54 protein-coding genes, 1 tRNA gene and 2 pseudogenes (1 of these 57 only partly in view) are annotated in these 55,383 nt (G+C 68.3%); 41 read left to right on the forward strand and 16 right to left on the reverse strand.

Annotated features, from left to right (window positions below):
• Both Q8O26_RS12310 and Q8O26_RS12315 read left to right on the forward strand, forming a co-directional pair.
• On the forward strand, positions 1-169 hold the 3' portion of the coding sequence (locus tag Q8O26_RS12310) for a D-2-hydroxyacid dehydrogenase (RefSeq protein ID WP_305575977.1). 803 nt of this gene lie to the left of the window's left edge; only the last 169 of its 972 coding nucleotides appear in the window; its start codon lies beyond the left edge, outside the window; it ends in the stop codon at positions 167-169.
• 121 nt (positions 170-290) lie between these two features.
• On the forward strand, positions 291-1,190 hold the full coding sequence (locus Q8O26_RS12315) for a PHB depolymerase family esterase (RefSeq protein WP_305575979.1): 900 nt from the start codon (positions 291-293) through the stop codon (positions 1,188-1,190).
• Between the two features lie 13 nt (positions 1,191-1,203).
• Here the strand turns inward: Q8O26_RS12315 and Q8O26_RS12320 are convergent, their stop codons facing one another.
• Positions 1,204-1,716 carry a YHS domain-containing (seleno)protein gene (locus Q8O26_RS12320; RefSeq protein ID WP_305575981.1) on the reverse strand — a complete coding sequence of 171 codons (513 nt, stop codon included), beginning with the start codon at positions 1,714-1,716 and terminating at the stop codon, positions 1,204-1,206.
• A gap of 174 nt (positions 1,717-1,890) precedes the next feature.
• Between Q8O26_RS12320 and Q8O26_RS12325 the strand changes: the two genes are divergently transcribed.
• Both Q8O26_RS12325 and Q8O26_RS12330 read left to right on the forward strand, forming a co-directional pair.
• Complete coding sequence (locus tag Q8O26_RS12325; RefSeq protein WP_305575983.1) at positions 1,891-2,490, forward strand: DUF1134 domain-containing protein; 600 nt, start codon at positions 1,891-1,893, stop codon at positions 2,488-2,490.
• 117 nt (positions 2,491-2,607) lie between these two features.
• Positions 2,608-4,002, forward strand: a complete 1,395-nt coding sequence (locus Q8O26_RS12330) for a hypothetical protein (protein WP_305575985.1) — start codon at positions 2,608-2,610, stop codon at positions 4,000-4,002.
• Between the two features lie 124 nt (positions 4,003-4,126).
• Here the strand turns inward: Q8O26_RS12330 and Q8O26_RS12335 are convergent, their stop codons facing one another.
• Together Q8O26_RS12335 and Q8O26_RS12340 are read right to left on the reverse strand one after the other, a co-directional pair.
• Complete coding sequence (locus Q8O26_RS12335; protein WP_305575987.1) at positions 4,127-4,549, reverse strand: phasin family protein; 423 nt, start codon at positions 4,547-4,549, stop codon at positions 4,127-4,129.
• 106 nt (positions 4,550-4,655) lie between these two features.
• Positions 4,656-5,969: a DUF445 domain-containing protein gene (locus tag Q8O26_RS12340; protein ID WP_305575989.1), complete on the reverse strand. Its 1,314-nt coding sequence runs from the start codon at positions 5,967-5,969 to the stop codon at positions 4,656-4,658.
• Between the two features lie 204 nt (positions 5,970-6,173).
• Here Q8O26_RS12340 and Q8O26_RS12345 point away from each other — a divergent pair, with 204 nt between their 5' ends.
• Complete coding sequence (locus Q8O26_RS12345) at positions 6,174-6,662, forward strand: hypothetical protein (RefSeq protein ID WP_305575991.1); 489 nt, start codon at positions 6,174-6,176, stop codon at positions 6,660-6,662.
• 95 nt (positions 6,663-6,757) lie between these two features.
• Here Q8O26_RS12345 and Q8O26_RS12350 read toward each other — a convergent pair whose 3' ends face one another.
• Together Q8O26_RS12350 and Q8O26_RS12355 are read right to left on the reverse strand one after the other, a co-directional pair.
• Positions 6,758-7,294 (reverse strand): GNAT family N-acetyltransferase, encoded by a 537-nt coding sequence (locus Q8O26_RS12350; protein WP_305575993.1) that lies wholly within the window; start codon positions 7,292-7,294, stop codon positions 6,758-6,760.
• A gap of 147 nt (positions 7,295-7,441) precedes the next feature.
• Positions 7,442-10,945, reverse strand: a complete 3,504-nt coding sequence (locus Q8O26_RS12355) for a hypothetical protein (RefSeq protein WP_305575995.1) — start codon at positions 10,943-10,945, stop codon at positions 7,442-7,444.
• 381 nt (positions 10,946-11,326) lie between these two features.
• Here Q8O26_RS12355 and Q8O26_RS12360 point away from each other — a divergent pair, with 381 nt between their 5' ends.
• From Q8O26_RS12360 to Q8O26_RS12400, 9 genes are all read left to right on the forward strand, one after another.
• Positions 11,327-11,770, forward strand: a complete 444-nt coding sequence (locus Q8O26_RS12360) for a MerR family DNA-binding transcriptional regulator (RefSeq protein WP_305575997.1) — start codon at positions 11,327-11,329, stop codon at positions 11,768-11,770.
• 160 nt (positions 11,771-11,930) lie between these two features.
• The gene (gene serA / locus Q8O26_RS12365; protein ID WP_305575999.1) at positions 11,931-13,217 is read left to right on the forward strand and encodes a phosphoglycerate dehydrogenase; all 1,287 of its coding nucleotides are present in this window, start codon (positions 11,931-11,933) and stop codon (positions 13,215-13,217) included.
• 120 nt (positions 13,218-13,337) lie between these two features.
• Positions 13,338-13,535: a DUF4089 domain-containing protein gene (locus Q8O26_RS12370; RefSeq protein ID WP_305576001.1), complete on the forward strand. Its 198-nt coding sequence runs from the start codon at positions 13,338-13,340 to the stop codon at positions 13,533-13,535.
• Position 13,536: 1 nt separating this feature from the next.
• Entirely contained in the window at positions 13,537-14,934 is a 1,398-nt protein-coding gene (locus tag Q8O26_RS12375) for an AtzE family amidohydrolase (RefSeq protein WP_305576003.1), read from the forward strand.
• Between the two features lie 114 nt (positions 14,935-15,048).
• Positions 15,049-15,180 carry a hypothetical protein gene (locus Q8O26_RS12380; RefSeq protein WP_305576005.1) on the forward strand — a complete coding sequence of 44 codons (132 nt, stop codon included), beginning with the start codon at positions 15,049-15,051 and terminating at the stop codon, positions 15,178-15,180.
• Positions 15,181-15,207: 27 nt separating this feature from the next.
• A complete protein-coding gene (hpxZ, locus tag Q8O26_RS12385) occupies positions 15,208-15,600 on the forward strand; it encodes an oxalurate catabolism protein HpxZ (protein WP_305576007.1) in 393 nt (130 codons plus the stop codon).
• A gap of 114 nt (positions 15,601-15,714) precedes the next feature.
• Positions 15,715-16,803, forward strand: a complete 1,089-nt coding sequence (locus tag Q8O26_RS12390; RefSeq protein ID WP_305576008.1) for an alcohol dehydrogenase — start codon at positions 15,715-15,717, stop codon at positions 16,801-16,803.
• A 16-nt stretch (positions 16,804-16,819) separates the two neighbouring features.
• Positions 16,820-17,956: a thiolase family protein gene (locus tag Q8O26_RS12395; protein ID WP_305576010.1), complete on the forward strand. Its 1,137-nt coding sequence runs from the start codon at positions 16,820-16,822 to the stop codon at positions 17,954-17,956.
• Positions 17,953-18,297 (forward strand): Zn-ribbon domain-containing OB-fold protein, encoded by a 345-nt coding sequence (locus Q8O26_RS12400; protein WP_305576012.1) that lies wholly within the window; start codon positions 17,953-17,955, stop codon positions 18,295-18,297. The genes Q8O26_RS12395 and Q8O26_RS12400 overlap by 4 nt, the downstream gene beginning before the upstream one ends.
• On the opposite strand, the gene Q8O26_RS12405 is transcribed toward Q8O26_RS12400, so the two are convergent.
• Entirely contained in the window at positions 18,268-18,459 is a 192-nt protein-coding gene (locus tag Q8O26_RS12405) for a DUF1192 domain-containing protein (RefSeq protein ID WP_305576014.1), read from the reverse strand. The genes Q8O26_RS12400 and Q8O26_RS12405 overlap by 30 nt on opposite strands.
• Positions 18,460-18,543: 84 nt before the next feature.
• Between Q8O26_RS12405 and Q8O26_RS12410 the strand changes: the two genes are divergently transcribed.
• Positions 18,544-19,542 (forward strand): NAD(P)H-quinone oxidoreductase, encoded by a 999-nt coding sequence (locus Q8O26_RS12410; RefSeq protein ID WP_305576016.1) that lies wholly within the window; start codon positions 18,544-18,546, stop codon positions 19,540-19,542.
• Between the two features lie 259 nt (positions 19,543-19,801).
• Here the strand turns inward: Q8O26_RS12410 and hydA are convergent, their stop codons facing one another.
• A complete protein-coding gene (hydA, locus tag Q8O26_RS12415; RefSeq protein WP_305576018.1) occupies positions 19,802-21,226 on the reverse strand; it encodes a dihydropyrimidinase in 1,425 nt (474 codons plus the stop codon).
• Between the two features lie 542 nt (positions 21,227-21,768).
• On the opposite strand from hydA, the gene Q8O26_RS12420 reads away from it, so the two are divergent.
• Together Q8O26_RS12420 and Q8O26_RS12425 are read left to right on the forward strand one after the other, a co-directional pair.
• Positions 21,769-22,299, forward strand: coding sequence for a DUF1465 family protein (locus tag Q8O26_RS12420; RefSeq protein WP_305576019.1), 531 nt, complete (start codon positions 21,769-21,771; stop codon positions 22,297-22,299).
• 128 nt (positions 22,300-22,427) lie between these two features.
• Positions 22,428-23,174, forward strand: coding sequence for a YebC/PmpR family DNA-binding transcriptional regulator (locus Q8O26_RS12425; RefSeq protein ID WP_305576021.1), 747 nt, complete (start codon positions 22,428-22,430; stop codon positions 23,172-23,174).
• Positions 23,175-23,229: 55 nt separating this feature from the next.
• Here Q8O26_RS12425 and Q8O26_RS12430 read toward each other — a convergent pair whose 3' ends face one another.
• Complete coding sequence (locus Q8O26_RS12430) at positions 23,230-23,988, reverse strand: sulfite exporter TauE/SafE family protein (protein WP_305576023.1); 759 nt, start codon at positions 23,986-23,988, stop codon at positions 23,230-23,232.
• A gap of 98 nt (positions 23,989-24,086) precedes the next feature.
• Positions 24,087-25,133 (reverse strand): transcriptional regulator FtrA, encoded by a 1,047-nt coding sequence (ftrA, locus tag Q8O26_RS12435; RefSeq protein ID WP_371134551.1) that lies wholly within the window; start codon positions 25,131-25,133, stop codon positions 24,087-24,089.
• Between the two features lie 68 nt (positions 25,134-25,201).
• Here ftrA and Q8O26_RS12440 point away from each other — a divergent pair, with 68 nt between their 5' ends.
• From Q8O26_RS12440 to Q8O26_RS12460, 5 genes are all read left to right on the forward strand, one after another.
• Complete coding sequence (locus Q8O26_RS12440; RefSeq protein WP_305576025.1) at positions 25,202-25,621, forward strand: rhodanese-like domain-containing protein; 420 nt, start codon at positions 25,202-25,204, stop codon at positions 25,619-25,621.
• Positions 25,622-25,700: 79 nt separating this feature from the next.
• Entirely contained in the window at positions 25,701-26,195 is a 495-nt protein-coding gene (ruvC, locus tag Q8O26_RS12445) for a crossover junction endodeoxyribonuclease RuvC (protein WP_305576027.1), read from the forward strand.
• A gap of 141 nt (positions 26,196-26,336) precedes the next feature.
• The gene (locus Q8O26_RS12450; RefSeq protein ID WP_305576029.1) at positions 26,337-27,512 is read left to right on the forward strand and encodes a phosphoserine transaminase; all 1,176 of its coding nucleotides are present in this window, start codon (positions 26,337-26,339) and stop codon (positions 27,510-27,512) included.
• A 241-nt stretch (positions 27,513-27,753) separates the two neighbouring features.
• Positions 27,754-29,346 (forward strand): phosphoglycerate dehydrogenase, encoded by a 1,593-nt coding sequence (gene serA / locus Q8O26_RS12455; protein ID WP_305576031.1) that lies wholly within the window; start codon positions 27,754-27,756, stop codon positions 29,344-29,346.
• A 266-nt stretch (positions 29,347-29,612) separates the two neighbouring features.
• On the forward strand, positions 29,613-30,062 hold the full coding sequence (locus Q8O26_RS12460) for a hypothetical protein (protein ID WP_305576033.1): 450 nt from the start codon (positions 29,613-29,615) through the stop codon (positions 30,060-30,062).
• On the opposite strand, the gene Q8O26_RS12465 is transcribed toward Q8O26_RS12460, so the two are convergent.
• Positions 30,063-30,947, reverse strand: a complete 885-nt coding sequence (locus Q8O26_RS12465; protein ID WP_305576035.1) for a DMT family transporter — start codon at positions 30,945-30,947, stop codon at positions 30,063-30,065.
• Positions 30,948-31,243: 296 nt separating this feature from the next.
• Here Q8O26_RS12465 and Q8O26_RS12470 point away from each other — a divergent pair, with 296 nt between their 5' ends.
• The 8 genes and pseudogenes from Q8O26_RS12470 (at position 31,244) to Q8O26_RS12500 (ending at position 41,256) form a co-directional block, all read left to right on the forward strand.
• A complete protein-coding gene (locus Q8O26_RS12470) occupies positions 31,244-32,275 on the forward strand; it encodes a substrate-binding domain-containing protein (RefSeq protein ID WP_305576037.1) in 1,032 nt (343 codons plus the stop codon).
• Positions 32,276-32,369: 94 nt separating this feature from the next.
• Positions 32,370-33,749, forward strand: coding sequence for a phosphate ABC transporter permease subunit PstC (gene pstC, locus Q8O26_RS12475; RefSeq protein ID WP_305576039.1), 1,380 nt, complete (start codon positions 32,370-32,372; stop codon positions 33,747-33,749).
• Positions 33,742-34,233: pseudogene (locus tag Q8O26_RS20760) on the forward strand (DUF3333 domain-containing protein); the annotation flags it as partial. The gene pstC and the pseudogene Q8O26_RS20760, both read left to right, overlap by 8 nt.
• A gap of 540 nt (positions 34,234-34,773) precedes the next feature.
• A pseudogene (pstA, locus tag Q8O26_RS20765) lies at positions 34,774-35,580 on the forward strand (phosphate ABC transporter permease PstA); the annotation flags it as partial.
• Between the two features lie 34 nt (positions 35,581-35,614).
• Positions 35,615-36,433 carry a phosphate ABC transporter ATP-binding protein PstB gene (pstB, locus tag Q8O26_RS12485; protein WP_305576043.1) on the forward strand — a complete coding sequence of 273 codons (819 nt, stop codon included), beginning with the start codon at positions 35,615-35,617 and terminating at the stop codon, positions 36,431-36,433.
• Between the two features lie 87 nt (positions 36,434-36,520).
• Positions 36,521-38,170: a mucoidy inhibitor MuiA family protein gene (locus tag Q8O26_RS12490; protein WP_305576045.1), complete on the forward strand. Its 1,650-nt coding sequence runs from the start codon at positions 36,521-36,523 to the stop codon at positions 38,168-38,170.
• 227 nt (positions 38,171-38,397) lie between these two features.
• Entirely contained in the window at positions 38,398-39,687 is a 1,290-nt protein-coding gene (locus Q8O26_RS12495) for an adenylosuccinate synthase (RefSeq protein WP_305576047.1), read from the forward strand.
• Between the two features lie 27 nt (positions 39,688-39,714).
• The gene (locus tag Q8O26_RS12500) at positions 39,715-41,256 is read left to right on the forward strand and encodes a hypothetical protein (protein WP_305576048.1); all 1,542 of its coding nucleotides are present in this window, start codon (positions 39,715-39,717) and stop codon (positions 41,254-41,256) included.
• A 116-nt stretch (positions 41,257-41,372) separates the two neighbouring features.
• On the opposite strand, the gene rpoH is transcribed toward Q8O26_RS12500, so the two are convergent.
• On the reverse strand, positions 41,373-42,281 hold the full coding sequence (gene rpoH / locus Q8O26_RS12505) for an RNA polymerase sigma factor RpoH (protein ID WP_305576050.1): 909 nt from the start codon (positions 42,279-42,281) through the stop codon (positions 41,373-41,375).
• 355 nt (positions 42,282-42,636) lie between these two features.
• On the reverse strand, positions 42,637-43,614 hold the full coding sequence (locus tag Q8O26_RS12510; protein ID WP_371134552.1) for an RluA family pseudouridine synthase: 978 nt from the start codon (positions 43,612-43,614) through the stop codon (positions 42,637-42,639).
• Positions 43,615-43,656: 42 nt separating this feature from the next.
• On the opposite strand from Q8O26_RS12510, the gene Q8O26_RS12515 reads away from it, so the two are divergent.
• The 4 genes from Q8O26_RS12515 to Q8O26_RS12530 all read left to right on the forward strand — a co-directional run bounded on the left by Q8O26_RS12515 (position 43,657) and on the right by Q8O26_RS12530 (position 45,528).
• Positions 43,657-44,004 (forward strand): hypothetical protein, encoded by a 348-nt coding sequence (locus Q8O26_RS12515; protein WP_305576054.1) that lies wholly within the window; start codon positions 43,657-43,659, stop codon positions 44,002-44,004.
• A gap of 114 nt (positions 44,005-44,118) precedes the next feature.
• A tRNA-Glu gene (locus Q8O26_RS12520) sits at positions 44,119-44,194 on the forward strand.
• A 183-nt stretch (positions 44,195-44,377) separates the two neighbouring features.
• On the forward strand, positions 44,378-44,578 hold the full coding sequence (locus Q8O26_RS12525; RefSeq protein WP_305576056.1) for a hypothetical protein: 201 nt from the start codon (positions 44,378-44,380) through the stop codon (positions 44,576-44,578).
• Positions 44,579-45,372: 794 nt separating this feature from the next.
• Complete coding sequence (locus tag Q8O26_RS12530) at positions 45,373-45,528, forward strand: hypothetical protein (protein WP_305576058.1); 156 nt, start codon at positions 45,373-45,375, stop codon at positions 45,526-45,528.
• Between the two features lie 187 nt (positions 45,529-45,715).
• Here Q8O26_RS12530 and Q8O26_RS12535 read toward each other — a convergent pair whose 3' ends face one another.
• Complete coding sequence (locus Q8O26_RS12535; protein ID WP_305576060.1) at positions 45,716-46,006, reverse strand: hypothetical protein; 291 nt, start codon at positions 46,004-46,006, stop codon at positions 45,716-45,718.
• Between the two features lie 340 nt (positions 46,007-46,346).
• On the opposite strand from Q8O26_RS12535, the gene Q8O26_RS12540 reads away from it, so the two are divergent.
• The 3 genes from Q8O26_RS12540 (at position 46,347) to Q8O26_RS12550 (ending at position 49,177) form a co-directional block, all read left to right on the forward strand.
• Positions 46,347-47,606 (forward strand): hypothetical protein, encoded by a 1,260-nt coding sequence (locus tag Q8O26_RS12540; RefSeq protein WP_305576062.1) that lies wholly within the window; start codon positions 46,347-46,349, stop codon positions 47,604-47,606.
• Entirely contained in the window at positions 47,603-48,199 is a 597-nt protein-coding gene (locus Q8O26_RS12545) for a protein-S-isoprenylcysteine O-methyltransferase (protein ID WP_305576064.1), read from the forward strand. The genes Q8O26_RS12540 and Q8O26_RS12545 overlap by 4 nt, the downstream gene beginning before the upstream one ends.
• Before the next feature lie 264 nt (positions 48,200-48,463).
• Positions 48,464-49,177, forward strand: a complete 714-nt coding sequence (locus tag Q8O26_RS12550; RefSeq protein ID WP_305576066.1) for a hypothetical protein — start codon at positions 48,464-48,466, stop codon at positions 49,175-49,177.
• Here the strand turns inward: Q8O26_RS12550 and Q8O26_RS12555 are convergent.
• Positions 49,159-50,757, reverse strand: coding sequence for a peptide chain release factor 3 (locus tag Q8O26_RS12555; RefSeq protein ID WP_305576068.1), 1,599 nt, complete (start codon positions 50,755-50,757; stop codon positions 49,159-49,161). The genes Q8O26_RS12550 and Q8O26_RS12555 overlap by 19 nt on opposite strands.
• Positions 50,758-51,037: 280 nt before the next feature.
• Here Q8O26_RS12555 and Q8O26_RS12560 point away from each other — a divergent pair, with 280 nt between their 5' ends.
• On the forward strand, positions 51,038-52,120 hold the full coding sequence (locus tag Q8O26_RS12560; protein ID WP_305576070.1) for a TRAP transporter substrate-binding protein: 1,083 nt from the start codon (positions 51,038-51,040) through the stop codon (positions 52,118-52,120).
• A gap of 4 nt (positions 52,121-52,124) precedes the next feature.
• Positions 52,125-52,694 carry a HutD family protein gene (locus tag Q8O26_RS12565; RefSeq protein ID WP_305576072.1) on the forward strand — a complete coding sequence of 190 codons (570 nt, stop codon included), beginning with the start codon at positions 52,125-52,127 and terminating at the stop codon, positions 52,692-52,694.
• Between the two features lie 574 nt (positions 52,695-53,268).
• On the opposite strand, the gene Q8O26_RS12570 is transcribed toward Q8O26_RS12565, so the two are convergent.
• Together Q8O26_RS12570 and greA are read right to left on the reverse strand one after the other, a co-directional pair.
• Positions 53,269-53,661, reverse strand: coding sequence for an endonuclease domain-containing protein (locus Q8O26_RS12570; protein WP_305576074.1), 393 nt, complete (start codon positions 53,659-53,661; stop codon positions 53,269-53,271).
• Positions 53,662-53,809: 148 nt separating this feature from the next.
• On the reverse strand, positions 53,810-54,286 hold the full coding sequence (gene greA, locus Q8O26_RS12575; protein WP_305576076.1) for a transcription elongation factor GreA: 477 nt from the start codon (positions 54,284-54,286) through the stop codon (positions 53,810-53,812).
• A 222-nt stretch (positions 54,287-54,508) separates the two neighbouring features.
• On the opposite strand from greA, the gene ykgO reads away from it, so the two are divergent.
• Complete coding sequence (ykgO, locus tag Q8O26_RS12580; protein WP_293419845.1) at positions 54,509-54,634, forward strand: type B 50S ribosomal protein L36; 126 nt, start codon at positions 54,509-54,511, stop codon at positions 54,632-54,634.
• 105 nt (positions 54,635-54,739) lie between these two features.
• Positions 54,740-55,372 (forward strand): tetratricopeptide repeat protein, encoded by a 633-nt coding sequence (locus Q8O26_RS12585; RefSeq protein ID WP_305576080.1) that lies wholly within the window; start codon positions 54,740-54,742, stop codon positions 55,370-55,372.
• The last annotated feature ends 11 nt before the right edge of the window (positions 55,373-55,383 follow it).

Here is a 55,383-nt window from a genome sequence, read left to right on the forward strand (position 1 = left end):
CGACGAGCCGCTCCCCGAGGCCTCGCCGCTGTGGGCCATGGAGAACGTGCTGATCACCCCGCATACGGGTGGCGAGACGGCTTCCTACGAGAAGCGCGTCGTCGATCTCCTGGTCGACAATCTCGGCCGCCTGTCGCGGGGCGAGCCGCTGGTCAACGGCATCGTCTGACGGGGAGACTCGGCCTTTTCCCGGTCATGTTGCCTTTCACGCGCGGATACCGCCAAATTCAGAGGTGATGATTCTTTCCGGTGGTCGAGGTCTGTGGCTGGCGACCTTGGCGGGGCTGGCGATGGTTCTCGTCGCCCTGACCGGGGCAGTTCGGCCTGCCGCAGCGCAGGGTGCCATCACGCTGACCTATCAGATGCCGGGCGGCAACCGCACAGCGCTCATGACCGACTTCGCACGCGGTCGCCCGGCGCCGCTCGTCATCGTCCTGCACGGGGCGGAGGGATCTGCGGAACAGATCCGCCGTTATCTCACCTGGGACGAGATCGGTGCGCGCGAGAAACTCGTCGTGGTCTATCCGCAGGGGGTACGGGGGTCGTGGAACGACGGCCGGCCGACCGATGGGCGCCGCTTCAACCCGCTGTCACGCATCGACGACGTCGCCTTCATCCGCAACCTCGTCGCCGATCTCAACAACAAGGGCCGCATCGACCGTCGCCGCGTCTATGTCGTCGGCCTGTCGGCCGGCGGCCACATGACGAACCGGCTGATCTGCGAGGCGAGCGACATCTTCGCCGCCGCGGCCCCGCTGCTCGCCACGCTGTCGGTCCGCTGGAGCCGCTTCTGCCCCGGCCAGCCGATGCCTGTCCTGATGGTCGCCGGCACCGAAGATCCGATCACGCCCTTCGGCGGACGGGCGGGCGGCGTCGACCCCGACAGCGCCCTCCATCCCGTCATGGACAGTTTCGCCTTCTTCCGCAGCCGCAACGGCTGCCTCTCCGCTGGTGAGCGGGTGCTTCCCGAACAGGAAACGTCCGACAATTCGCGGGTCTTCCTCAGCGAGGGCACGGGCTGCCTGCATGCGGTGAGGGTCTATCGCGTGGAGGGCGGCGGACATCACACACCGACCCGGCTCCAGCGCCGGCAGAGGCCGCCGATGGGCGCCCTGCTCGGCCAGCAGAACCACGACATCGAGACGGACGAGGAGATCTGGGCCTTCTTCGCCGGCAAGCGCCGGCCCTGACGCGGCCGCCCGTTCAGGGGACGAGCTGCGCCTTCACGGCGGGCCAGCGCATCTCGGCGCGGTCGAGAGCCTGTTCCGGATCGGTGACGAAGGCCTGCCGGTTGGCTTCGGAGTGGAAAACGTAGAGGCGATCGCGGTAGAGGGCCCAGACCGAGGGATGCCCGGCGGTCGGCACGCCGTCGCCGATGGCGACCGGATCGTGGCCGCCGAAGCGCGGCTCGTAGATGGCCGGGTCCTGCATGAAGGCTTCGCGATTGCCTTCGTTGATGAAGCGCCAGGTGGCGCCCGCCCAGGCCAGTTCATAGGTCGCGGAACCCGGGCGCGGTGCCCGTTCGGTGAAATAGGCGACGGGGTCGAAGCCGAAGATGGCGAGGCCCGTGAGCCGGTCGGTGACGACGCGTTCGGTGGTGGCGGCGCGGGTGCCGGTCTCGCTGGTCATGCTGATGAGCACGGCGATGCCGGCATACAATCCCGTGATCGCCAGCGTCCAGGCGAGCGGGCGCAGAAACTGCCTCAACACCGACATGATCTCACCTGATTCTGGGGCCTCAACGTCACTGGACCATGCTTTCAGAGGGTAACTTCTTCCTTACCGGCGTCGTTTAAATGCCGGTCTGGTGACCAGATGGTTACCATCCGCGTCTAGCATGAGCCAACCTGCTCCGGCGCCGCTCGGCCCGGGCCCTTTCGAGAGGTGAGCATGCGCCATCCCACGTCATACGACCGCCGCACGATCGTCGCCGGCCTCGGTGCGTCGTTCCTCGTCGGCCTCAACCAGAGCGCCCATGCCCAGCGCTCCTACGATTCCCAGTCGCCGCAGACCTTCTCGGGCAACGAGGTGCTGACGGCAGGCCATCGCTTCTTCGGCGGCACGAGCCGCGGCCTCGCCAATCTCGTCGAGCGGGCGACCCGCCAGTGGGGCCAGCCGACGGCCTATATCCTCGGCCAGGAGGGCTCCGGCGCCTTCGTGGCGGGCCTGCGCTATGGCGAGGGCATGCTCTACACCAAGGGCGGCGGCGACGCGAAGGTCTATTGGCAGGGACCGACCCTCGGTCTCGACTTCGGCGGCGACGGCGCGCGCACGATGATGCTCGCCTATCGCGTCCGCGACATCTCCGACCTCGAGCGCCGCTTCATCGGGATCGACGGCTCCGCCTATCTGGTGGGTGGGCTCGGCATGACCGCGCTCGGCGCCGACAACATGCTCATCGTGCCCATCCGCACCGGCGTCGGCGCCCGCCTCGGCGTCAACGGCGGCTACCTGAAGTTCACGTCCCAGCCCACCTGGAACCCCTTCTGAGTGGTAGCCGGCTGGACGGCATGCCCTAACGTTGTCGCCTGACGGCCTTGGCACTTTCCGCCGCATCGTCAGCGTGGCAGAAGGGTGATGGCCGGCCACCATGGGAGATGCGCCGTCGTGACCATCGAGACCGCCATGGTCTTCGTCCTGGGCTTCGTTGTCGCAGCGCTCCTGTCGCTGGCGCTGATGGGGGCCGTATGGCGGCGGGCGGTGCGGCTGACAACCCGACGGGTGGAAAGCGCCGTGCCGCTGTCGATGGCCGAGATCAAGGCGGACAAGGACCAGGTGCGGGCCGAATCCGCCCTGGCGATCCGGCGCGCCGAGATCGTCGCGGACAAGCTGCGCGAGGCGGCCAATCTGCAGACGATCGAGATCGCCCGCCGCGTCGAGACCATCCGCGATCTGAATGTCGAGCTCGACGCCCGTGCCGCGCGTATCGCCGGGCTGGAAGGCGACAGGACCCGCCTCGAGGCGCAGGTCGCGGCCACGGAGGCGACCGTCGCGGCGCGGGCCGAGGACCTCGCCGGTGCCAGGATCGAGATCGCCGCAGGCGCAGCCGCCCTTGCCGCGCTGACGTCGGAGCATGAAGCCAAGGTCGCCGAGAGTGACGCCCAGCGGGTCGCGATCGTGGCGCTTCGCACGCAGGTCGATAACCAGCGCAGCCAGATCGGGAAGTTATCGGCGGATCTTGCCACCGCCGAGGCCGATCTCGCCGGCCACCGGCTCTCCTATGCCGAAACTTCCAACCTCCTGACCTCCGAGCGCCAGCGCATCGCCGACGTCCAGGCCGCGCTCAAGCGCGAGCAGGAGGGGACTGCGGGTCTGCGCGCAGACCTGGCCGATACCGGCAGGAAGCTCGCAGAGACGGCGACGCTGCTCACCGCAGAGCGCAAGCGCAGCGGCGAGCAGGCCGGCGAGATCAAGGGATTGCAGGGCCGGCTGGCGGCGGAGGAGAAGCGCGCCGCCAAGCTGGAGCGCGAGCGCGACAAGCTGCAACTCTCCCTCGCCTCCGAAACCGAGCGGGCGACCCGCGAGCAGAGCGCCCGCGACGCCGTCGAGCGCAGTCTCGCTCGCATCGAAGCCGATCGCGACCGCGTCCGGAAGGAGGTCGAGGAGGTCAAGGAACGCAGTTCCGAGGCTGCCCGCCGCCTGCAGATCGCAGCGGAGACCGCCATCGCCGAAAAAAACGTCCTGGAAGGCTCGCTCGCCAATGTCCGCGAGGATCGCACACGGATCCAGCGCGAGGTGGCGGCGCTGACCCGCTCGGCCGAGAACGTCCTTGTCCGGGAGACGGTGGACGGCGACGAACTCCGCAGCCGGATCGACGACGTGGCCATCGAAGTGGCGCGGGTGACGTCCCTGCTTGAGGGGCCTGGCTCGCGCATCGACCAGATCCTCGCCGCCTCCGCACCGACCGGTGCCGGCGGTCGTCGCCGTCGGAACGATCTGCCGCTCGCAGAGCGCATCCGGGCCGTGCTCGACGCCAGCCGCGGCAACCAGGCCGCAGAATAGACACTTCGGCTTCGATCAGGACCGGCGCCGCCAGGCAGTTCGGATATCGCGCGTGCAGGTCGCCATGACCCGGCTCCCCCTCGCGCGAGCGCGGGGGAGTGAAGTTATTGCCTCCAGTCCGGTATCAGCGGCGCGTGAAATTCTGGCGGATTTCCTCGAAGCTCTCCTTCATGCGGTCCTGGATGACCCGCACGGCTTCGGCATTGGATTTCTGCATCAATTCGGCCATGTCGCGGGTGTTCTTGACCGCGGCCTCCATGGCGCGCTTGGCGAACTCGGTCTGCGCCGCCATGATTTCCTGCGCGCTGCCCGGGAGCTTGAAGCTCTCGGCGGCCGCCTGAATCTCTTTCACGGCCGTCTCGACGATCTCTTTCTGCTTGGCGGCGACGGCCGTCGCGCCCTCGGCTGCGGCCTTGCCACTGGCAGCGAGCGCCTCGAGATTCTTGCGGTGATGCTCGACGATCTTCTCCATGTCGACGGCCGGGACCTTCATGTCCTCGCCGAGCTTCTTGAACATGTCGAGCATGGCCTGGGGCGTCTGGGTCATGGAATGTCTCCGCTGCGAGGGACGTTTGGAGGGACGGCGGGCCGCCTGTGACGTGCCGGCCGGAACCGGAGCAGTCCTTGGACTCTAGGCTTCCCCGGTGACCGTATCAAGAAGCCCGCAACAGCACCTCGATGGTGTGGAGCACCAGGCCTGCAAGCCCGCCGATCAGCGTGCCGTTGAGCCGGATGTATTGCAGATCGCGGCCGATGTTCAGCTCGATCAGGCGGATCAGCTGCTGCATGTTCCAGGCCTTGACCTGATCGGCGATGAACCGGGAGGCGCCGCTCTTCTGCTGGTCGACGAGCGTTGACAGCGCCACGACGAAGCCCTCGTTCATCTCCGCCTTCATGCGCGGGTCGGAGGCGAGCTTGGCGCCGATTTCCGTCAGGATCGCGGTCATCTGCGCCTCGATCCGCGACTGGGGCGAGGCGACGTCCTTCTCGACATAGGCGATGATGTTGCGCCACAGCGCCTGGGCGACGTCGCGCAGTTCCTGGCGGCCGAGGACGTCATGCTTGAACTGCTCGGCGCGTGCCTCGTAGTCCGGGCTCTCGCGCAGGCCGACGATGAAGCTCTGCACGAAACGATCGAACTCCTGGCGCAGCGCATGGTCGGGATCCTGCTTCACCTCGTCGAGAAAGGTCGATGTGGACCGCAGGATGCGGGAGAGGAGATAGGCGTCGGCCTTGAACAGGTTGAAGAGTGTCGGCAGTTCCTTGCGGATCTTCTCGCGGATGCCTTCCACCGTCGCCGGGTCGTTCAGGATGCGCTCGACCGCGCCGATCAGTTCGTCGAGCAGGCGCTGGTGGCGGCGGTCGGCGGTCACGGCGCCGAGGAGTTGCGCCGCCAGGGGGCCGAGCTTGAGGGCATTGACCTGGTCGGTGAGCCGCTCGGCAAGGAACTCCTTCATCCGCGACTGATCCATGCCGGCAATGGCGTTGGGCAGCAGGTTCACGGCGAAGCGGGAGAGGCTGGCGCTCTTGGCGGGGTCGGCGAGCCAGGCGGCGATCAGCGCGGCGAAATCCACCTCGCGCAGCTTGGTGCCGACGGGTCCGGGGGCGAGGAAGTTGGTCTCGACGAACTTGCCCAGGCTGTCGGCGATGCGCGCCTGGTTCTTCTGGATGATGGCGGTGTGCGGGATCGGCAGCCCCATCGGATGCTTGAACAGGGCGACGACCGCATACCAGTCGGCGAGACCGCCGATGGTGGCTGCTTCCGCGAAGGCGGCGATGAAGCCGAAGGCGGGGTGACGGTGCTCGAGGAGCTTCGCCGCGATCATCACCGTGATGCTGCAGACGAGAAGTGCGGTGGCCACCAGCTTGGCGCGGCGCAGGCCCGCCTCCTTCTCCAGATCCCGCGCCGACAGCGCTGTCGCGTCGGTCGCGGGCGGGGTCTGGTCGGCTGGCGGGGATGCGGCCATGCGATCGGTCTCCGGAGGGTGCGATGCGTCAGATAAGCGGAACGTGCGGCGGGAAAAAGAGTTCAGCGCACCGCTCGTGAATACGGCAGACATGCTGCATTGCACAATAAATGTTGCAATGCAGCATAAGACGGTCTATAGCGGAAGTCTCCACCGGGCCGTCCCGGACGGTGGACCATGGCTCACTGGAGAATGGAGAACGACATGTTCGATGCAACGATGAAGACGGCCGCCGAGGCCACCCTGACGCAGATGAAGCAGGCCTTCCAGGGCTTCGCCACCGTCCCCGTTCAGTTCCACGTCGCGCCCGCCGTCGAGGAATTCGCCGCCCGTGGCGCGCAGACGGCGAAAGCCCATCTCGCCGATGCCGATGCGGCTGCCCGGAAGGCCGCTGCCAGCGCCGAGGCCCTCTCCGTTTCCCTTGCCGGCGCCCATGCCGATCTGACCCGTGCCGCCGTCGAGAGCGCTGTCGCCAACGCCACCATGGCCATCGATGCGGTCCAGCACGTCCTCGCCGCATCGACCCTGCAGGAGGCGCTGCAGCGCCAGGGCGACTTCCTCAAGGCGTTCGGCGAGGCGAACCTCACCCGGGCCCAGGACGGTCTCGCCAGGGCGCGCGATGTCGCCACCGACAGCGTCAAGGCGATGCAGGCGGAAGCGGCGACCTTCACCGCCGGCTTCAAGGCCGCCTGAGCCTCATTCTCGGCATCACCGTTCCCCCTCATGAAAAGGCCCGCCGGGATCCGTCCCGGCGGGCTCTTTCGTGCGGTGTGGGCGCCGCCGGCGGTTCAGAGCGCCGCGGCGAGCTCTTCGGCATCCCGATGATGGCGGGGCACCGCGAGGGCCGGCTCGAAGGGCAGGCTCAGCAGGCCCGTGACGTCGCCGCCGTCGAAGGTGAACCGCGCTCCGAAATTGCGTGCCAGGGCGCGCATCGCCCGGTTGCCGGCGGTGGAGGTGATGCGGAGTTCGGAAAAGCGCGAATAGCGGGCGGCGACCATCACCGTTTCGAACAGTCCGGTACCGATCCCGCCATTGCGGAAGTCGGGCTCGACGGAAAAGGCGATGTCGGCCGGATGCCCGGCGGAGGGCGGGTGGAGTTCGGCGGTGCCGCGCACCGTGCCGCCCTGGTCGATCCAGGCGAAGACGCGGGTGCGTCCGGCGAAGCAGCGCGTCGAATAGGCCGTGATGAAGCGGTCGTCCGCGACACCGTTGAACCGCTCGCGCCGCCCCTGCGGATCCAGCCGCAGCAGGTGGTCGCGGTGGCGTACGGCATCCGGGCCGGAGAGTTCGCGAATCGTGCCGAGCGCGTTGGAGGCTCGTGCCATGGTGATCTCCTCGTGAATCGTCGTCCCGAGGCGTTCACATCCCTAGAAGCCGTAGATTGTGCAGTGCAGCATGAATGTCAATGGCGCCGCCGCGCGAGGCCGCCCGCATTTCCGCACGCGCCCCATGCGACGCGGCGAGGGAACCTGTCAGCGAGTCGTCTGGGCGCGTCGTGGAACCGGACGGGCCGGAGCGGGAGGATCGCTCCATTCGGCCGGGGCGGCGACGCGGACGGCGGCGTCCGGTTCGGCCTTCGGCGCGAAAGTCTGCACGGCAAGCCGGGCTGCCACCAGCGTCTGCGGATCGAGGCGGGCTGCGACCTCCTCACGCTTCTTGGCCGAGTCCTGGTCTCCGCCGGCGGCGGCGAGGGCGAACCACTTGTAGCTTTCGGCCAGGCTCTGGTCGACGCCGAGGCCGCGGGCGTAGAGGATGCCGAGATTGTACTGGCTGTCGGTGACGCCGTGTTCGGCCGCCCGGCGGAACCATTGGGCGGCGATCTTATAGTCCGGCCGCGGCGTCGCCTGGCCCTGCGCATGCATGACGGCGAGGTTGTGCATGGCCTTGGCGTTTCCGGCCTCGCCGGCACGCTCGTAGAGCCGGCGGGCGCGCTCGAAGTCGCGCAGGACGCCGGTGCCCTTCTCGTAGAGGCTGCCAAGGCGGTACTGCGCCGGGACGATGCCGGCATCGGCGGCGCGCTGGTACCACCTGGCCGCTTCCGCGGCACTGACCGCGACGCCGCGGCCTTCCAGGTGGCGCGTGCCCATTTCGTGAGCGGCCAGCGGATCGCCGGCATCGGCGGCGGCCTTGAGGGCGGCCGGAACGGACACGGCGCGTCCCGTGCGGGTGTCGACCGGCTGCCAGCCCGAGGGCGAGAGGGTCATGCCCGGCGGCGGCGTGCGGCCTCCTGTCACCGAGCCGGTGGTCTCCGGCGCGGTATCGCTCCCCGGCAGGGCCGGGGTGGGATCGGTCGCGCCGGGGCCTGCGGCAGGCGGCGTCAGTTCGGACGGGGTCGAACTGGTAGAGGCCGGTGACAGGTTCGAGGCCGGCGCGGGCATGCCGGGCGTCGCCGCGGGAGCGCCGGAGATGGGTGCCGCGGCGGTGGCGTCGATCGATGGAGTCGGGACCGCGGTCTGCTGCGTCCCGGTGGCGTCGAGCAGGCTGCGGATCTTCGGCACCGTCGCGATGCCGGCCGCGAGCACGAGCAGGGCCGCCGCGATGCCCATCAGGATGGTCTTGCGGTTGACGGCGAGAACCGGCTTGCTGGCAACCTCCGGCTCTGCTTCCGCGGCGGGCTGGATCGTCACCGGTTCGGGAGCGGAGAGGACCGGTGCCGTATCCTCGCGTTCGGCCTTGGCGCGCCAGCGGGGCTTCTTCGGCTCGGCGGCAGCCGGCTCACCGTCGTCCTGGGGCTTGGGTGCGCCGCGGAAGCGGGCGAAGAAGCCGGGCTTGGCGGCCTCCTCCGGCTCCGAGCGGAGTGCCGGATCGACGGAAGCGGCGCGCGCGGCACGGCGGGCAGCGGCGATGAAGTCGGTCTTGGTGCCGCCGACGGGGGCAGCACCGGGTGCGGGCGGCCGGACACGAGGGGCGCCCGATCCCGGCTCCAGCGGCAGGTCGATGCTGCCGGGCGGGTGGTTGGGCGCCGTCTGCCGCGAGACGGGTGCTGCGGACCTTTCGGCGACGATGGAGGCCGAAGTCGCCTTGGGACGTGCCAGGGCCGGTTCCGGCTCGCGCGGAGCGAGCGACGGCGATGGCGCCTTGGCCGGAGCCTCTGCCGGCTCGATCTCGGCGATGCGCCTGGCGACGCGCTCGAAGGTCTGCTGCACGGCGTCGACCGTGCCGGCACCTTGCTGGTCGATGACGGTGCGGGAGCGGCGGACCTCGGCGATCTCGCGGCGCAGGGACTCGATCTCGTCGTCCGTGGCGGAGCCCGGCGCCGATGCGAGGGCCCTCCGGGCCGCCTGTTCAGCGGCCTCGATTGCGCCGGCCCGCATCTCCTCCATCTGGACGAAGAGGTCGGAAAGGCCGCGCTCGATCGTGCCGAGCTGGGCGAAGCGCCCATCGGCGGCATCGATCTTCGAGGCGAGCGAAAGGATATGCCGCTCGATATCGGCCAGCGCCTTGGGGTCGTCCGGGCGGGCATGACCGTCTTCCAGCTTGTCGGCGAGGCGATGAAGCGCCTCCTCGAGCTGGGGATTGACGGCGGCGGAGGGGCGCGGCACCGCTGCGAGACGTTCGGCGATTTCCTCGATCCGCGCCTCGATGGCGGAGGTGATCGCGGCGACGTCGGTCGCCGTCTGGCGCGGCTGGGCGAGGTCGTCGATGCGGCGGCCGAGCGCGGCGATCTGGTCGCCGAGCGCGTCGATCGCGTCGCGCGACACGGTATCGGCCAGCATGGCGCGGATGGCACCGGTTTCTTCGGCGAGCCTGTCGAGAAGTCCGCCGCTGAGATCACGGCTCGCCAGGCTGTCGACGCGGTAGGACAGCGCCTTCAGCTCTTCGGCGATTCCCTCGGCGGGCATCAGCCGGGCGATGGCCTGCTCGAATTCGTGGACGAGGTGTTCGAGAGGCTCGGCCGGCAGCCCCTTGGCGCGGGCCGCATCGAGCCTTGCGCCCAGTCCCTGCACTTCGGCCTCGAGCGAGGCCACGGCACGGCGGGGCGCGAGGTCGGAGAGCTGGTCGGCGATGGCGGCGATGTCGGAACGCAGGTCTGCGACAGCGCGGTCGTACTGACCGGTCTCGCGCTCGGCGAGATCGCGCCGCATCTGCTCGACCCGGCCGGACAGCGTCTTGATCTCGGTCTGCAGCCCGTCGGACGAGGGCGCGGCCATCGCATCGATGCGCTGGCTCAGCCGCCCGATCTCGCCTGCGAGCGCGGTGGTTTCGGGTGCACGGGGAGGGGCGGGGCGCTGCTGGCTCAGCACCGTCTCGATCTGGCGGGACAGGGCGTCGAGCCTGGCGGCGATGGGCGCCATGTCCGGCACGGCGAACGGATCGGCCGCCGTCGCGGGGGCGATGATCCGCGCCGGCGCCTCTTCGCGACCGTGGGAGAGAGCCTTCTGGCGGGCGGCGATCTCGGCGACAGCCGAGTCGATGTCGCTGCGGAAGCTCTTTCGTGGTGTTTTGATACCATTAGTCGCATCAGCGTGACGCGGAGCTGGCATGTCGAGATCGCGCATAGAGCGCGCGATCGCATCCATCTGGGCGGTGTGGTCGGCCCTGTCCGTGGTGAAAGCCGGCGCCGTCGGTGGTGAGGATATGAGGGCCGGTGCAGCCCTGGCGCCGCCCAGTCTCTCGACGGCCTCGATGGCTGCGGCCGAACGCCGCTCGGAGATTTCGGCGAGCCGCGCCACGGCGTCGAGGGCGCGTACGATGTCGCTGTTGTCACCGCGAGCCGCGGGGACTTTCGGGATCGCGGTCTCGGATTCGCGTCGCGTCACGGCATCGAGTCGCTGGGAAATCGTTTCGAGCCGGCGGGTGACGGTGGACAGTCCCGTCTCGGTCACCGCGGCGTCGGCAACCTCTGCGGCCTGGTCCGCAATGGCGCTGTTCAGCCATTCGCCGAGCGACATGCCGGAGCGGCGGGCCGCTTCCTTAGCGGCCTCCCTGGCGTCCTGATCGACGCCCTTCACGCTCCAGGGGACTGTGTGTCGCATGACGGGTCCACACGCTCTGCCGACGGGCACCGCAAACACCCATCGCTGGACGGATGATCACGATCGGGGCATCCTCCAAGGCGAATCCTTGATGCGCTAGGCGAACACTCCCGTTCCGTAATCTTGGCCTTCATGGTAAATGGAGAGTTAACGGGCCCTTTTTTTGTTGCCCGCGCCGCCGAGGTGTTAACTGTTAAACTGATGGTAAGCGGTTATAGGTGTTCCTGTCTGGCCGGCGTGGCCCTGTCCTAACGGTAAGTAACAGACCGGTTTGCGTCGCACTCTCGCTTTGCGTGTGCAAATTCCGGTAAAGGTGTCCCATCCACGAATGAGTTTTCCTCGAGAGCGAGGATGGAGCAGATTATGGAACGGAAGGCATTTATGTCTCGCAAGAACGACGATGACGTCTTTTGGATCGAGGACGATGCCGAGGCCGCCAAGGCAGGCCCGGCAGTGTACACGATCGGCGATCTGGCACGCGAGTTCGACGTCACACTGCGTGCCCTCAGGTTCTACGAGGACAAGGGTCTTCTCACGCCGCGACGCGAGGGACTTGCGCGCCTCTACAGCGCCGCTGATCGCGTGCGGCTGCAACTCATCCTGAAGGGCAAGCGTCTCGGCTTCACCCTCGCCGAGATCGCCGAGATGGTCGAAGCGCATGAGCGCAACGATGCCGGTCCGGACCAGCAGCTCAAGCTGTCCCGCGAGAAGTGCATGGAGCAGATCGCCCATCTTGAGCAGCAGAAGCGCGAGATCGAGGAAGCGATCGTCGAGCTGAAGCGCACCCACGACACGCTGACCCAGATGATCGACCGGACGCGCTGACCGGTCCTCAGGGAGCCGCCCCGGGCGGCTCCCCGCCACGTCGTGGCGGGAAATGCACGCATCGGCGGAATAGCCGGCTCGTGATGGGCGCGCGCCCTTGCCCGGCCACCCGGTTCCTGTCATGCGGTGTCGGCCTCGAGGCTCGCCCACGGACAATCTTATGCCCACAAGCTCGAAATCAGCCACATCCGGCACTCCCCGCCGGGCGGCCCTGTCGCTGTCCAAGAACCGCATCAAGATCCTGCTGCTCGAGGGCATTTCCGACACGGCGGTGGGCGTCCTCGAACAGGCCGGCTACACGAATATCCAGCGCCTGCCGAAGGCGCTCGACGCCGCCGCGCTGACCAAGGCGATCCGCGGCGTCCATCTGCTCGGCATCCGCTCGCGCACCCACATCACCCCCGAGGTTCTCGCCGCCGCCGATCGCCTGATCGCCATCGGCTGCTTTTCGGTGGGCACCAACCAGGTCGACCTCGTCGCAACCAACCGTGCCGGCGTCCCGGTATTCAACGCGCCGTTCTCCAACACGCGCTCGGTGGCCGAACTGACCATCGCCGAGATCGTCATGCTGTTCCGGCGCATCTTCCCGAAGTCCGGCGCGGCCCATGTCGGCGGCTGGGACAAGTCAGCCGTCGAAAGCTACGAGATCCGCGGCAAGACCCTCGGCATCGTCGGTTACGGCAATATCGGCTCGCAGCTCGCCGTGCTGGCCGAGGCCATGGGCATGCGGGTCATCTATTTCGACCACACCGACAAGCTGCGCCACGGCAATGTCGAGCCGGCCGAGAGCCTTTTCGATCTGCTTGGCCGCTCCGACGTCATTTCGCTGCACCTGCCGGAGACGCCGGCGACGCAGGGCATGATCGGTGCGCGGGAGATCGCCGCGATAAAGAAGGGCGCCTATCTCATCAACAACGCCCGCGGCACCATCCTCGACCTCGCGGCGCTGGCCGACGCGTTGAAGTCCGGCCATCTGCGCGGCGCTGCGGTGGACGTCTTCCCCGTCGAGCCGTCGTCGAACGCCGACCCCTTCGTCAGCCCGCTGCAGGGCCTCGACAACGTCATCCTGACCCCGCATGTCGGCGGCTCGACGGAAGAGGCGCAGGAGCGCATCGGCGCCGAGGTGGCGCGCAAGTTCATCGAGTATTCCGACGTCGGGTCGACCTGGGGGGCGGTGAATTTCCCGCAGGTTCAGCTGCCAGTGCGCCCGGCCGGCACGCGCTTCATCCAGGTCCAGCGCAACCTGCCGGGTGAGTTGCGGCGGCTCAACGACGTCTTCGCCGACCGCAGCATCAATATCGCGGCGCAGTATTACCAGACCGACGGCGAGATCGGCTATGTCGTGCTGGACGCCGACGGGGCCGTGGCGGATGCGGAGGCGGTTCTCGAACAGCTGCGCGAGCTTCCCGGCACCATCCGCGCCCGCCTGCTCTACCGCGGCGGCTGATCCGTCTCACCCGCGACGGCTGGCCCCGGACTTGCTCTCCCGATGGCATCGCCGGTCGTCCGGGTCTTCCTGCCTGAATTTTAGGCGGGATATCGGGCGGCCCATTGCAGGGAGCGACGCATGCCATCCAGCGAACTGACCGCCGAGGTCGCCGAGAGATATATCGACGCCGTGGCACCCCTGCTCGGCCTCGCCGTCGCCCCGGTTTGCCGGCCGGGCGTCGTCCTCAATCTGCAGATCGCCATGCGCCTGGTGCGGATCGCCGAGACGCTCGATCTCGAGGATCACGACGAACCCGCCGCGGTCTTCGAGGCCTGACATGACCGACCTGACCCAGCTCACGGCCGCCGCCCTCGCCGACGGCGTCAAGACGGGCGCCTTCACCGCACGGGCCGTGGCGGAAGCCCATCTCGCCCGGATCGCCGCCCATGACGGCAGGGTCGGCGCCTTTACCGCGGTCACCGCGGAGCGGGCGCTCGCGGCAGCCGACGCGGTAGATGCGAAACGGCGCGGCGGCGTTCCGCTCGGGCCTCTCGCCGGCGTTCCCTATGCGGTGAAGAACCTCTTCGACATCGCGGGATTGTCGACGCTGGCGGGCGCGAAGATCAACCGCGACCATCCGCCGGCAATGCGCGACGCGGCCTTGATCGAGAAGCTTTCGGCGGCGGACGCCGTTCTCCTCGGCGCCCTCAACATGGGCGAATATGCCTATGACTTCACCGGCGAGAACGCCCATTTCGGCCCCTCGCGCAACCCGCACGACCTGACCCGCATGACCGGCGGCTCGTCCGGCGGCTCGGGGGCCGCCGCCGCCGCCGGCTTCGTGCCGGTGACGCTCGGCTCCGACACCAACGGCTCGATCCGCGTGCCGTCGTCGCTTTGCGGCCTGTTCGGGCTGAAGCCGACCTTCGGGCGGCTGTCGCGGGCGCGCTCCTTTCCCTTCGTGGCCAGCCTCGACCATCTGGGTCCGCTTGGCCGGTCGACCGCCGACTGCGCCGCCTTCTACGACGCCATGCGTGGCCACGATTCCGACGACCCGGTCTCGCAGGACCGGCCCGCGCCGCCACTCGGCCCGGAGGTGGGCGCCGGGATCAGCGGCCTGAGGATCGCCCGTGCCACCGACTATTTCGACGGCATGCAGGAGGCGGCGGCGCGGGACGCCACGGCCCTTGTGGCGGGGGCGCTCGGCGCCGGCACGGTCGAGATCCCCCATGTCGCGGCGGCGCGGGCCGCGGCCTTCGTCCTGACCTGCTCGGAAGGCGGGGTGCTGCATCTCGACCGGCTGCGGACCCGTGCCGCCGATTTCGATCCCGACACCCGCGACCGGCTCATCGCCGGGGCGCTCTTGCCGGCGGCCCATGTCGCCACCGCCCATCGCGTCCGCGCCAAGTACCGTGACGCGATGCGGGCGCTGTTCCGGGACGTAGACGTGATCATCGCCCCGGCGACGCCGACCCGCGCTCCGTCGCTCGGCCAGAAGACGTTCGACCTCGACGGCCAGATGGTGCCGGTGCGGGCCAATCTCGGGCTCTTCACCCAGCCCTTCTCCTTCATCGGCCTGCCGGTCATGAGCGTGCCGGTCTGGACCGCGGGCGAGGCGCTGCCGATCGGCGTGCAGATCATCGCGCCGGCCTGGCGGGAGGACATCGTTGTGCGCGTCGCGGGCCATCTGGAGCGGGCCGGCCTCGTCGGCGCCAGGGTCGCCCGGCTCGACTGACCGGCAAGGTTCATGTTTCGTTGACCATGATGCCGACAATTGTCTGCAAGTCCGGCCGGGACAGGGACCGTTCGCCAGGCCGGCGGGTTGCTCGGCAGTTCCGGAGAGCGTGCCATGCCCCGCCTGCTGTTGTTCGCCACGACCCTGGTCACGGCCTGCGCCGTGGCCGCCATCGTTGCCGCCGCCGATCCGTCGGGCGGCGCCGTCCTTGCCCATCTCGCGCCCGCCTTCGCGGCTCTGCCCTGATCGCGGCGTCCCTCCAGGAGCCCTGCCGTGATCATCAACGACCCCGCCGTCCATGCCGAAGTGAGCGCCGCCTTCGCGACCTACGAACAGGCCCTGAACAGCAACGACGTGGCGGTGCTGGACATGCTGTTCTGGGTGTCGGAGCACACGATCCGCTATGGGATCGGCGAGAACCTCTACGGTCACGCCGAGATCGCGGCCTTCCGGTCGGCGCGTTCGCCGGTCGGGCTGGAACGTCGGATCGAGCGCACCGTGATCACGACCTACGGTCAGGACATGGCCACCGCCTCGACCCTGTTCCATCGCGCGAGCATGGGGCCGGAGAAGATCGGCAGGCAAATGCAGACCTGGGCCCGGATGCCGGACGGATGGCGGGTGGTCGCCGCCCATGTCAGCGTCATCCCGACGCCCAAGGCCTGAACAGAACAGGCCGTCTCGGCCCTTCGGCACATTTACAGCCTGTCCTCGCATGCTAGCGTTCGCGTCACCGCGGCGTCCGAACCAACGGGCGCGCCCTGCATCCGAGGACACGCCATGGATTCTTTCTCGCCCGCGCGCACCACCCGTTCCTGGCGTCTGAACGTCTCCTGCGATCCGCTGATCCTGACCGAGGAGCCGCGTCCCGTGCCGAAGGGCCGCGAGGTCCTGATGAAGGTCAGCCATTGCGGTGTCTGCCATTCGGATCTGCATATCCGCGAAGGCAAGTACAATATCGGCGGCGGCAAGAGCCTCGACCTCGCCCAGCGCGGCCTGAAGCTGCCGCTCACCCTCGGCCACGAAATCCTCGGCACGGTCGAGGCGGTCGGGCCGGACGTCACCACCGTGAAGCCGGGCGACCGGCGCCTGCTGCACACCTGGATCGGTTGCGGCGAGTGCCCGCTCTGCAAGTCCGGTGATGAAAACCTCTGCGCCCAGCCGCAATTCCTCGGCGTGCAGGCGCGCGGCGGCTTCGCCGACCACGTGCTGGTGCGTGACGAGGAGTTCCTCGTCGACGTCGACGGCCTCGATCCGGCGCTGGCGGCGACCTATGCCTGTTCCGGCGTGACCGTGTTCAGCGCCGTCAACAAGATCCGCCCGCATCGCGAAGGCGAGAAGATCGCCGTCTTCGGGATCGGCGGCCTCGGCCAGACGGCACTGCAACTCCTCAAGGCGCTGGGGATGGGGCCCGTCATCGCCATCGACCCCTCGCCGGAGAAGCGCAGGATCGCCGAGAGCATCGGTGTCGCGGCCACGCTTGACCCGAACGCCCCGGATGCGGCGAAACAGCTCGCCGCCTTCTCCGGCGGGAGGCTCGCCTCGGCGCTGGATTTCGTCGGCGGCGAGGACACGACGAGCCTCGCCATCAACGGCCTGCGCAAGGGCGGACAGCTGGTCATCGTCGGCCTGTTCGGCGGCGAGCTGCGATATCCGCTGCCGTTCTTCCCGATGCGGGCGCTGACAGTGCGCGGCTCCTATGTCGGCTCGCTGAAGGAGTTGAAGGAATTCATCGCTCTCGTCCGCGAGGTGAAGCTGCCGCCGATCCCGATCGAGACGCGACCGATGAACCAGGTCAACCAAGCCCTGCATGATCTGGAAGCGGGCAAGGTCGCCGGCCGGATCGTGCTGGAAGCCGAGCCCGCCTGACCTCGGCGCAGGGCGAATGGCCTATCTCACCGGCATCGCCGTCACGGCCTTCGGCAAGCATCCGGGACGCGGCCCCGTCGACCTGATGGAAGAGGCGGCGCTCGCTGCGCTTGCCGATGCGGCCCTGCCGCGGGAGGCCATCGACGGACTGATCTCCGGCTATGCCACCACCTATCCGCATCTGATGATGGGCACGGTGATGGCCGAGCGGCTCGCCATCCGGCCACGCCATGCCCATCAGGCGCAGGTCGGCGGCGCGACAGGGGCGGCGGCGATCATCCTCGCGCGACACCTGATCGCCGCTGGCGCCTGTCGCCACGTGCTCGTCGTCGGCGGCGAGAACCGGCTCACCGGGCAGAGCCGCGACGATGCGGTCAAGACGCTGGCCGGCGTCGGCCATCCCATCCACGAGGTGCCGCTGGGCGCCTCGATCCCGTCCTATTACGCGCTGGTCGCGGCGCGCTACCTGCACGAGACGGGTGCGAGCGAGGCGGACCTCGCCGAACTCGCGGTGCTGATGCGCCGCCATGCGGCGGATCACCCGGGCGCGCAGTTGAAAAAGCCGCTGACGGTGGACGAGGTTCTCGCCTCGAAACCGATCGCCACGCCGCTGAAGTTTCTCGACTGCTGCCCGATCTCGGACGGCGCTGCCGCGGTCGTGGTCTCGGCTGAACCGGCGGGCGCGGCGGTGATCCGCCTCGCCGGCTGGGGCGAGGCGCATACCCACCAACATGTCTCGGAGATGCCGGACGACGTGGGGGTGGGGGCGAAGCTCGCCGCCGCGCAGGCCTTCGAGACGGCCGGGCGCAAGACGGCCGACATGCGCCTGCTCGGCCTCTACGACAGTTTCACCCCGACGCTGGCGATCTTCCTCGAGGCCTTCGGCTTCGCGCAGCCCGGCCGGGCGGGTATCGCCGCCCGGGACGGGCGCTTCTCCCGCGACGGTGCGCTGCCGCTCAACCTCCATGGCGGGCTGATGTCCTTTGGCCATCCCGGCGTCGCGGGTTTTCTCGCCCATGTGGTGGAGGTCGTCAGGCAAATGCGTGGCGAGGCGGGTCGCCGGCAGGTGAAGGACGCGCCGCTGGCCTATTGTCATGCCGATGGCGGGGTCTTTTCCAGCCATGCCGGCCTCGTCCTGGAGCGGACGGCATGAGCGGCCCCCTGCTGCAGTCCTGCCGCGCCTGCGGCCATGTCTGGCAGTTCCGACGCGCCTGCTGTCCGGCCTGCGCCACCGCGGGGCCGGAGGCGGTCACGGCCGGGGGAGGGGGCACGGTCTGGTCGGTGACGACGGTGCTGCGCGCCCCGCTCCCCGAGCTCGACGTCCCCGGCGGCTATGGCATCGCCCTCGTCACGCTGGACGAGGGCCCGCGGATCATGTGCCGGAGTGAGGCGGGCCTGGCGATCGGCGACCGGGTCCAGGTGGCCGTGGAGGATGACGGGATGCCGCGCGCCGTCCGCGCCGGGTCAGAACTTGAAGACGCTTGCGGCGGCTGACTTGCTGGCCTCCTTGGCGCCCATATCCATCTCCAGCCGGGCGATCTCGATCTTCAGCAGGGCGATGCGTTCGGCGAGTTCGTGCACCGACAGGGCCGAGAGATCCTGTCCCAGGACATGGGCGGGCGGCTTCGGGCGCGGCTTCAGATCGTCGTCGAACATCAGGGCCTCCTCCTCGCGGACTGGCATTGCCTTTGAACGAAGGCTACACCGTCTCACCCCTCGCTGTCGAAACCGGACGATCTCATGACCGCTGTTCCCCCGACCATGACCGCCATCGCCATTCCCGTTCCCGGCGGCCCCGAGGCCCTGGTGCCGGAGACGCGGCCGGTTCCCGTGCCGGGGGCAGGCGAGGTGCTGGTGAAGATCGCCGCGGCCGGCGTCAACCGGCCCGACGTGCTGCAGCGCGCCGGCGGCTATCCGCCGCCGAAGGGCGCCTCCGACATTCCCGGCCTCGAATTTGCCGGCGAGGTCGTCGCCTGCGGCGAAGGCGTGACCCGCTTCAAGGCCGGCGACCTGGTCTGCGCTCTCGTCTCAGGCGGGGGCTATGCCGAATATGCCGTCGTCCACGAGAGCAATGCGCTGCCGGTCCCGGCCGGGCTCTCCCTGGTCGAGGCGGCGGGCATCCCCGAGACCTTCTTCACGGTCTGGTCCAATGTCTTCGACCGCGGCGGCTTGAAGGCCGGCGAGACCATCCTGATCCATGGCGGCACGTCGGGCATCGGCGTCACCGCGATCCAGCTCGCCAAGGCCTTCGGCTCCACCGTCATCACTACGGCGGGGTCGGACGAGAAATGCGCGGCGGCGAAGGCGCTCGGCGCCGATCATGCGATCAACTACCGCACGACCGATTTCACCGCCGCGGTGAACGAGATCACGGCCAAGCGCGGCGCCCATCTCATCCTCGACATGGTCGGCGGCGACTATGTGCAGAAGAACCTCGACTGCGTGGCGGCGGACGGGCGCATCGTGCAGATCGCCTTCCTGCACGGTTCGGAGATCAAGGTGGACATCCGCTGGATCATGCTGAAGCGCGTCACCTTCACCGGCTCGACGCTGCGCATCCGCGACATCGCCTTCAAGGCGGCGCTGGCCGACGCGCTGAAGGCGAAGGTCTGGCCGCTGCTGGAGAGCGGCAAGGTCAAGGTGGTGATGGATTCCACCTTTCCCCTGGTCGAGGTGTCCAAGGCCCATGCCCGGATGGAGGGCAGCACCCATATCGGCAAGATCGTGCTGACGGTGTAAAGGGGCGTTCGGAGGACTTGCACCGCGCACGTGCGTCCTTCGAGGCTCGCCACCGGACGATGCTGACGCATCTCCGGGAGCTCGCACCTCAGGAGGAGGTGGGTGGTGTATTGCACCTCGGCTCCATGAAGCTGAACGGTCGAGCTGCGTTCGGCGCTGATGCCAGCCACCACCGCCTCATCCTGAGGTGCGAGCCCGAAGGGCGAGCCTCGAAGGGCGCACTTGCCCGATGCAACGTTCCCTCGTGGCGTGAGTGCCCTCACGCCCCCGCGGGAAGCGCGTAGGGGCTCTTGTCGCGGGCGAGGAAGGAGCCGGCGCCCATGGCGCCGACGACCTTGCCCTCTTCGACGATGGTCTTGCCCCTGGCGATGGTCATGACCGGCCAGCCGGTGACGGCAAAGCCCTCCCAGGGGGTGTAGTCCGACCCGTGGTGGAGGATCTCCTGGCGGATCGTCTCCTTGCGGTTCGGATCCCACAGGACGATGTCGGCATCGGAGCCGACGGCGATCGTGCCCTTCTTCGGGTAGAGACCGTAGAGCTTGGCGTGGTTGGTGGAGGTCAGCGCGACGAATTCGTTCATGGTGATGCGGCCCTTGGCGACGCCCTCGGACCAGAACACCGGCAGGCGCGTTTCGACGCCGGGAAGGCCGTTCGGAACCCATTTGAACGAGGTCCGGCCCTTGTCGTTCAGCTTGCCGCGCGGGCTGTCGTAGAAGAACGGGCAGTGGTCGGAGGAGAAGGTCTGGAAGACGCCCTGCTTGATCCCCTCCCAGATCGCCTGCTGGCTGTCGGTATCGCGCGGCGGCGGCGAGCAGACATATTTCGAGCCCGACATATCCATGTTCAGGCCCTTCATGTCGTCCTCGGTGAGGGTGATATATTGCGGGCAGGTCTCGGCATAGACCTTGAGGCCGCGCTGGCGGGCCCAGCGGATCTGCTCCATCGCCTCGCGCCCCGAGACGTGGACGATCATGATCGGCACGTCGAGCAGCTCGGCATGGCTGATGGCGCGGTGGGTGGCCTCGCGCTCGATCACCTGCGGCCGCGACGGACCATGATAATAGGGCGCCGTCTTGCCAGCCGCTTCCAGCCGCTCGGTCAGGAACTTGATGTTGTCGTAGCCCTCGGCATGGACCATCACCAGCGCCTGCTCGCGGCGCGCCACCTCGAAGACCTCGAGCAGCTGTCGGTCGGAGAGGACGAGGTCGTCATAGGTCATGAAGACCTTGAACGAGGTGCAGCCGTCGGCGAAGAGCGCCGGCAGTTCCTGGTTGAGGACCGTCGGCGTCGGGTCGGAGACGACGAGGTGGAAGCCGTAGTCGATATAGGCCTTGCCCTCGGCCTTGCGGTGATAGTCGCTGACGCAGGCGCGCAGGGATTCGCCCTTCACCTGCATGGCGAAGGGGATGATCGTGGTGTTGCCGCCGGCCGCGGCCGAGCGCGTGCCGCTCTCGAAACCGTCGGCCATGGTGATGTCGGGCCCCGAGGGCTGGTCGAGATGGACGTGGCTGTCGATGCCGCCGGGCATGACGAGAAGGCCCGAGGCGTCGATCATGCGGGCGGCCTCGGTGATGTTCTCGGCCAGCAGCGCCACCTTGCCGTTCCTGATGCCGACGTCGCAGCGGATCGTGTCGGAAGCCGTGACGACGGTGCCGCCGCGGATGGCGAGGTCGAGATCGAGCATGAGAGGGTTCCCCGGACAGGTCTGGAAGGCAGCAGGATGCCCTGCCGACGCACCGCATTTTCAGCCGCCCGTCAAGCCCGCGCCGGCGCGTCCCGGTTCACCGGGCGGCGGCCCGCCGGCTCTGTTGCAACGCGAAGAATCGGCGCCTGCAACGGGCGAGGTTAACCGGGGGTTAACCTTTCTCCTTTAACAAGAAAATCGTTCAGTTCGCTGGACGCGAGTGGCTCCTGTCCACTCTGTTTGACGCCTCCCTGTATTCCACTTCAAGGCCGCCTTCGGGCGGCCTTTTTTTCACGCCGATCGGGGCTGTCTAGGCTCCCTCGCCGGTGCGGCAAATTCAGCCTTGGCACGGCCTTGATTTCATCGTCTCATCGCTTCCGTCGGCTGCGCCGTGTCCCGTTGCGGGACGGAACGGACTGGCACCGGCCTTGCTGCATCAGATCCGAGACCGCATTTCCACCGCCGTTTACCTTTCCTTAAGCAAACGCTTTACGCGGCGCGAGGACGGCGGCACACACGGGTTCTGAGGGAGTTTTAGCGTGATGTCGCATGAGAGCGTTTCGCCGATCGCCGAGCCGACCGTCGCCTTCGGGGCGCGGCTCGCCAGCTCCCCCGCCTTCAAGGAGCTTTTCCGCGACGGCATGGGCCTCGTGGAAGAGACGGCGGCCTATCTCGACGGCCCCGGACGCGAGGAAAGCCGCGCCCTCGACCGCGGGCCGGCTCTCGCCTATGCGACCGAGAGCATGCGCCTGACGACCCGCCTGATGCAGCTCGCCTCCTGGCTGCTTCTGCAGCGCGCCGTCAACGAGGGCGAACTGACCCAGGAACAGGCGGCGCTGGAAAAGTCCAAGGTTCGTCTGTCGTCGGTCGGAGCGCCGACGCCGCTGTCGGTCATCGAGGAACTGCCCGAGGCGCTCGGCAGGCTGATCGGCAAGGCCATGCGGCTGCAGGAGCGGATCATCCATATCGACCGCCTGCTGTTTACCCCGCAGCGCGATGCGGTCGACGCTCCGGTCAACGCCATTTCCAGCCAGATCGACCTCCTGACGAACGCCTTCGGCAAGCGGCGCTGATCGCGGCCGGCCGCGCTGGATTTCGCGGCCCCGCCCGCCTATAAGTCGCGCCGACCTGTAGCCGGCGCTGAGCGCGGCGCGTGAATGCCTGCGCCCCGACACCGGCTGACCACCGCCGAGAGGGGCATATGGCCGGCCATTCACAGTTCAAGAACATCATGCACCGCAAGGGCCGCCAGGATGCGGCCCGCTCCAAGCTGTTCGGCAAGCTGGCGCGCGAGATCACGGTGGCGGCCAAGATGGGCCAGCCCGACCCGGCCATGAACCCGCGCCTGCGCGCCGCGATCCTCGCCGCCCGCGCCGAGAACATGACCAAGGACACGATCCAGCGCGCCATCAACAAGGCGACCGCCGGAGACGCGGAGAACTACGACGAGATCCGCTACGAGGGCTACGGCCCGGGCGGGGTCGCCGTCATCGTCGAGGCGCTGACCGACAACCGCAACCGCACCGCTTCCGAAGTGCGCTCCTTCTTCACCAAGTCGGGCGGCAACCTGGCCGAGACCGGTGCGGTCTCCTTCATGTTCGACCGGGTCGGCAGCATCGAATTCTCCGCAGACAAGGCCTCGCCCGACGACATGCTCGAGGCGGCGATCGAGGCGGGCGCGGAGGACGTCGCCTCCTCCGAGGCCGGCCACGAGATCACCACCGCCGCCGATGCCCTCGCCGAGGTGGCCAAAGCGCTGGAGGCGAAGTTCGGCGAGCCGAACAAGACGGCGCTGACCTGGAAGCCGCAGACCAATGTCGCCGTCGACGACGAGACGGGCGAGAAACTGCTTCGCCTGATGGACAATCTTGACGAGAACGACGACGTGCAGAACGTCTACTCGAACTTCGAACTCTCCGACGCGCTCATGGCGAAGATGGGCGGCTGACCCCTCGTTGCGCTCGCGAGCGGTGCCCTCATCCGGGACGCGCAGCGCGCCCGCCCTAACGCAGGATCCGGTCGAGCAGCGGCAGGCTGGTGAGCGCGGCGATGGCGATCACCGCGAAGGCGACGGGCCGGAACAGGCGCGGATCGGCCCTGTCGAAGAGCAGCGAGCCGAGGCCGATGCCGATTCCATAGGGCAGGATCGTCCAGGCGGCGCCGCGGAACACCTCCGAGGTGAAGATGCCGGCGAGCGCCAGAAGGCTCATCGAAAGCACCGAAGCCGGCACGAAAAACGCGACTGAGGAGCCGCGCACGCCGGCATTGTGGCTCGGCCCGGCCAGCCAGAACAGCGACAGCACCATGCCGCCGAGGCTGGCCAGTCCCGAAATGATGCCGGAGGCGGCGCCCGTCGCCAGCGTCGCGGGCAGGCCGGGCGAGCGCTCGATGCGCCCGACCAGGAGGAGAAGCGTCAGGACCAGCACAATGGACAGGGACGTGACCCAGCGCACCGGCGTCGGGTCGATGGTGACCAGCAGCCAGACGCCGATGGGCAGACCGACGACGTAGCCGACGAAGAGCGGGCCGATCTCGCCCCAGCGTGCATGGCGCCAGGTGGAGCGGATCATGGCGAGCTGCAGGACGGCGTCGATGATCGACATGATGCCGATGGCGGCCTTCGGGCCGAGATAGGCGCCGGCCACCGGCATGAAGATCATGGCTGAACCGAAGCCGGTATAACCGCGGACCGTGCCGGCGAAGAAGGCGGCGACGAGGACGGCGATCGGCGGGGCGGAGCCGAGGGCGGCGGTGAGGTCCAAGGGGGAAGCCTTCGAGCGTTTCCGGACGTTTCCCGTCGCTTACGGGGATTTTCCCGGCTCCGGAACCGGCGGCGACGCGGGACACGCCTGCACATGGACTAGGCCTCGGCGACCCTCGCGCCCTTGCAGCCGTGGCCGAAGCGTTCGCGGTAGTCGCGCGGGCTCAGCGCCGTGGCGCGGCTGAAGTGGTGCCGCAGTGTCGCCGTACTGCCGAAGCCCGAGAGCCTCGCCACCTCCTCGATAGGCAGCGCGGTCGCCTCCAGCAATCGCCGGGCCTCGTCCACGCGCACGCCGGCCAGCCACTCTCCCGGCGATGTCCCCGTCGCCTCCGCAAACCGGCGCAGGAAGCTGCGCTCGCTCAGGGCGGCCTTCCGCGCCATGTCCGCGATCGTCCAGCGGTGTCGCGGATCGGCCCGCACGAGGTCGAGCAGCGGCGACAGCCGGCTTTCCGGGCGTTTGGGCACCGGTCGCTCCACGAATTGCGCCTGGCCGCCGTTGCGATGGGCCGGCATGACGATGCGGCGGGCGACGCTATTGGCGGCATCGGTGCCGAAATCGGAGCGTACGATGTGAAGCATGAGGTCGATGCCGGCCGCCGAGCCGGCGGATGTGAGCACGCGCCCCTCCTCGACATAGAGCACGGACGCGTCCACTGCGACCTGAGGATGCGCCCTCTCCAGCGCCTCGGCGTAGCGCCAATGCGTCGCGGCCCGCCTCCCGTCGAGAAGTCCCGTCGCAGCGAGCACGAACGCGCCCGAACAGATCGAGGCGAGCCGCGCGCCGCGGGCATGGGCCGCCAGCAGGGCTCCTCGCAGCCGCTCCGGAACGGGTTCGCCTGCGCCCTTCCAGCCGGGCATGACGATCAGGTCGGCGTCCTCGAGCAGTTCCAGCCCGCCGTCCACCTCGAACCGCAAGCCGCCATGGGCGCGCAGCACTCCGGAATCGACCGCCGCAGTGGCGAAGCGGTACCAGCCGGCACCCATCTCTGGCCGGGCGAGGCCGAACACCTCTGCGGCGATGGCGTATTCGAAGGTGCAGAGCCCGTCATAGGCGATGGCGACGACCAGCGGGCCGGTCGTCGGAGCTTCCATCCGCTCGACGGGCGTGTTCGATGATTCTGGCGCGATCTTCAGCATGGATGGCAAACCTGCCACTCGCGCGGCGGCGAGGGAAGCAGGAAAAACGGGCATCGCCGACACGAGGAGACAAGACCATGCCCAGCACCGTAACCCGGATCCCGGCTGCGCCCCCAGCCGAAGCCGAGGCTCATTTCGCCGCCGAATTCACCTTCGAGGCCGACTGCTGGGACGTTCACGAAGCCATGAGCCAGGGGGCCGACTTCGTGCTTCTGGACGTGCGCGGGCCGGCGCTGTTCGCAGCGGGCCATGTTCCCGGCGCGATCAACCTGCCGCATGGCAAGATCATCGCGTCGAAGATGGCGCATTGGCCGGAAGGCACACTGTTCGTCACCTACTGCGCCGGGCCCCACTGCAACGGAGCCGCCCGCGGCGCCCTGCGGCTCGCGCAACTCGGCCGGCCCGTCAAGATCATGGCCGGCGGGGTCACCGGCTGGCTCGACGAGGGTTTCGCGCTGGAGACGGCAGGTGCCGCCGAGCCTCCGCCGGATCGCTGATGACAGCCCTCCCCGGCATGGTGAGCCTCGCCACGATCAGCGGTGGCTGATCATGGCGATCGAGGCCTAGATTGCAGCGATGAGTCCCACGATTCGCATTCTCGGCATCGATCCTGGCCTCCGCCGCACTGGCTGGGGCATCATCGACGTCACCGGCAACCGCCTCGCCTTCGTCGCCTGCGGCACGGTGACGTCCGACGACAAGGCCGAGCTCGGGCCGCGGCTCGCCCAGCTGCACCGCGGCCTTTCGGACGTGCTCGCCGCCTGGTCGCCGGACGAGGCGGCGGTGGAGCAGACCTTCGTCAACAAGGATGCGGGGGCGACCCTGAAGCTCGGCCAGGCCCGCGGCATCGCCATGGTGGTACCGGCGCTGGCCGGGCTTTCCGTGGCCGAATACGAGCCGAACAAGGTCAAGAAGTCGGTGGTCGGCGCCGGCCATGCCGAGAAGAACCAGATCCACATGATGATCGGCATCCTGCTGCCCAAGGCCGCCCCGAAGACGATGGACGCCGCCGACGCGCTGGCCATCGCCATCACCCATGCCCATCACCGCACAGGGTCGGGGAGGCGTTGAGCCGGCTCCCGGTGCTCGGGAGCGGGCGGACATGCCCGCATGGACTGATCCTCCTTGACCGCCGGGGCGCATGCGCCTATCCCGGTCGGCGGGACATACCCCCCCAACGGGGTACGCCCATCTGTGAGGATGGAGATCCAAATGGCGACAACCGCCCCGACTGCGCGTCCGCGCGTGAATACCTTTTCGTCCGGCCCCTGCGCCAAGCGCCCCGGCTGGTCCCTCAAAGCTCTGGCTGATGCGCCCCTCGGGCGGTCTCACCGTGCCAAGATCGGCAAGGCGAAACTGAAGCTCGCCATCGACCTGACGCGCGAGGTGCTCCAGGTGCCCGCCGGCTACCGGATCGGCATCGTGCCGGCCTCCGACACCGGCGCGGTCGAGATGGCCATGTGGTCGATGCTTGGCGCCCGCGGCGTCGACATGGTCTCCTGGGAGAGCTTCGGCGAGGGCTGGGTCACCGACGTGGTCAAGCAGCTGAAGCTTGCCGATGTCCGCACCATCACCGCCCCCTATGGCGAGTTGCCGAACCTGAAGACGATCGACACCAGGAACCGTGACGTCGTCTTCACCTGGAACGGCACGACCTCGGGCGTGCGCGTGCCGAACGCCGACTGGATCGCCGCCGACCGCCAGGGCCTGACCATCTGCGACGCGACGTCTGCGGCCTTCGCCCAGCGGCTCGACTGGGACAAGCTCGATGTCGTCACCTTCTCCTGGCAGAAGGTGCTCGGCGGCGAGGCGGCCCACGGCATGCTGATCCTCTCCCCGCGCGCGGTCGAGCGGCTGGAGACCTACAAGCCGGCCTGGCCGCTTCCGAAGATCTTCCGCATGACCAAGGGCGGCAAGCTGATCGAGGGCATTTTTGAAGGCGAGACCATCAACACGCCGTCGATGCTCTGCGTCGAGGACTATATCGACGCGCTGAAATGGGCGCAGAAGGTCGGCGGCCTCGACGGGCTGGTGAAGCGCGCGGATGCCAACACCCGCGTCATCGCCAAGTTCGTCAAGGAGAACGACTGGATCGACTTCCTGGCGGTCAAGCCGAAGACGCGCTCCAACACCTCGGTGTGCCTCAAGTTCACTGACCCGGCCGTGACGGCGCTTCCGGCCGATGCCCAGGCGGCGTTTGCCAAGGGCATTGTCGCGACGCTGGAGAAGGAAGGCGCAGGCCTCGATCTCGGGCACTATCGCGATGCGCCTCCCGGCCTGCGCATCTGGTGCGGTGCGACGGTGCAGGCGCGTGATCTCAAGGCGCTGATGCCGTGGATCGCCTATGCCTTCGCCACCGAGAAGGCCAAGCTGAAGAAGGCGGCGTAAAGCTGCCGAAGAACCCTCTCCCGAAGCGGGGGAGGGTGCCGCCGTCACGCGCCGGGTGAGGGAACTGCCTCGTCCGCACGGACGGCCGGCCGCCGCGACTGCCTACGCTTCACTTCCCCTCACCCGGCTGCTCCGCAGCCACCCTCTCGCACAAGGGGAGAGGGTCGGTCGGAGCCCTTCCCCTTTGCCCGCGCCCGAAGGCGCACCTTCTCCGCAACAGGAGGAGGCCGTGGAGCCCATCATGACCAAACCCCGCGTTCTCATTTCCGACGCCCTGTCGCCCGCCGCCGTCCAGATCTTCAAGGACCGCGGCATCGACGTCGACTTCCAGCCGGCCCTCGGCAAGGACAAGGATAAGCTCGCCGCCATCATCGGCGACTATGACGGCCTCGCCATCCGCTCGGCGACCAAGGTGACGCCGGCGATCCTCGCCAATGCCACGAAGCTGAAGGTGATCGGCCGCGCCGGCATCGGCGTCGACAATGTCGACATCCCGAACGCCACATCCAAGGGCGTCATCGTGATGAACACGCCCTTCGGCAATTCGATCACGACGGCCGAGCACGCCATCGCCATGATGTTCGCCATCGCCCGCCAGATCCCCGACGCCGACCGCACGACCCAGGCGGGGCAGTGGGAGAAGAACAAGTATATGGGCGTCGAGCTGACCTCGAAGACGCTGGGCGTCATCGGCTGCGGAAATATCGGCTCCATCGTCGCCGACCGGGCCCTCGGCCTGAAGATGAAGGTCATCGCCTTCGATCCCTATCTGTCGCCCGAGCGGGCCGTCTCCATCGGCGTCGAGAAGGTCGAGCTGGACGAACTGCTGCGCCGCGCCGACTTCATCACGCTGCATGTGCCGATGACGGCGCAGACGAAGAACGTCCTCTCCCGCGAGGCGCTCGCCAGGACCAAGAAGGGCGTTCGCATCATCAACTGTGCCCGCGGCGGTCTGGTCGACGAGCAGGCGCTGCGCGACGCGCTTGATGCCGGCCATGTGGCGGGCGCGGCCTTCGACGTCTTCGCCGAGGAGCCGGCGACCGCCAACCCGCTCTTCGGCCATCCCAACGTCATCTGCACGCCGCACCTCGGCGCCGCCACGACGGAGGCGCAGGAGAATGTCGCGCTGCAGGTGGCCGAGCAGATGTCGGACTACCTTCTGTCGGGCGCCATCACCAATGCGGTGAACTTCCCCTCGATCTCGGCGGAAGACGCGCCGAAGCTCAGGCCCTTCGTGGCGCTCGCCGAGAAGCTCGGTTCCTTCCTCGGCCAGCTCACGGAAGCGCCGATCAAGGGCATCCGCATCGAATATGAAGGCAAGGTCGCCGACCTCAACGTCCGCCCGCTCACCGCCGCGGCGGTGACCGGCGTGCTCCGGCCCTTCCTGTCCGACATCAACATGGTCAATGCCGTGCCGATCGCCAACGACAAGGGCATCACGGTGGACGAGGTGAAGCGCGAGGCGCCGGGCGGCAATCTCGAGAGCCGCATCATGATCACGGTGGAGGCCGAGGACATGCCGCGCCATGCCGCTGGCACTGTTCTCGCCGACGGCAAGCCGCGCATCGTCGAGATCCGCGCCATTGCCATGGACGCGGAGTTCGCCGACCACATGCTCTATGTGCGCAACGACGACAAGCCGGGCTTCATCGGCCGCTTCGGCTCGTTGCTCGGCGATGCCGGCGTCAATATCGCGACCTTCAATCTCGGTCGCGACAAGCCGGGCGGCGACGCCATCTGCTTCGTGGCGGTGGACGAGCGCATCTCGGACGACCTGCTCGCCCAGATCCACGCGATCCCGCAGGTGAAGCGCGCCCGCCGCCTGGCGTTCTGAGGGGCGTCGCGCGCCGTCATAGGCCCCACCCTTAACCTCCCCTCGCTGCCGCGAGGGGAGGGGGACTACCGCGTCGCGCCCAGCCCGCCCGGTCGAGCCTGGCACAAGGTGCGAAACGACTGTGAGCGGCTGAAGCCCCCCTCCCCGCGCAGCGGGGAGGGTGAGGGTGGGGCCCTGCTTCACGATCAAAACCGCAGTCGCGATCCAGGCCCCGCCCGCCACGGCCTGCGCTACACTCGCACGACCCGATTCGCCGGAACCTGCCCATGTACGTGCTCGCCCGTCTGTCCTTCGGCTTCGTCGTGGGGGCCCTCGCGGTTGTTCTCGCCCTGCAGGGTGCGGTCTGGCTGATGGGCCAGGTCGGCATGGCCGCCATCCAGCTCTTCCCGATGCGGGCGCCGCTGCCGGCGACCCTGCCGGGGCTCACCCAGCCGGCGATCATCGGCGGGCTCTGGGGTCTCCTGTTCATCCTGATCTGGGACCGCTGGGGCCGCCAGGGCATCGTCAAGGGGGCCGGCTTCGGCACGCTCTTCGGTCTCGTCGGTCCCGGCCTGGTGCTCTGGGTCGTCTGGCCTGCGCTGCGCGGTGCGGCCTTGTTCGAGGGCGGCAATGCCGGGCGGATCGTCGCCGGCGCGGCCCTGGCTGTAGCCTTCGGCATCGGCCTTGCCTGGATCGGCCAGATCCTCAACGGCTACATGCGCTACGCGGCGCGCTGATCAGCGCTTGCCGCTCTCGGCGATGGCGATGCCGCCCAGCACCAGCAGTAGCGCCACGGCGTGGTACCAGGCGAAGACCTCGCCGAGGATCAGCGGCCCGAGAATGGCCGCCCAGACCGGCACGAGATTGACCCAGAGACCCGCCCGGCCCGGCCCGATCAGCTCGACGCCGCGCATGAAGAAGATCTGGGCGACGAAGCCCGGCAATACCGCGACATAGAGGATGATGAGCCAGCCGTTGAGGTCCGGCCATTGCGCCGTGCCATGGGCCATCTCGGCAGCGAGCAGCGGCAGCGACGAGATGAACGCCACCAGCGCCAGCGCCATGAAGAAGGGGCGCGGCGAGATGGCGGGGCGGTTGCGCAGCGCCACCGTGTAGGCGGCATAGCCGAGGCAGGCGACCAGCATCAGCACGTCGCCGAAATTGAAGGCGAGCCCGGTCAGCACGGCGAGATCGCCGCGCGCCGCCAGCAGGGCGATGCCGGCGATGGTCACGACGATGCCGATGGCCTGCAGGGCCGTCACGGCGGTGCGATGGACGAGATAGGCGCCGGTCAGAACCATCACCGGGATCGATCCCTGGATGATGCCGATGTTGACGGCGGTGGTGTAGAGGGCGGCGAGATAGAAGAGGGCGTTGAAGCCGGTGAAGCCGACGACGCCCAGGATGACCAGCCATTTCCAGTTGGCGCGGATCTGGGGCCATTCACGCAGAAAGGCCGGACCGGCGATGGCGATCATCAGCGACAGCGTGCCCACCCAGCGCAGCGTCGTCAGCATCATCGGCGAGACATGGCCGATGGCCAGGCGGCTGGCGATGGCGTTGCCCGCCCAGATCAGGGTCGTGGCGGCGAGAATGAGGTAGGGGCGGTCGTAAAGGCGCATGCGCTCGAAAAACCCTGCTGGATTCGCACTATAGCGCCGCTATCCGCTGTCCGGCAGCCATGCCCGACGCAGCCGAGCAATGCCGCCCCAGAGATTAACGCCGAGTCATCCGGTCTTTGCGACAAATTGGATAGATATAGGCTATCTATATGAAAAATATAAGCAATCTATTTCATCTTTCTGTCAAGCAGAGGTCATAGAAGTATCGCGCAGCGGCCCTATCCAATGGCTGCATCCCTTGTCCGCCCCGCGCACTGAGGCGCAGGACGAGGTTCCTCCAGGGACAGGAGCATCCTGTGAAACTCTCTTTCTTCCTTTCGGCCGCGGTCTTCGCGATCGGCGGTACGGTTCTCGCCACGGCGCCGGCGAATGCCCAGGCCCGTGACCGCATCCAGATCACCGGTTCCTCGACCGTGTTCCCCTTCACCACCACGGTTGCGGAGCGCTTCTCGCAGCGCGGTGGCCGCGCGCCGATCGTCGAGTCGACCGGCACCGGTGGCGGCATGCGTCTGTTCTGCGCCGGCGTCGGCCTGAACACGCCCGACATCACCAATGCCTCGCGCCGCATCACGCAGAACGAGTTCAACACCTGCAAGACCAACGGCGTCGACATCGTCGAGCTGCAGATCGGCTTCGACGGTATCGTCCTGACCAATTCCAAGCTGGGCCCGAAAATGCAGCTCACTCTCGAGCAGCTCTATCTCGCCCTCGCCGCCAAGATCCCGAACGCCCAGGGCCAGCTCGTCGACAACACGAACCGGAACTGGTCGGACATCGCGCCGAACCTGCCGAACGTGAAGATCGAGGTCATCGGGCCGCCGCCGACGTCCGGCACCCGCGACTCGTTCAACGAGCTCGGCCTGCTCGCCGGCTGCCAGGAGCACGCCAAGCGCCGCAACATGCAGATCGCCAGCCGTGAGTGCCAGCAGATCCGCGCCGACGGCGGCTTCATCGAAGGTGGCGAGAACGACAACATCATCGTCCAGCGTCTCGTCGCCAATCCGACGGCCTTCGGTATCTTCGGGTACTCGTTCCTCGAAGAGAACCACGACAAGGTTCAGGGCGCCGTGCTCGGTGGTTACGAGCCGACGGTCGATAACATCCAGAGCGGCAAGTGGCCGATGGCCCGCTCCATGTTCGTCTATCTGAAGAAGAACCACATCGGCACCGTTCCGGGCCTGCAGGACTTCTTCAACGAATATGCTTCCGAGCAGGCCATGGGTGAAGACGGCTACCTCGAGAAGAAGGGCCTCGTCCCGAGCCCGGCCGCCGATCGTGCACGGTTCCGTGCCGGTGTCGCGGCCGCGACCTCGATGGCCGGCCTCTGATCTCTCGCTGACACGCTCAAAGGGGTCCGGCTTCGGCCGGGCCCCACCGCCGGATGAGCCGGTGTGCTGACTTCGATCGCAGTGGAGGGCTTTCATGTTCCTGACCTTGTTCGGCCTCATCCTGGCGATTGCAGTCGTCTGCTTCTATGTCGGCCGGAACCGCGCCGTCGCCGTTTCCGGAGCCAATTTCAGCGCGCTCCATTCCCTGCCCAGCTACCACGGATGGTGGCTGATCCTGATGGCTGCCGGTCCAGCCTTTGCGGTTCTGGTGCTCTGGTCGATCATCAGCCCCTATGTCCTACGGCCCTTGATGCTCTCCCAGTTCGCACCTCAGCTGGCGGAGTTCAGTGCCGCCCAGCTTGACGGGTTCTGGCGCGATATCCAGGCCATCGCCGGCGGCGGGACGCCCGGGGTTCGCGATGCCTTCCGTGAAGAGGCAGCGACCGCCTATCAGTCGGTCAACCGCATGTCGCTCACCGGCATGATCGCATTGATGCTCCTTCTCGGGGCCGGTGGCTTCTACTTCGCGTGGAATGCGATCGCCGTGCACTTCCGGGCCCGTCACAAGGTCGAGGCGGCGATCAACGTCTTCCTGGCGGCATCCGCGACCGTCGCGATCCTGACGACAGTCGGCATCGTCATGTCGCTGCTGTTCGAATCGCTGCGCTTCTTCTCGATGGTCAACCCGATCGACTTCCTGTTCGGCACCACCTGGACGCCGCAGCAGATGGCCTTCCGTCCCGATCAGGTCGGCGGAACCGCCGCCTTCGGCTTCATCCCGCTGCTCACCGGCACGCTGCTCATCACTTTCATCGCCATGATGGTGGCGGCCCCGCTCGGCATCCTCGCCGCCATCTACCTGTCCGACTATGCCTCGCCGCAGGTTCGCGCTGTCGGCAAGCCGATCCTCGAACTCCTCGCCGGCATCCCGACGGTGGTCTACGGCTTCTTCGCCGCACTGACCGTCGCGCCCTTCATCCGCAACAGCGGCCAGGCCATGGGTCTGGACGTGTCGTCGGAGAGCGCTCTGGCTGCCGGCGTCGTCATGGGCATCATGATCGTGCCCTTCGTGTCCTCGCTTTCGGACGACGTCATCAACGCGGTGCCCCAGTCGCTGCGTGACGGTTCGGCCGGCCTCGGCGCCACCAAGTCGGAAACCATCCGCAGGGTCGTGCTTCCGGCCGCGCTGCCGGGCATCGTCTCGGCCCTGGTTCTGGCCGTGTCGCGCGCCATGGGCGAGACGATGATCGTCGTCATGGCGGCCGGCATGGCCGCCAACCTGACGATCAATCCGCTGGAGGCGGTGACCACCATCACCGTGCAGATCGGCACGTTGCTGACCGGCGACCAGGAGTTCGACAGCCCCAAGACGCTGGCGGCTTTCGGCCTCGGCCTCTCGCTGTTCGTCATCACCCTGTCGCTCAATCTCGTCGCCCTGCGCGTCGTCAACAAGTATCGGGAACAGTATGACTGACGCCTCGCTGCCTCGGATCGCCACCGATATCCACACCAACGACGCGGCGCAGAGGCGGCTCAAGGCACGCTATCGCGGCGAGTTCATCTTCCAGGCTCTCGGTGCCGGCGCTGTCGCCATCGCCGCAGGCTTCCTTGTCCTCTTCCTCTCGACGATCGTCGGCCAGTCGATCCCGGCCTTCACCCAGCACTACCTGAAGCTGGACGTCGAGCTGAAGCGCGAATACCTCAACCCGCAGAACGCGTCGGGCGACGACCTGACTCGGGCTATCGGAGCGGCCAATTTCGACGCCATCGTGAACGGCAGCCTGCGGGGCTATTTCCCGTCCGTCACCGACCGGGTCTCCCGCCGGGCGCTCGGCGCGATCATGTCGTCGGGTGCGCCCTCGATGGTTCGCAACGACGTGCTCGCCAACCCGACCGCGATCGGCACCACACGTCAGATCTTCGTGCCGCTGCAAGCGAATGCCGACCTCTATCTCAAGGGCCAGGTCTCGCCGGTCGAAGTGACCAGGGGAGCCGGTGAACTGGGCGTGTCGGGCACGTCCGGGCAGGTCCAGCTGTCTTCCACGGTCAACAATTTCGCGCCGCTGCTGGCGGCGGTGAAGACCCAGCTCCAGGGCGAAGCTGCGCGGCTGCGCGTCGATCTCGCCGGCAAGGAGCGCGTGCTCGTCATCCTGGAACGGGATGCAGGCGTGCTGCAGCGCGGCCTCGCGACGGTTCCGGAAGCCGATCGCGCCCGCCTCCAGGGCCGTGTCGAACAGGAAGCCGGCCAGGTCGCCGCTACCCGCTCGGAGATCGCGCAGCTTCGCCAGCGCGTCGCCGCTCTCGAGGTCCGCATCAGCGGCGCCGACAGGCCCGAGGCTCTCGACAACGCGCTGTCCAGCTACCTCATCCGCATCAACGGCGGCGTGATCAAGCTGACGACGGTGCAGAGCTCCAATGCGACCGGGCTGGTGATCCTGCCGCCGCGCAGCACCGACGTGGCCAAGGCCGGCGAATGGGAAGTCATCCGCATTGTCCAGCCGGAGGCCAACCGGCGGCTCAGCGACCGCGAGATCGCCTATCTCGACTCTCTGAAGCAGCGCGGCCTCGTCGAGCAGCGCATCTCGCGCGAGTTCTTCTTCGGCGGTGCCTCGCGCGAAGCCGAGCTCGCCGGCGTCTGGGTGGCGGTGGTCGGTTCTTTCATGACCCTGGTCATCACCCTGCTGCTGAGCTTTCCGATCGGCGTCGCCGCGGCGATCTACCTCGAAGAGTTCGCGCCGAAGAACCGCCTGACCGAGATCATCGAGGTCAACATCAACAATCTCGCGGCCGTCCCGTCGATCATCTTCGGTCTGCTTGGCCTGGCGGTCTTCCTCAACATCTTCGGCATGCCGCGCTCGGCGCCGGTGGTCGGCGGTCTCGTTCTCGCCCTGATGACGCTGCCGGTGATCATCATCGCCTCCCGTGCCGCGATCCGCGCCGTGCCGCCGTCCATCCGCGAGGCGGCGCTCGGGGTCGGTGCCTCGCACCAGCAGGCCGTGTTCCACCACGTCCTGCCGCTGGCAATGCCCGGCATCCTCACCGGCACCATTCTCGGCATGGCCTCGGCCCTCGGCGAGACCGCGCCCCTCCTGCTCATCGGCATGGTCGCCTTCGTTGTCGATGTGCCCAAGGGCATCACGGACGCTTCCACCCTGCTGCCGGTCCAGGTGTTCATGTGGGCGGATTTCCCCGAGGCTGCCTTCGTCAGCAAGACGGCCGCCGCCATCATCATCCTGCTCGTGTTCCTGATGCTCATGAACGCGGTGGCCATTATTCTCCGCAAGAGGTTCGAGCGCCGCTGGTGATCGCCCGGGCGCCCACGACAAAAGGATGACGTCGATGAATTCGCTTCCCACCTTCGAGACGACGGCGGCAACGTCCGCCGTGCCGACGGCAGCGCTGCGGCCGAAGATCACGGGCCGCAACGTCAACGTCTATTATGGCGAGAAACACGCCATCAAGGACGTCAATGTCGATATCCCCGAGCGCTCGGTCATGGCCTTCATCGGCCCGTCGGGCTGCGGCAAGTCGACCTTCCTGCGCTGCATCAACCGGATGAACGACACCATCTCGGTGTGCCGTGTCACCGGCGACATCCGCATCGACGAGAAGGACATCTACGACCGCAGCCTGGACGTCGTGCAGCTTCGCGCCCGTGTCGGCATGGTGTTCCAGAAGCCGAACCCGTTCCCGAAGTCGATCTATGAGAACGTCGCCTACGGCCCGCGCATCCACGGTCTGGTGAAGAGCAAGGCCGAGCTCGACGAGATCGTCGAAACAGCGCTGAAGAAGGCGAGCCTCTGGAACGAGGCCAAGGACCGCCTGAACGAATCCGGCACCGGCCTGTCCGGCGGCCAGCAGCAGCGCCTGTGCATCGCCCGCGCCATCGCCGTTTCGCCCGAGGTGATCCTGATGGACGAGCCCTGCTCGGCCCTCGACCCGATCGCCACCGCCAAGATCGAGGAGCTGATCGACGAGTTGAAGCAGAACTTCACCATCGTCATCGTCACCCACTCGATGCAGCAGGCGGCGCGCGTGTCGCAGCGCACGGCCTTCTTCCACCTCGGCATCCTGGTCGAGGAAGGCACCACCGACCAGATCTTCACCAATCCGGTCGACACCCGGACGCGCGACTACATCACCGGCCGTTTCGGCTGATTTTCGACGGGCGGCCGCCGTGCTTCGGCCCTGCGGCGGCCCCATTCCACCGGCCTGCTGGGCGCTCCTTTCACGGAGCGCCCATCGATGAAGCCGCAGCGTCTCGCCGCCCTGACCCTCGCCCTCGTCGTGCCGACCGCCGGCGCCTCGGCCGCCGACTTCCGCCCACCTTCGCAGGTGGAAGCTGTGACGGTCTTTCCCGACGGCGCCAGTGTCACCCGGCGCTTTGCCGTCGACCTGCCGGCGGGCGAGCATGTCCTCATCCTCGACGATCTGCCCCTGACCGCCGATGCGGGCTCGCTGCGCGTCGCCGGCAGCGGCAGGGGTGACCTCGCGATCGGCTCGGTCGACGCCCGCCAGGCGCGGCCGACCGAGCGGGCCGATCCCCAGGCGGTGCAGCGGCTCGAAGCGCTGCGCGACGAACGTCTCTCCCTCGAGGACGCCATCGCCGCCGAGCGGATGCGCAAGCGCGCCGCGGAGGCGCTCATCGCGCCCGGAACCCTTTCGGCCGGCGAACGTGGCCTCGATGTCGCCGCCGCCCGCCAGGCGCTGGCCGCCGCCCACGAGGTGACGCTCGCCGCCGACCGCGCCATCCGCCAGGCCGAGCAGCGCCAGCGCGGGCTCGACCGCGCCATCGCCGAGATCGAGGCGGCCCTGAAGGCCCAGCCGCCCCGGCGCATGGAGGCGCGGGTGTCGGTCGAGGCAGGGGCACCGTTCCGCGGCGAACTGACCCTCACCTATGCCGTCCGCAATGCCCGCTGGACGCCGGTCTATGATGCCCGTCTCGTCACCTCCGGCCCCCGTCCGGCCCTCGACCTCATCCGCCGCGCCGAAATCCGCCAGCAGACCGGCGAGGACTGGGCGGACGTGGCACTGACCGTTTCCACCGCCCGGGTGGCGCGGGGAGGGGCGGTGCCAGTGCTGCCGCCGCTGGTGCTGCGCTATCAGGAGACCGAGGCGCTGCGCGACCGCAGCGGCGGCGTACCGACACCATCGGCCCTGCCGGCACCGGCCGCGCCGCCGGTGCGCCCCGGCCGATCAAATGCCGAAGCCGCGATGGCCGGCCGCGTCGCCGAGACCGAGGCTGCCGTGGACATGGGCGGCTTCCAGGCGACCTTCGCCATTCCCGGGCGGACGACGCTGGCCTCCGGCGACGGTGCGCGGGCGATCCGCATCGGGGGCGGCACGATTGCGCCGGACCTCGTCTCACGCGTCGTGCCGAGCATCGATACGACCGCCTTTCTGGAGGCCCGTTTCCGCCATGGCGAGGACGTCCCGCTCATGCCCGGGCGGGTGAATCTCTACCGCGACGGCCTCTTCGCCGGACGCACGACGCTCGCCGCGGCGACCCGCGACGATGAGGTGAAGCTCGGTTTCGGTCCCGATGACCTGATCCGCGTCGAGCATCAGGTCGTGCGCCGCACCGACGGTTCGGCGGGCCTGATTTCGACCTCTCGGACCGAGGAACGCGAGTTCCGCATCGTCCTGCGCAACGGCGCGCCCGCCGCCCGTCGCATCGTCGTGGAGGATCGGATGCCCGTCACCGAGGTCCAGGACATCGTCGTCGAACCGCTGTCCGGCATGACGGCGCCGGGGGCAAGGGACGTCGACGGGCGCCGTGGCATCGTCTCCTGGAGCGTCGAACTCGCGCCCGGCGCGAGCCGCGACATCCGTCACGGCTGGCGTCTGCGCTGGCCCTCCGAACGGCGCATCCAGCCGGTCGAGGGTCGAATGTGAGCGCGAAGCCGCGACCATCTCCGTCACTCTGACACGGCGCCGGATCTACCTTCCATCGTGGGTTGCCCCGGTCTCCCGGCGCCATCGAGTCCGCGTCCGCGGTGGACGGCCCGCCGCACGACCCTTGCCACCCCCGCAACGATCCTTTATCCGCACAGTGCAAGGGCCCCGGCGCGCCGCCAACGATGCGATGCCGAGTTTTTCCTTGCCGTGGAGGATGTTGGACCATGGCAAACGTGGTTGTCGTCGGCTCGCAGTGGGGCGACGAGGGCAAGGGCAAGATCGTCGACTGGCTTTCGAGCCAGGCCGATGTGGTCGTCAGGTTCCAGGGCGGCCACAATGCCGGCCATACGCTGGTCATCGACGGCGTCACCTACAAGCTGTCGCTGCTGCCGTCGGGCATTGTGCGCCCGGGCAAGCTTTCGGTCATCGGCAACGGGGTGGTCATCGATCCCCATGCGCTGGTCGCCGAGATCGAGCGCGTGTCGGCGCAGGGCGTGGCCATCGCCCCGGAGACGCTGCGCATCGCCGAGAATGCCTGCCTCATCCTGTCGCTGCATCGCGAACTGGACCTGCAGCGCGAAAGCGCCAGTGCCGGGACCAAGATCGGCACGACGGGTCGCGGCATCGGCCCGGCCTACGAGGACAAAGTCGGCCGCCGCGCCATCCGCATGACCGATCTCACCGATCTCGGCTCGCTGATGCCGAAGATCGAGCGGCTGCTGGCGCATCACAATGCGCTCCGTCGCGGCCTGGCCCTGCCCGAGATCGTGGCGCAGGCCATCTATGACGAACTCGCAGGCGTGGCGCCGCGCGTGCTGCCCTATGTGACGACCGTCTTCGACCTGCTGGACGATGCCCGGCGCGCCGGCAAGCGCATCCTGTTCGAGGGCGCGCAAGGCACGCTGCTCGACATCGACCACGGCACCTATCCCTTTGTCACCTCGTCGAACACCGTGTCCGGGCAGGCCGCCATCGGCTCCGGCATGGGGCCCGGAGCCCTTAATTACGTCCTCGGCATCACCAAGGCCTATACGACCCGTGTCGGCGGCGGACCTTTCCCGACCGAACTCGAGGACGAGAACGGCCAGATCATGGGTGAGCGCGGCCGCGAGTTCGGAACGGTCACCGGTCGTCGCCGGCGCTGCGGCTGGTTCGACGCGGTTCTGGTGCGGCAGGCGGTGAAGACCAACGGCATCGACGGTATCGCTTTGACAAAGCTTGATATTCTCGACGTCTTCAAGGAGATCAAGGTCTGCGTCGGCTATGAACTCGACGGCAAGCGGATCGACATCTTCCCGGCCAATCAGGACGCGCAGCAGCGCATCCGGCCGATCTACGAGACGATCGAAGGCTGGGATTCCACCACGATGGGCGCCCGGTCCTGGGGCGAACTGCCCGCCCAGGCGATCAAGTATGTCCGTCGAATCGAGGAATTGATTGGTTGTCCGGTCGCGTTACTATCGACGAGCCCGGAACGGGACGACACGATTCTGGTGCGCAACCCTTTCGAGTAAAAGTATAGGGGCGAGAAGCGAGTTTCGATGGCCGATTATACGCCCCTGATCTCCCGCGCCGTTGGGGCACTGGCGGAAAACACCGGCGAAGCGCGGCGTGGCGTTTACGATCGCGCGCGCGCGGCGCTGCTGGCGCAGTTGCGCAACATGAACCCTCCTTTGCCGGAGGAGCACATCACGCGCGAGCGCATGTCGCTCGAAGATGCGATCCGCAAGGTCGAGCTGGAAAACTCCGCCGACAGCCTCGATGCCATGCTGGAGCGCGAATTCGCCTCGCTCGGCAAGATCACTCCGCGGCCGGAGGCCATTTCCATCGCCGGGGCGCGCACGGTCAGCGATGCGGCCCATGATGCCGAAAGCCTCGGCGACGCGGCGGCTCATGCGCACCGATCCGCCCGCGACCAGTTGTCGACACCCGAGCCGGTCGTCGATGCCGCGCGGATCGAGCCCAGCGTCGGGCGGTCCGGTCCCTTCACCGACGCCAATCAAGCCGGGCAGTCGCCGATCCGGCCGAGGGTCTCCGTCCTTGGCGAGGACGAAGCCAAGCCGGCCCGCAAGGGTGGGGGCGTCATCGCCATCGTGCTCGTGCTGCTGCTGCTGACCGGGGCCGGCGGCCTCGGCTGGTACGTGGCCAACAACCATCCCGACCGCCTCCCCTTCGCCACGGCACGGGCACCCGCGACGGCGCCGGCACCCGCTCCGGCTGTGGCGCCTGTCCCCGCCGCCGAACCCGAGCGGCCGAAGGCGACCGACCGGGTGGGTGGCGACACGCCTGCGCCCACCTCACCGTCCGTCGCTCCCGCGACCCCGGCGGTTGCACCCGCGGCTCCGCGCCAGATCGTGCCCGTCGATCCGCCCGCGACGGCACTGCCGCCGGCCTCGGCCGACGCCTCCGACACGCCGCCGCCTGCGGCGGTCGCTCCCGACCCGGCGCCCGCCGCCGAAGCCCCGCCGGTGGCGCCGGTCGCACCGCCCGTGGCGGCGGCGCCCCCTGTCACATCCGCCCCTGCGGCGCCGGTCCAGCCCGGCCAGGCCCATCGCGCCGCCCTGTTCGAGGAAACGCCCGGCAATGCCGCGGGCACGCTGATGCAGGGCTCGGTCGTCTGGCGGACGCAGACCGTCAGCGTCGGACCCGGCCAGCCGCCGGATCTCGCCCTGCTGGGCGAAGTGTCCATTCCCGAGCGGCGGATGACGGTGACCATCACCATACGGCGCAATCTCGACCAGACGCTGCCGGCCAGCCACACGATCGAGGTGCTCTACGCGCTGCCGCGCGACTTCCAGTTCGGCGGCGTCGCCGAAGTGCCGGGCATCCTGATGAAGGTGTCCGAGCAGGCGCGCGGCGTGCCGCTGGTCGGCCAGGCGGTGCGGGTGACCAACGGCTTCTTCTTCATCGGCCTGTCGGGTTTCGACATGGACCGGAACACCAATATCCAGGCTCTCAAGACGCGCCCGTTCTTCGACATCCCCATGCGCTACGATTCCGGCCGCCGCGCCATCCTGACCGTCGAGAAGGGCGCTGCGGGCGACAAGGCCTTCGAGGAGGCGATGCAGGCCTGGGGTCAGTAGGGGCGTGGGCGAGAAGGGTTCTTCCGGCGGCGCTTTGTCGCGGCCATGGTTCCGGTTCATGAAAAAGGGAGGCCTCGCGGCCTCCCTTTTGTCGTCTGTACCCAGTGTTCGGCCTATCAGCCGGCGGCGATCTGCTGGGCCTGGGCTGCCGGGCGCTCGATCTCGCGGATCGACTTGACCACGGCGTCCTGGACCTTCTCGAAGGCGCGAACCTCGATCTGGCGGACCCGCTCGCGGGAGACGCCGAAACGCTCGGCGAGCTCTTCCAGCGTGATCGGGTCGTCCTTGAGGCGGCGCTCCTCGAAGATGATGCGCTCGCGCTCGTTCAGCACGCCGAGGGCGCGGGTAAGGGCGAGGCGACGGTTGTCGGTCTCCTCCTCGCGGGCCAGCACGGCCTCCTGGCTGTCTGAATCGTCGGCCAGCCAGTCCTGCCACTCACCGTCGCCATCCTCGCGGACGGGGGCGTTGAGGGAGGCGTCACCGCCGAGGCGGCGGTTCATGTCGATGACGTCTTGCTTCTCGACGCCGAGCTTGGTGGCGATGATCGCGACCTGGTCGGGGCGCAGATCGCCGTCTTCCAGCGCCGAGATCGAGCTCTTCGCCTTGCGCAGGTTGAAGAACAGCTTCTTCTGGTTCGCCGTGGTGCCCATCTTCACCAGCGACCAGGACCGCAGGATGTATTCCTGGATTGAGGCCTTGATCCACCACATGGCATAGGTGGCGAGGCGGAAGCCCTTGTCGGGCTCGAACCGCTTCACCGCCTGCATGAGGCCGACATTGCCCTCGGACACCACTTCGCCGATCGGCAGGCCGTAGCCGCGATAGCCCATGGCGATCTTGGCGACCAGCCGGAGATGGGATGTGACGAGCCGGTGCGCCGCCTTGCTGTCGCCGTGTTCGCGCCAGCGCTTGGCGAGCATGTACTCCTCCTGCGGCTGAAGCATGGGGAACTTGCGGATCTCGTCGAGATACCGCGACAGCCCCGCTTCGGCGGAGAGGATCGGAAGAGATGCAGCATAGGCCATGTGGCCCTCCTTCTCTTTGGCTCCCGGACCATCCGGCAAGCCCCGAACCGCCCACCCGGAAGCCCGGGCGATCCGTTGATCCGGCGGCGCTCATCGCCCCGTGATCCAGCAATATCCTGTGCAACAATCGTGGCGGAACGTTGACAAATGCCCGCCTGGATCGAAGAGAACCCCTTGCATCTTTGCAGGTACGCAAAGAGGTGATGTCTGATCTATCTACGAGGATGATACGAAACCGGACGTCGTGTCGTTACACGATGGTGTGAAATCCGGTCATTCCGGCATGCGGCGGGCGGCTGCACCCGATCCGGGACAACCCACCGGGGCGGGTCCTGTTCCGGCAGCGCCGGCCGGATCAGCCGCTGCGGAGCGTGTCGGCCAGCCGCGCGAGATCGGCGGGCAGGGCGCTCTCGAACCGCATCGCCTCGCCGGTCGCCGGATGGGCGAAGCCGAGGACGGCGGCATGCAGCGCCTGCCGGCCCAGCGCATCGAGGGCTTCGCGGGGCCCGTCCCCCAGTTTGGCGGTCTTGGTGCGGAAGCCGCGGGCATAGGTCTCGTCGCCGAGGAGCGGGTGGCCGACATGGGCCATGTGGACGCGGATCTGGTGGGTGCGGCCGGTCTCCAGCCGGCAGCGGACCTGCGTCACGAGGCCCGCGGCGAATGTTTCCTCCACCGCGACATGGGTGACGGCGTGGCGACCGGAGGAGCGGACGGCAATCTTCTCGCGGGCGTGCGGGTCGCGATCGAGCGGCGCGTCGACGGTGAAGGCCTCGCGCGCGGGCGCTCCCCAGACGAGCGCGACATAGGCCCGCTCGAGCGGGCCCGTGCGCCCGTGATCGGCGAACTGGGCGCTGAGCACCGCATGCGCGCGGTCGGTCTTGGCGACCACCAGCAGCCCGCTCGTATCCTTGTCGAGGCGGTGGACGATGCCCGGCCGCCGCACGCCGCCGATGCCGGACAGGCTGTCGCCGCAATGGGCGATGAGGGCGTTGACCAGCGTGCCGGTCCGGTGGCCGGCCGCCGGGTGCACCACGAGGCCCGCCGGCTTGTCGACGACGATGAGGTGGTCGTCCTCGAAGACGACGGCGAGGGGGATGTCCTCGCCGGTCGGCGTCGGGTCCTCGGGCTCCGGCACGGCGACGCTGACCTGGTCGCCCAGATTGACCCTGTGGCTCGCATCCGTCATGGTCCGCCCGCCGATCCGGACGTGCCCGGCCTCGATGAGCACCTTCAGGCGGGAGCGCGACAGGTCGGCAAGCCGGCGCGCGAGCAGACGGTCCAGCCGCTCCCGGGCGATATCCGCCTCCACCACCGCGTCGGGCTCCCCCGTCATGCCCGCCATCCGTTTTTCCTGTTCCATGAATCGCAGCGCCCGATGACCAGCACGCCCCCCGAGACCGATCCGAACGCGGCCGCCAACGAAGCCGTCGTCACCCGTATCCGCCGCATCTCGGTGGTCTCGTTCCTGGTCATGATCCTCGGCGTCGGCAGCGTGCTGGCGGTGATCGCCTTTCGGCTGATGACGGTTCCGGCGGCCGCGCCGCTGATGTCCGGCACGGTTCCGGCCGAGACGGGCCGGGTCGTGTCGGCGGTCGCCGCCGACAAGAGCCTGACCGTCACCTACCAGCGCGATGACGGCGCCCTGATCGTCATCTACGACCTCAGGACGCTGAAGGAAACCCACCGCGTCACCGTCGGCGGGCCGCAGGTGCCACGGCCCTGACGCCGGCCTGTCCCGGCGACCCCGCGGGATTGTGGCGCGACACTACGCCGGCCGGCTTGACCCGGCTGCGGCTTTGCGATTATGAAGCGCCCTCCGCCGCGCAAGCTGTGGTCCGCTCCCTTCGTCTAGCGGTCTAGGACGTCGCCCTCTCACGGCGAAAACAGGGGTTCGATTCCCCTAGGGAGCGCCAAAAGCGCCTGCCGCGGATGCGCAGGCTGCTGGCAGGGCGTGGATACGCTGTCCCCGACCCGGTGATTTCCACCAGATTCCTTCGTCCTTCATCGCCTCTCAATTCCCTTTCGGCGGCCTGCGAGAGGGCGCTTGCATTCTGCCGAAAAAGAGAACATAATAGGAACATGTAGGGAGATGCGAGATGAGCGCAGCACGCAGCATGGCCGGTTCCGATAGGCCCGACGGCGGAGACGAGGAGGTCGAGGCGGTGCTGGCCGAGTTCGACGGCGACGTCCGCCGTGCGATACGTGCGCTGCTCGACGATGTGGCGGCGCTGGCCGAGGACAGGGCCGGCGGCTTCAATTTTCTCAAGGCCTATGGCCATCTGGAGGTGGTGAAGTGAGGGGTATTCGGGCCGCGTCCGGTCGCACCGCGACATATCGGTCTTGCGCGGTGCGGCCCGGGCTTGCGCTCTGCCGCATGTCCTGAAGGGTTGAACAACGGGGTGGCGCCGATGGGCGCGGGGGTGCCGGGAACGGCGCCGTGCGATGGGAGGGTTTCCGCATGAGAGGGTTCGTTGCATGTTTGCGCCGTCTCGCCGCCGCGCTTGTATGGGTCGCGATGTCTGTCGGTGCGGGCGCGACGCTGGCTCCCGCCGAGGCACAGCCGGCCAGAATGCCGGCCGACCAGACGCGCGCCTTCCTCGAGGATCATTTCGCAGCGGACCAGCAGCCGCCGCGGCATCGGGCCCGTCCCTTCGATGGTTCGACCATCTCGCGTTTCGCTGGTTTTCGGGACCGGGCGAAGGCCCTCGGCCAGCGCGACGTGAACCTGTTTCCCGGCATGGACCCGATCCTCGATGGGCAGGAGGCTGACCGGCCGGGCGATACTCGCATCGAAGACGTGTCGGGCATACCGGATCGTCCCGCCGTCAGGGTGTCGCTCCGGGTCTTCCCGGGGGGATGCCACGCGGATCCTCGACCTTGCCGAGGACAGGAACGAATGGCGGCTTTTCGACGTGATGACGCCGGTCGTTGGGAAGGAGCCATCGGGCCTGCGGCAGGCGGTGGAGCGCCATATCGCGACGGGCCATTGACGATGGCTGCAGCCGGCCCGACGTCCTCTTGAACCTCTTCGGGGCGAGCGGCCACCCATGGACGTGGATCGCCGGTGCGATCCCGCCCAGGAGCCGCCACGATGACACAGTCCAACCTCTCGGCTGGATCCTCCACCGACCTCAACCTCGTTCATCGCGCGGGTTCGGCCGGTGTGCCGTCCCGCCCGCCGCGCCCGCCCTCCCTGGCCGGGGCGCAGGCCGGCTGGGCGCGGGCCTTCCTGCGGGAAGGTCTGTAGACGGGGCATCGGGATCGTCGGCAGGCCGGCCTGGGGCAGGCTGGACCAGCCATGGTCTTGTACTAGCCCGAGGCCCTGAAGCACCCAAAGGCCAGTTACGCGCCCGCGGTCCTGCAATCTTCAAGTGGTCTTGCGGCATTTCGCGCACCGGCGCGAGTCGCCAGGCCGCGGATAAGCCCACGGGCGTCTAGCGGTGCCCGTTGCCGGGGATCACGGGCTGCGAACAGTTGCGGTGGCCGGCCTCGATACAGGCGAGGATGCGGGAACTCGACCGTAACTCGATCATGACATGGTAGGTCGCCAGGCCGAGGCACAGGACGACGGCGGCGGCGGCGATGTTCTGGCGGGTGCGGATGCGGTCGTCCCAGGCGTTGAAGCCTGGCTTTTCCGGCTCCTGCCGCTGGTGCTCGAGGCTCCAGGTCGGCGGCCGCCGCAACAGCGTAGGTCTCGGATCGATCCGCTTCTGATCGCCGTCCATCGGCTCACGTCCTCGCCGCGAAGGGAAGCGCAGGAACCCATCCGGGGTTCCGCTTTCCACATGGCCGGAGGATAGCCGTTTTCGGCATCGTCGTCGAACGGCATCCGCGTCCATCGGCCTCGGCATCGCGCCGCCTGAGTGCTGAACCGCCCCGCGCCCCGCGCCCAAGCGGAAGGCGCGGGTCGAGAGCCGTCGCGCGACCTCCGACACGCGGCCAGCGGCCCGTAGGACGGCGCCATCAATGCGGCGCGGGCCGGGCCCCCTAAAGGCCCGGGGTTCCCGCCTTTTGGGGATTGCAGGGTCCGGCAGGATCCGGCGATCTGGCGAATGACGTCCCGGCATGGCATTGATCGCCCTGCCCAATGCCCTGGAGGTCGAGATCCGTTCCGTTCGCAAGCGACGCACCTATCTCCTGACCGGCTATGAGCCCTTGCCTGCGAGCGCCCATCATCATCGTTTCGCGCGCGAGATCGGCCGTTTCGAAAAGACCTGGTCGCTCCGCGCCAGCGTGGGCGCACCGATCGACGTGCCGGATGCGCCGGTCACGACATGGCAGGTCGATGTCTCCGGGCCGGACTTCGCCGTCGAGACCGACGTCCGCCTGCTGCGCTGGGACGACATCGTCGCCGAGGACATGGACCTGCCGGTCTGGAAGCGGCTGCCGCGCTATCTCGTCGCGGCCGGCGACATCCTCCTGTCGGGGACCTTCATCCGCTATGCCCTGGCCTATTGGCGCTATGCGCTCTTTGCCGCCTATCCGCTGGCGCTGCTGGCCGCCTTCGCCGCCCTTGCCTGGATCATCCCTGCAATTCCCGGCCGGTTCGGCCAGCCGCTGCCTGGGCTCCTGCGCCTGCTCGGCGGGCTCGCGCTCTTTGCCGGACTGGTGGTGGCCGCGGGGCCGCGCCTGCACCTCACCTACATGCTGAGCGACTGGATCTTCGCACGCGACATGATCCGCCGGCACCGTCCGGCGATCGAGCGGCGCGCCGAGGCCTTCGCCCGAGAGATCGCCGCGGGCCTCGCGGCGGGCGATGTCGACGAGGTGGTGATCGTCGCGCACAGCCTCGGGGCGGTGTGGATGCTTGACGCCGTGGCGCGGGTCGAGGCCGTTGGCTCGCCGGGAACACCGCCGCTCGGGCTCGCCGGGGTCGGATCCTCCACCCTGAAGATCGCCCTCCACCCAGCGGCGAGCTGGCTGCGTGATCAGGTCCAGCGTGTCGCCGACCGGCCCGCCATTACCTGGGCGGAATATGACAGCCACGTCGATTTCATCTGCTTCTACAAGAACAACACGGTCGAGGCGCTCGGCCTGACGGCGGCGAGCCGCCCCCTCCGCCAGTCGATCCGCCTGTCCCGCATGCTGTCGCCACACACCTGGAAGCGCTTCCGCGGCAATCTGCTGCGCATCCACCGGCAATATGTGATGGGCAACGAGCAGCGCTACGCCTATGATTTCCACATGATCGCCTGCGGGCCGTTCCGTTTCGCCGACATCGTCAGCCACGGCACGAACCTGCCCGGTGCCCTCGGCCCCGACGGCGCTCTGTCCGGGGCGACCACACCCTTCCCCGAAGCCGCCAAGGACATGCCGCACCGATGACCCGTCTGCTTGCCGAGATCATCTTCCTGATCGGTGTCTTCGGCTGGGGTGCCATCCGCATCCCGCACGAGGTGAAGAACAAGCGCAAGAACCGCGTGCAAGTGAGCGCCGTCGACAGCCGCGAACGCCGGCTGCTGCTCATTTCGCTGACCGGTCTCGGCATCGTGCCGATCGCCTATTGCCTGCTGGCGGGCTTCGGGCTGCTGCGTTTCGCCGATTACGGTTTTTCGACCCTTCAGGCCTATGCCGGCGCGCTCGCCTTCGCCGCCTCGCTCGCGCTGTTCCTCGCCACCCACCGCCAGCTCGGCCGCAACTGGTCACAGACGCTGGAACTGCGCGAGGGACACACGCTGGTGACCCACGGGGTCTACCGGCTGGTACGCCACCCGATGTACACCGCCTTCTTCCTCTGGGCGCTGGCGCAGTTGCTGCTGCTGCAGAACTGGATTGTCGGCCCTGCCGGCTTCATCGGCTTCGGGCTGCTCTATGCCTTCCGCGTCGGGCGCGAGGAGGCCATGATGCACGAGGCCTTCGGTGCCGAATATGCCGCCTATGTGGCGCGCACCAAGCAGATCATTCCCTACGTCTACTGAGGCCACCGGCCCGAACGGACCGCTTGGCGCCCCGGCGCCAGTCTCCGGCGGGGACGCTGAAACAGGGATGGCCGCAGCGCGGCAATCGTCTAACACATTCCGGTGATGGGCTTTCCCAGCAGGCCGCCTTTCGCTTCGACGTCCGTTGGCACTGTCTTCAGCGGCAGTTAACCATGATGCGTCACGGTATTGCCGCGGTCTGCCGGAACCTTGACGGTCTCCGGAGGTTGAAGGGCGGTCCTGGGACTGAGGTTGGCGATGACGATGTCGAAGCGTGCCGCGATCATGGCGCTCACCCTTTCGGGCCTGTTGCTGGCGGGCTGCCAGACGACGGCGGAGACGAGCGGCGTGGGCGGCCAGACGGTGCAGATGGCGCGCGACGCCATGGCGCGCGGCGATCTCCTGTCGACGGCTGCGACCGGACGGCGCGTCCAGCAGATCGCGCCGCGCATCTATCTCGTGCGCGGCCTCGCCAACGTCTTCTCGCAGGGCATGGACGATCTCGCCGAAAAGCTGCGCGCCCGAGGCTACAACGCCACGGTGCACGAATATGGCGGCTGGAGCCAGATCGTCGCCGAGATCGCCGCCAACCAGCGCGCCTCGGGCGGCCGGCACCAGGCGGTGGTGGTCGGCCATTCGCTCGGCGCCAATGCCGTGACCGACATCAGCAATGCCCTGGCGCAGCAGGGCTTCAGTCTCGCCCTGGCCGTGGCCTTCGACCCGACGGTGCAGCAGCAGGTTTCCGGCGGCACGCGGCGCTACATCAACCTGTTCCAGTCCAACAACGGCTGGGGGGCGGCGGTGGGCGCCGCGCCGGGATTCCGTGGCCGGCTCGAGAATATCGACCTGCGCCAACGCGGCAACATTACCCATTTCAACATCGAAAAGGATCCGGGCCTGCACGCCCAGGTGATCACCTGGATCGGCCAGGCGGTCGGCAGCGGCCGCCGGGGCGGGCGTCAGGCCGCGGCGCGCTGATAATCCTTGATCGCCGAGAAGGTGATGCCGGGCGCCCGCTCTTCCTCGTAGCGCAGCGAGAAGGCGCTCGAGGCCATGTAGACCGGCGCGCCGTCGAGATCCCGCGCCATCGATGATCCGTGGCTCTCGACGAAGGCGTTGAGCTTCACGGGGTCCTCGGCGGTGATCCAGCGGCAGACCGAGAACTGGCAGGGATCGAAATCGACGGGCAGGGTATATTCCGCCGACAGCCGGTCCTTCAGCACGTCGAGCTGCAGGGCGCCGACGACGCCGACGATGGCCGGTGAGCCGTCATGGGGCACGAAGAGCTGGACGACACCCTCCTCGCCCATCTGCTGCAGCGCCTCGCGCAGCTTCTTGGCCTTCATCGCGTCCTTCAGCTTGACGCGGCGCAGCTGCTCGGGGGCAAAGCTCGGCACGCCCTTGAAGACGATGTCCTCGCCGTCGGTCAGCGTGTCGCCGATGCGCAGGGTGCCGTGATTGGGGATGCCGACGATGTCGCCGGCATAGGCCTCCTCGGCGAGCTGGCGGTCCTTGGCGAAGAAGAACTGCGGCGCGTTCAGCGGCATGGGCTTGCCGGTACGCACCAGCTTGGCCTTCATGCCACGGGAGAGCTTGCCCGAGCAGACGCGCAGGAAGGCGATGCGGTCGCGGTGGTTGGGGTCCATATTCGCCTGGATCTTGAAGACGAAGCCGCTCATCTTCGGCTCGTCGGCCAGCACGGTGCGCGTCTCGGCCACCTGGGCGCGCGGCGGCGGCGCATAGGCGATCAGGGCGTCGATCAGGTCCTGGACGCCGAAGGTGCGCAGCGCTGACCCGAAATAGACCGGCGTCATGTGGCCCTCGCGATAGGCGTCGAGGTCGAAAGGCTTGGCGCCTTCCTTGGCCAATAGTGCGCTCTCGCGCCAGGCTTCGGCGCCGATCGGCAGCATCTCGTCGAAGATGGCGGCCTCGGGGCCGTTGACCTTGATCGGCTCCTCGTCGCGGTCGATGCGGCGCACGTGGTTGTGGACGAGGTCATAGGTGCCGGCGAACTCGCGGCCCACCCCGATCGGCCAGGTCATGGGCACGGTGTCGAGGGCGAGGGCCTTCTCCACATCGTCCATCAGGTCGAAGGGGTCGCGGGTCTCGCGGTCCATCTTGTTGACGAAGGTGATGATGGGGATGTCGCGCAGGCGGCAGACCTCGACCAGCTTGCGCGTGCGGTCCTCGACGCCCTTGGCGCCGTCGATGACCATGATGGCGGAATCGACGGCGGTCAGGGTGCGGTAGGTGTCCTCGGAGAAGTCCTCGTGGCCCGGCGTGTCCAGCAGGTTGAAGACGCAGCCGCCATATTCGAAGGTCATCACCGAGGTGACGACCGAGATGCCGCGCTGCCGCTCGATGGCCATCCAGTCGGAGGAGGTCTGGCGGCGGCCCTGCTTGGCCCTCACTTCGCCGGCGAGCTGGATGGCGCCGCCGAACAGCAGCAGCTTCTCCGTCAGCGTGGTCTTGCCGGCGTCGGGGTGGGAGATGATGGCGAAGGTGCGCCGGCGCGAGGCGGGGGTGCCGGGGGCGTTCGGGCTGTGCGGAGCGGTCATGGGGCGGGTTTAGCGGTGGGACGTGGGCCAGGTCAATCGCAGGGCCTCATCACCGCGACGACGTCTGAAGGGCCTGGAGCGCCGCCTTCAGGCCCGGCAGAAAACAATGCTCGTCCATGTTTCAATCGGACCAGGACTCCCAGCCGACCAGAAGGAGGACGCGTTGTTCTCGATCCTGCCGCTCGTCATGCGCGAAGCGCGTGCCGACGTTCGTGGTTTCGCCGTTGCGTTTGTGCCGCGACCACATAACCTGTCGTCCGGCTTGTGTCCGGAGATCCTCATGTCCACCATTCTCGCACGCGTTGCGGCCGTCCTCTCGTTCGGCCTTGTGACCTCGCCCGCCCTGGCGCAGGCGCCCACCCTGCCGCCGGGTCCGCCGGTCTCGATCCAGATGGTGACGCAGCTCTCGCCCTCGATCCCGCAGTATACCCGCGTCGACATCCCGATGCTGCGCGAGGCCTTGCCGCAGCGCTCCGGCGGCCGCATCCGCGTGACGCTGGCGAGCTGGCCGGAGCGCAACCTCTCGGGTCCCGACCTCATCCGCGTGCTGCGCTCGGGCCAGATCGACCTCGCCGGCCTCGCCCTGCCGACGGTGGCCGGCGACGTGCCGCTGCTCGACATCATCGACATGTCCGGCCAGAACCCGTCGCATGAGCAGGGTCGCCGCATCGCCCATGCGATGCTGCCCACCCTCAACAAGGAGCTGGAGCGCGTCGGCATCAAGATCGTCGCCTTCTATCCCTTCCCCGGCCAGGTGCTGTTCTGCCGCGATCCGATCACCAGCCTCGCCGATCTGAAGGGCCGGCGCGTGCGCACCCCCGGCGGTTCGCAGAACGACTTCATCCAGTCCGTCGGCGGCCAGCCGGTCGCCATCGGCTTCCCCGAGGTCTATGGCGCGCTGGAGCGCGGCGTCGTCGATTGCGCCGTCACCGGCACGGCCACCGGCAACGGCGCCCGCTGGTACGAGGTGACGCGCCATCTCTACACCCTGCCGATCCAGTGGGGCGTCGCCGCCTATGCGGTGAACCTCGCCTGGTGGAACCGGCTCGACCCGGCCGTGCGCGACTTCCTGCAGACCACCATGAACGAGGTCGAGGAAGCCCAGTGGACGCTCGGCGCCGAGCTCACCGAGGACGGCATCCAGTGCAATGCCGGCAATGCGGCGGGCTGCAAGATCGGCCATGTCGTCACCAACCGGCCGATGACCATCACCCGCGCCACGCCGGCGGACGTCGTGCAGCTGCGCGAGGCGCTGACCAAGGTGGTGCTGCCCGCCTTCGTGAAGCGTTGCGGTGCCCGCTGCGGCGAGATCTACAACCAGATCGTCTCGCCGATCAGCGGCATTACCTATACGGCGCAGTGACCGCATGATCCGCCTGATCGATCCCGCCACCTTCCAGGCAGTCCCGTGGAAGAACGGCGGCGGCACCGCTACCGACATCGCCGTCAGCCTCGCCGACGACGGCGAGGTCGCCTGGCGGGTCGGCACGGCGGCGATCCAGAAGGACGGCCCCTTCTCCGACTACGCCGGGGTGACGCGGACCTTCACCATCGTCGAGGGTCCGGGCGTTCATCTCGATTTCGCCGGGGAGGGCACCCGCACGCTGCCGCGCGACCAGCCGACGCGGTTCGCCGGTGCGCCCGCGCCGTTCTGCCGGCTGCGCGAGGACCTGCCCGCCACCGCCTTCAACCTGTTGACGGGGGACGGGCTGGCCAGCGGCGACGTCATGATCCGTCGTGGCCGCGGCGCCGAGGACCCTGTGCCGGCCGCTCCGGTTCACGTCCTCCTGGCGCTTGAGGGGGACTGGAGCCTCACCGCCGACGGCGCGACCGTGGTGGTGCCGCAGGGCGCTGCGGCGCAGGTCGACGGCGCGCTGACGGTGAGCCTGTCCTCGCCGACCGGCGGTCGCGCGGCACTGGCCTCGATCAGGGCTTGAGGGTTGGAGCAGGCCACCGGCTCCGCGGGCTGCCTTTGACATTCGTGCCTGGTGGACCGATGACAACCGGGCTGTCGGCCAAAGTCCGCCTCTCCTCGAACGGCAGTGACAGGGGAGGGCGCGGGTGGGGTTCATTTTCTTGCGACCTGTTCAGTCGACCCATCCGGTGACGACGCGTTTTGATGGTTGGGCCGGCAGCCCCACCCTTACCCTGCCCGCTGCGCGGAGAGGGGGACTACCGCGTCGTGCTGTTTCCGGAGCGGGTGGGCCAGACTCGATCCAGCGACCGCAGCTTGAAGGCCCCACCCTTACCCTCCCCGCTGCGCGGAGAGGGGGACTACCGCGTCGCGCTGTTCCCGGAGCGGCTGAGCCAGGCTCAATCCAGGGAACGTGGCCTGATCATGACAGTTGTGCCTGGTGGACGGATGACAACCGGACTGTCGGCCAAAGTCCCCCTCTCCTCGAACGGCAGTGAGAGGGGAGGGTGCGGGTGGGGCTCTTTCGGCCGTGACCTGCGAAATCCGGTTCGTCCGCGGCCGACAACAACCACCGGCGAGGGGCTGTTTCCCGGTTTTCAGGTCAAGATATCGAGGGGCGGCAGGCCCTGCCGCAGCCGCAGGACGTTGGCGGTTTCCAGAATGCGCCCTGCGACATCGACGGGGCTGGCGACGACCTCGCTGTTCCAGAACCGGAGCACGGTGAAGCCGTTTGCGGCCAGCCACCGGTCCCGCCGCTGGTCGCCAGCCTGTGCCGTCGCGGTCAGATGGCCGTCGCCGTCGATCTCGACCACCAGCATCATGGACAGCCAGGCGAAGTCGACATAGTAGGCCCCGAGGGGCACCTGGCGGCGAAAGTGACAGCCCATGCGGTTGTACCGACGGAGGATAGCCCAGAGGTGACGCTCCGGCGCCGGGGACGACCGGCGCAGGTCCCGCGAGCGATCCCGCACGGACAGACCCTGGCGCATGACGATATCTTGGCGAGGCAGGACGGCGGAGCAAGTCCGGGCCATGCCCCACCCTTACCCTCCCCGCTGCGCGGAGAGGGGGACTACCGCGTCGTGCTGTTTCTGGGGTCGGCGAGCCAGGCTCTGTCCCTGGAAACCTCGGCAGTCGTCACCCGATCGCGATGATCTCCACCTCGCCGCCGGCGACCACCGCGACGTCGCCGACCACCTTGCCCACCAGGGCGCGGGCCACCGGAGACACGTAGGAGATCGTTCCCTTCGCCGGTTCGGCCTCGTCCTCACCGACGATGCGGAAGGTCTGGCGGCGACCGTCGTCGCGGTCGAAGGTGACGCGGCTGCCGAAATGCACGCGGCCGTCGGCGGGCGGCGGCGGGACGATTTCGGCATCGGCCTGACGGGCGGAAAAATAGCGAAAGTCGCGGGCGGCGCGGGCGAGGGCGAGCCCGGTGCCGTCCTCGCCGGCAGCGCGCGCCTCGTGGACCGCAGCGCGCGCCACTTCCAGCGCGGCCTCGAGCATGGCGTGGCCCTCCGCCGTCACGAGGTTCGGATGGGGCGAGATCGGCCGGTCCTGGAGATTGGCCTCGGTGCCGTCGCGGTCGTTTTCCTTGGTGAAGGCGACGCTCATGGCGGGGGCCTCCTCTTGCTGCATGCCGGGGAATGGACGGGGGCGGGCGCGGCGGGCATGGTCCGCCGCACGCCGGGTCACTGGTGAGATGGCGTCTCGACGGCGGCGGTGCAACCTTGACACTGCGATGCCGGGGCCGTATAGCCCGCGCCTCATCTTCTTCGACGCACCGCCCGTCGGGTCCTCCGATCCCGGTGCTCGTCCCATCCAAGGATCGCCGCCATGAAGGTCCGCAATTCGCTGAAGTCGCTGCGCGGTCGCCATCGCGACAACCAGATCGTGCGCCGTAAGGGCCGCGTCTACATCATCAACAAGACCCAGAAGCGCTTCAAGGCGCGTCAGGGCTGATCGTCGGTTCCCACGCGGGTACCGACGCTGCGGGACGGCCGACGCTCACGCCGACGTCATCATCCCGACATTGACCGTCGCCGTTTCATGGACCACGTTTGTGGCATGACTCGCGCGGCGGTTTTTCTTTGTCTGATCCTGGCCTCGGCCTCGCCTGCACTGGCGCAGGTCACCGGGCCGGTGCCACCGGCCGCGGCACCCTCTCCCGAGACCGCCCCGGCCGCCAACGTGCTCCCGCCCTCCTTCGCCTCGGAGCGGGCACGCCGGCTGGACGAACTTTATGGTCGCCTGCGCGAGGCCGAGGGCGCGCGGCAGGCTCGCGCCATCGAGGCACAGATCGGCATGGTCATCGCGCAGACCGGGTCCGATACCGCCGACCTCCTCATGGCCCGGGCCCAGCAGGCCATGCAGCAGAGGCAGGCCGACCTCGCCCTCTCGCTGCTCGATTCGGTCATCGACCTTTATCCGGAGACGGTGGAAGCCTGGAGCCGTCGGGCGACGCTGTATTTCTCCCGCCGCGAACTCGGCCGCGCCATCACCGACATCGAACATGTGCTGCGCCTCGAACCGCGCCATTTCGGCGCCATGGTCGGACTCGGCATGATGCTGCAGCAGCTCGGTGAGGATAAATCGGCACTCACCGCCTTCAAGCGTGCGCTGGAGATCAATCCGCATATCGAGCGGGTGCCGCAGATCATCAAGCGCCTGCAGCCGACGGTCGACGGCGTCGAACTCTGAGGTCGGAGCAG

Origin of the sequence: Phreatobacter sp., from assembly GCF_030691135.1 — a bacterium.
Classification (GTDB): Bacteria; Pseudomonadota; Alphaproteobacteria; order Rhizobiales; family Phreatobacteraceae; genus Phreatobacter.

Bases quoted from the DNA above. Each gene is read 5' to 3' on its own strand.
- serA (WP_305575999.1), top strand. From the start codon at position 11,931: ATGCCCACAAGCTCGAAATCAGCCACATCCGGCACTCCCCGCCGGGCG.
- Q8O26_RS12535 (WP_305576060.1), bottom strand. From the start codon at position 46,006: ATGGACGGCGATCAGAAGCGGATCGATCCGAGACCTACGCTGTTGCGG.
- Q8O26_RS12500 (WP_305576048.1), top strand. From the start codon at position 39,715: ATGGCCGATTATACGCCCCTGATCTCCCGCGCCGTTGGGGCACTGGCG.
- Q8O26_RS12530 (WP_305576058.1), top strand. From the start codon at position 45,373: ATGACACAGTCCAACCTCTCGGCTGGATCCTCCACCGACCTCAACCTC.
- Q8O26_RS12360 (WP_305575997.1), top strand. From the start codon at position 11,327: ATGTCTCGCAAGAACGACGATGACGTCTTTTGGATCGAGGACGATGCC.
- Q8O26_RS12390 (WP_305576008.1), top strand. From the start codon at position 15,715: ATGGATTCTTTCTCGCCCGCGCGCACCACCCGTTCCTGGCGTCTGAAC.
- pstB (WP_305576043.1), top strand. From the start codon at position 35,615: ATGAATTCGCTTCCCACCTTCGAGACGACGGCGGCAACGTCCGCCGTG.
- serA (WP_305576031.1), top strand. From the start codon at position 27,754: ATGACCAAACCCCGCGTTCTCATTTCCGACGCCCTGTCGCCCGCCGCC.
- Q8O26_RS12490 (WP_305576045.1), top strand. From the start codon at position 36,521: ATGAAGCCGCAGCGTCTCGCCGCCCTGACCCTCGCCCTCGTCGTGCCG.
- greA (WP_305576076.1), bottom strand. From the start codon at position 54,286: ATGAGCGTCGCCTTCACCAAGGAAAACGACCGCGACGGCACCGAGGCC.
- Q8O26_RS12420 (WP_305576019.1), top strand. From the start codon at position 21,769: ATGTCGCATGAGAGCGTTTCGCCGATCGCCGAGCCGACCGTCGCCTTC.
- Q8O26_RS12525 (WP_305576056.1), top strand. From the start codon at position 44,378: ATGAGCGCAGCACGCAGCATGGCCGGTTCCGATAGGCCCGACGGCGGA.
- Q8O26_RS12540 (WP_305576062.1), top strand. From the start codon at position 46,347: ATGGCATTGATCGCCCTGCCCAATGCCCTGGAGGTCGAGATCCGTTCC.
- Q8O26_RS12565 (WP_305576072.1), top strand. From the start codon at position 52,125: ATGATCCGCCTGATCGATCCCGCCACCTTCCAGGCAGTCCCGTGGAAG.
- Q8O26_RS12440 (WP_305576025.1), top strand. From the start codon at position 25,202: ATGCCCAGCACCGTAACCCGGATCCCGGCTGCGCCCCCAGCCGAAGCC.
- Q8O26_RS12495 (WP_305576047.1), top strand. From the start codon at position 38,398: ATGGCAAACGTGGTTGTCGTCGGCTCGCAGTGGGGCGACGAGGGCAAG.
- Q8O26_RS12335 (WP_305575987.1), bottom strand. From the start codon at position 4,549: ATGACCCAGACGCCCCAGGCCATGCTCGACATGTTCAAGAAGCTCGGC.
- Q8O26_RS12400 (WP_305576012.1), top strand. From the start codon at position 17,953: ATGAGCGGCCCCCTGCTGCAGTCCTGCCGCGCCTGCGGCCATGTCTGG.
- Q8O26_RS12370 (WP_305576001.1), top strand. From the start codon at position 13,338: ATGCCATCCAGCGAACTGACCGCCGAGGTCGCCGAGAGATATATCGAC.
- Q8O26_RS12410 (WP_305576016.1), top strand. From the start codon at position 18,544: ATGACCGCTGTTCCCCCGACCATGACCGCCATCGCCATTCCCGTTCCC.
- Q8O26_RS12375 (WP_305576003.1), top strand. From the start codon at position 13,537: ATGACCGACCTGACCCAGCTCACGGCCGCCGCCCTCGCCGACGGCGTC.
- Q8O26_RS12325 (WP_305575983.1), top strand. From the start codon at position 1,891: ATGCGCCATCCCACGTCATACGACCGCCGCACGATCGTCGCCGGCCTC.
- Q8O26_RS12395 (WP_305576010.1), top strand. From the start codon at position 16,820: ATGGCCTATCTCACCGGCATCGCCGTCACGGCCTTCGGCAAGCATCCG.
- Q8O26_RS12340 (WP_305575989.1), bottom strand. From the start codon at position 5,969: ATGGCCGCATCCCCGCCAGCCGACCAGACCCCGCCCGCGACCGACGCG.
- Q8O26_RS12315 (WP_305575979.1), top strand. From the start codon at position 291: ATGGTTCTCGTCGCCCTGACCGGGGCAGTTCGGCCTGCCGCAGCGCAG.
- Q8O26_RS12405 (WP_305576014.1), bottom strand. From the start codon at position 18,459: ATGTTCGACGACGATCTGAAGCCGCGCCCGAAGCCGCCCGCCCATGTC.
- Q8O26_RS12465 (WP_305576035.1), bottom strand. From the start codon at position 30,947: ATGCGCCTTTACGACCGCCCCTACCTCATTCTCGCCGCCACGACCCTG.
- ykgO (WP_293419845.1), top strand. From the start codon at position 54,509: ATGAAGGTCCGCAATTCGCTGAAGTCGCTGCGCGGTCGCCATCGCGAC.
- Q8O26_RS12550 (WP_305576066.1), top strand. From the start codon at position 48,464: ATGTCGAAGCGTGCCGCGATCATGGCGCTCACCCTTTCGGGCCTGTTG.
- hydA (WP_305576018.1), bottom strand. From the start codon at position 21,226: ATGCTCGATCTCGACCTCGCCATCCGCGGCGGCACCGTCGTCACGGCT.
- Q8O26_RS12585 (WP_305576080.1), top strand. From the start codon at position 54,740: ATGACTCGCGCGGCGGTTTTTCTTTGTCTGATCCTGGCCTCGGCCTCG.
- Q8O26_RS12425 (WP_305576021.1), top strand. From the start codon at position 22,428: ATGGCCGGCCATTCACAGTTCAAGAACATCATGCACCGCAAGGGCCGC.
- Q8O26_RS12380 (WP_305576005.1), top strand. From the start codon at position 15,049: ATGCCCCGCCTGCTGTTGTTCGCCACGACCCTGGTCACGGCCTGCGCC.
- Q8O26_RS12350 (WP_305575993.1), bottom strand. From the start codon at position 7,294: ATGGCACGAGCCTCCAACGCGCTCGGCACGATTCGCGAACTCTCCGGC.
- pstC (WP_305576039.1), top strand. From the start codon at position 32,370: ATGTTCCTGACCTTGTTCGGCCTCATCCTGGCGATTGCAGTCGTCTGC.
- Q8O26_RS12555 (WP_305576068.1), bottom strand. From the start codon at position 50,757: ATGACCGCTCCGCACAGCCCGAACGCCCCCGGCACCCCCGCCTCGCGC.
- Q8O26_RS12320 (WP_305575981.1), bottom strand. From the start codon at position 1,716: ATGTCGGTGTTGAGGCAGTTTCTGCGCCCGCTCGCCTGGACGCTGGCG.
- rpoH (WP_305576050.1), bottom strand. From the start codon at position 42,281: ATGGCCTATGCTGCATCTCTTCCGATCCTCTCCGCCGAAGCGGGGCTG.
- Q8O26_RS12450 (WP_305576029.1), top strand. From the start codon at position 26,337: ATGGCGACAACCGCCCCGACTGCGCGTCCGCGCGTGAATACCTTTTCG.
- Q8O26_RS12355 (WP_305575995.1), bottom strand. From the start codon at position 10,945: ATGCGACACACAGTCCCCTGGAGCGTGAAGGGCGTCGATCAGGACGCC.
- ruvC (WP_305576027.1), top strand. From the start codon at position 25,701: ATGAGTCCCACGATTCGCATTCTCGGCATCGATCCTGGCCTCCGCCGC.
- Q8O26_RS12560 (WP_305576070.1), top strand. From the start codon at position 51,038: ATGTCCACCATTCTCGCACGCGTTGCGGCCGTCCTCTCGTTCGGCCTT.
- Q8O26_RS12515 (WP_305576054.1), top strand. From the start codon at position 43,657: ATGACCAGCACGCCCCCCGAGACCGATCCGAACGCGGCCGCCAACGAA.
- Q8O26_RS12345 (WP_305575991.1), top strand. From the start codon at position 6,174: ATGTTCGATGCAACGATGAAGACGGCCGCCGAGGCCACCCTGACGCAG.
- Q8O26_RS12570 (WP_305576074.1), bottom strand. From the start codon at position 53,661: ATGCGCCAGGGTCTGTCCGTGCGGGATCGCTCGCGGGACCTGCGCCGG.
- Q8O26_RS12460 (WP_305576033.1), top strand. From the start codon at position 29,613: ATGTACGTGCTCGCCCGTCTGTCCTTCGGCTTCGTCGTGGGGGCCCTC.
- Q8O26_RS12510 (WP_371134552.1), bottom strand. From the start codon at position 43,614: ATGACGGGGGAGCCCGACGCGGTGGTGGAGGCGGATATCGCCCGGGAG.
- Q8O26_RS12545 (WP_305576064.1), top strand. From the start codon at position 47,603: ATGACCCGTCTGCTTGCCGAGATCATCTTCCTGATCGGTGTCTTCGGC.